This window comes from Kribbella sp. NPDC051587, assembly GCF_044453945.1.
Lineage (GTDB): Bacteria > Actinomycetota > Actinomycetes > Propionibacteriales > Kribbellaceae > Kribbella.
Genome location: NZ_JBITDE010000006.1, coordinates 221,928 through 278,425, shown reverse-complemented (window position 1 = coordinate 278,425; position 56,498 = coordinate 221,928). Strand labels below are relative to the sequence as shown.

54 protein-coding genes (2 of these 54 cut by a window edge) are annotated in these 56,498 nt (G+C 68.0%); 32 read left to right on the top strand and 22 right to left on the bottom strand.

Annotated elements, in window-relative coordinates:
- The 5 genes from ACIA49_RS23255 to ACIA49_RS23235 form a co-directional block, all read left to right on the top strand.
- A protein-coding gene (locus ACIA49_RS23255) for a TetR/AcrR family transcriptional regulator (RefSeq protein WP_396379396.1) crosses the window boundary here: on the top strand, window positions 1-43 show its end. Its footprint begins 716 nt before the window's first position; the window shows 43 of its 759 coding nt (coding positions 717-759); the start codon falls outside the window, past its left edge; the stop codon is at window positions 41-43.
- Between the two features lie 41 nt (window positions 44-84).
- Window positions 85-753 carry a TetR/AcrR family transcriptional regulator gene (locus ACIA49_RS23250; RefSeq protein WP_396379394.1) on the top strand — a complete coding sequence of 223 codons (669 nt, stop codon included), beginning with the start codon at window positions 85-87 and terminating at the stop codon, window positions 751-753.
- A complete protein-coding gene (locus ACIA49_RS23245) occupies window positions 753-2,486 on the top strand; it encodes an ABC transporter ATP-binding protein (protein ID WP_396379393.1) in 1,734 nt (577 codons plus the stop codon). The genes ACIA49_RS23250 and ACIA49_RS23245 overlap by 1 nt, the downstream gene beginning before the upstream one ends.
- A gap of 73 nt (window positions 2,487-2,559) precedes the next feature.
- Entirely contained in the window at window positions 2,560-4,602 is a 2,043-nt protein-coding gene (locus ACIA49_RS23240; protein ID WP_396379392.1) for an ABC transporter ATP-binding protein, read from the top strand.
- Between the two features lie 85 nt (window positions 4,603-4,687).
- On the top strand, window positions 4,688-5,521 hold the full coding sequence (locus tag ACIA49_RS23235) for a DUF4232 domain-containing protein (RefSeq protein WP_396379391.1): 834 nt from the start codon (window positions 4,688-4,690) through the stop codon (window positions 5,519-5,521).
- Here ACIA49_RS23235 and ACIA49_RS23230 read toward each other — a convergent pair.
- Genes ACIA49_RS23230 through ACIA49_RS23220 form a run of 3 tightly spaced genes read right to left on the bottom strand, consistent with a single transcriptional unit; the run spans window position 5,518 to window position 8,487 of the window.
- Window positions 5,518-6,321, bottom strand: coding sequence for an alpha/beta fold hydrolase (locus ACIA49_RS23230; protein WP_396379390.1), 804 nt, complete (start codon window positions 6,319-6,321; stop codon window positions 5,518-5,520). The two genes, ACIA49_RS23235 and ACIA49_RS23230, sit on opposite strands and share 4 nt — an antisense overlap.
- Before the next feature lie 49 nt (window positions 6,322-6,370).
- The gene (locus tag ACIA49_RS23225; protein WP_396379389.1) at window positions 6,371-7,570 is read right to left on the bottom strand and encodes a M20 family metallopeptidase; all 1,200 of its coding nucleotides are present in this window, start codon (window positions 7,568-7,570) and stop codon (window positions 6,371-6,373) included.
- Complete coding sequence (locus ACIA49_RS23220) at window positions 7,567-8,487, bottom strand: 5'-3' exonuclease H3TH domain-containing protein (RefSeq protein ID WP_396379586.1); 921 nt, start codon at window positions 8,485-8,487, stop codon at window positions 7,567-7,569. The genes ACIA49_RS23225 and ACIA49_RS23220 overlap by 4 nt, the downstream gene beginning before the upstream one ends.
- A gap of 83 nt (window positions 8,488-8,570) precedes the next feature.
- Between ACIA49_RS23220 and ACIA49_RS23215 the strand changes: the two genes are divergently transcribed.
- Complete coding sequence (locus ACIA49_RS23215; RefSeq protein ID WP_391547988.1) at window positions 8,571-9,014, top strand: Lrp/AsnC family transcriptional regulator; 444 nt, start codon at window positions 8,571-8,573, stop codon at window positions 9,012-9,014.
- Here ACIA49_RS23215 and car read toward each other — a convergent pair.
- Entirely contained in the window at window positions 9,007-12,384 is a 3,378-nt protein-coding gene (gene car, locus ACIA49_RS23210) for a carboxylic acid reductase (RefSeq protein ID WP_396379388.1), read from the bottom strand. The two genes, ACIA49_RS23215 and car, sit on opposite strands and share 8 nt — an antisense overlap.
- Before the next feature lie 109 nt (window positions 12,385-12,493).
- Between car and ACIA49_RS23205 the strand changes: the two genes are divergently transcribed.
- Window positions 12,494-13,117 (top strand): TetR/AcrR family transcriptional regulator, encoded by a 624-nt coding sequence (locus ACIA49_RS23205; protein ID WP_396379387.1) that lies wholly within the window; start codon window positions 12,494-12,496, stop codon window positions 13,115-13,117.
- Here the strand turns inward: ACIA49_RS23205 and ACIA49_RS23200 are convergent.
- Entirely contained in the window at window positions 13,107-13,991 is an 885-nt protein-coding gene (locus ACIA49_RS23200; RefSeq protein ID WP_396379386.1) for a phosphotransferase family protein, read from the bottom strand. The two genes, ACIA49_RS23205 and ACIA49_RS23200, sit on opposite strands and share 11 nt — an antisense overlap.
- Before the next feature lie 71 nt (window positions 13,992-14,062).
- Between ACIA49_RS23200 and ACIA49_RS23195 the strand changes: the two genes are divergently transcribed.
- Window positions 14,063-14,725, top strand: a complete 663-nt coding sequence (locus tag ACIA49_RS23195; RefSeq protein WP_396379385.1) for an HAD family hydrolase — start codon at window positions 14,063-14,065, stop codon at window positions 14,723-14,725.
- Window positions 14,726-14,772: 47 nt separating this feature from the next.
- On the opposite strand, the gene ACIA49_RS23190 is transcribed toward ACIA49_RS23195, so the two are convergent.
- Complete coding sequence (locus ACIA49_RS23190; protein WP_396379384.1) at window positions 14,773-15,174, bottom strand: hypothetical protein; 402 nt, start codon at window positions 15,172-15,174, stop codon at window positions 14,773-14,775.
- A 219-nt stretch (window positions 15,175-15,393) separates the two neighbouring features.
- On the opposite strand from ACIA49_RS23190, the gene ACIA49_RS23185 reads away from it, so the two are divergent.
- From ACIA49_RS23185 to ACIA49_RS23175, 3 genes are read left to right on the top strand one after another with little or no spacing between them, the layout of a single operon-like run.
- Window positions 15,394-16,554 carry an ROK family transcriptional regulator gene (locus ACIA49_RS23185; RefSeq protein ID WP_396379382.1) on the top strand — a complete coding sequence of 387 codons (1,161 nt, stop codon included), beginning with the start codon at window positions 15,394-15,396 and terminating at the stop codon, window positions 16,552-16,554.
- Window positions 16,551-17,393: a sugar phosphate isomerase/epimerase family protein gene (locus tag ACIA49_RS23180; protein WP_396379380.1), complete on the top strand. Its 843-nt coding sequence runs from the start codon at window positions 16,551-16,553 to the stop codon at window positions 17,391-17,393. Before ACIA49_RS23185 ends, ACIA49_RS23180 begins: the two co-directional genes overlap by 4 nt.
- Window position 17,394: 1 nt before the next feature.
- Window positions 17,395-18,450: a Gfo/Idh/MocA family protein gene (locus ACIA49_RS23175; RefSeq protein WP_396379379.1), complete on the top strand. Its 1,056-nt coding sequence runs from the start codon at window positions 17,395-17,397 to the stop codon at window positions 18,448-18,450.
- A 13-nt stretch (window positions 18,451-18,463) separates the two neighbouring features.
- Here the strand turns inward: ACIA49_RS23175 and ACIA49_RS23170 are convergent, their stop codons facing one another.
- On the bottom strand, window positions 18,464-19,357 hold the full coding sequence (locus ACIA49_RS23170; RefSeq protein ID WP_396379378.1) for an alpha/beta fold hydrolase: 894 nt from the start codon (window positions 19,355-19,357) through the stop codon (window positions 18,464-18,466).
- Between the two features lie 35 nt (window positions 19,358-19,392).
- Between ACIA49_RS23170 and ACIA49_RS23165 the strand changes: the two genes are divergently transcribed.
- Window positions 19,393-19,875 carry a MarR family winged helix-turn-helix transcriptional regulator gene (locus tag ACIA49_RS23165; RefSeq protein WP_396379377.1) on the top strand — a complete coding sequence of 161 codons (483 nt, stop codon included), beginning with the start codon at window positions 19,393-19,395 and terminating at the stop codon, window positions 19,873-19,875.
- 3 nt (window positions 19,876-19,878) lie between these two features.
- On the opposite strand, the gene ACIA49_RS23160 is transcribed toward ACIA49_RS23165, so the two are convergent.
- On the bottom strand, window positions 19,879-21,447 hold the full coding sequence (locus tag ACIA49_RS23160) for a hypothetical protein (RefSeq protein ID WP_396379376.1): 1,569 nt from the start codon (window positions 21,445-21,447) through the stop codon (window positions 19,879-19,881).
- A gap of 134 nt (window positions 21,448-21,581) precedes the next feature.
- Complete coding sequence (locus ACIA49_RS23155; RefSeq protein ID WP_396379375.1) at window positions 21,582-23,048, bottom strand: KamA family radical SAM protein; 1,467 nt, start codon at window positions 23,046-23,048, stop codon at window positions 21,582-21,584.
- 144 nt (window positions 23,049-23,192) lie between these two features.
- Here ACIA49_RS23155 and ACIA49_RS23150 point away from each other — a divergent pair, with 144 nt between their 5' ends.
- The 7 genes from ACIA49_RS23150 (at window position 23,193) to ACIA49_RS23120 (ending at window position 31,586) form a co-directional block, all read left to right on the top strand.
- The gene (locus ACIA49_RS23150) at window positions 23,193-24,236 is read left to right on the top strand and encodes an L-erythro-3,5-diaminohexanoate dehydrogenase (protein WP_396379374.1); all 1,044 of its coding nucleotides are present in this window, start codon (window positions 23,193-23,195) and stop codon (window positions 24,234-24,236) included.
- A gap of 3 nt (window positions 24,237-24,239) precedes the next feature.
- Entirely contained in the window at window positions 24,240-25,847 is a 1,608-nt protein-coding gene (locus ACIA49_RS23145; protein WP_396379373.1) for an amidohydrolase, read from the top strand.
- Window positions 25,844-27,412, top strand: a complete 1,569-nt coding sequence (locus ACIA49_RS23140; protein WP_396379372.1) for a lysine 5,6-aminomutase subunit alpha — start codon at window positions 25,844-25,846, stop codon at window positions 27,410-27,412. The genes ACIA49_RS23145 and ACIA49_RS23140 overlap by 4 nt, the downstream gene beginning before the upstream one ends.
- Window positions 27,409-28,161, top strand: coding sequence for an OAM dimerization domain-containing protein (locus ACIA49_RS23135; RefSeq protein ID WP_396379371.1), 753 nt, complete (start codon window positions 27,409-27,411; stop codon window positions 28,159-28,161). Before ACIA49_RS23140 ends, ACIA49_RS23135 begins: the two co-directional genes overlap by 4 nt.
- 2 nt (window positions 28,162-28,163) lie before the next feature.
- Window positions 28,164-28,553, top strand: a complete 390-nt coding sequence (locus ACIA49_RS23130) for a hotdog domain-containing protein (protein ID WP_391548004.1) — start codon at window positions 28,164-28,166, stop codon at window positions 28,551-28,553.
- 442 nt (window positions 28,554-28,995) lie between these two features.
- Window positions 28,996-30,561, top strand: a complete 1,566-nt coding sequence (lnt, locus tag ACIA49_RS23125; protein WP_396379370.1) for an apolipoprotein N-acyltransferase — start codon at window positions 28,996-28,998, stop codon at window positions 30,559-30,561.
- 494 nt (window positions 30,562-31,055) lie between these two features.
- A complete protein-coding gene (locus ACIA49_RS23120) occupies window positions 31,056-31,586 on the top strand; it encodes an FxsA family protein (RefSeq protein ID WP_396379369.1) in 531 nt (176 codons plus the stop codon).
- 3 nt (window positions 31,587-31,589) lie between these two features.
- Here the strand turns inward: ACIA49_RS23120 and ACIA49_RS23115 are convergent, their stop codons facing one another.
- Complete coding sequence (locus ACIA49_RS23115) at window positions 31,590-32,159, bottom strand: TetR/AcrR family transcriptional regulator (RefSeq protein WP_396379368.1); 570 nt, start codon at window positions 32,157-32,159, stop codon at window positions 31,590-31,592.
- 61 nt (window positions 32,160-32,220) lie between these two features.
- On the opposite strand from ACIA49_RS23115, the gene ACIA49_RS23110 reads away from it, so the two are divergent.
- The gene (locus ACIA49_RS23110) at window positions 32,221-33,354 is read left to right on the top strand and encodes an epoxide hydrolase family protein (protein WP_396379367.1); all 1,134 of its coding nucleotides are present in this window, start codon (window positions 32,221-32,223) and stop codon (window positions 33,352-33,354) included.
- Here the strand turns inward: ACIA49_RS23110 and ACIA49_RS23105 are convergent.
- The 4 genes from ACIA49_RS23105 to ACIA49_RS23090 form a co-directional block, all read right to left on the bottom strand.
- The gene (locus ACIA49_RS23105; RefSeq protein ID WP_396379366.1) at window positions 33,347-33,883 is read right to left on the bottom strand and encodes a Uma2 family endonuclease; all 537 of its coding nucleotides are present in this window, start codon (window positions 33,881-33,883) and stop codon (window positions 33,347-33,349) included. The two genes, ACIA49_RS23110 and ACIA49_RS23105, sit on opposite strands and share 8 nt — an antisense overlap.
- Window positions 33,884-33,940: 57 nt before the next feature.
- On the bottom strand, window positions 33,941-35,104 hold the full coding sequence (locus ACIA49_RS23100) for an SGNH/GDSL hydrolase family protein (RefSeq protein WP_396379365.1): 1,164 nt from the start codon (window positions 35,102-35,104) through the stop codon (window positions 33,941-33,943).
- Window positions 35,101-35,670 (bottom strand): TetR/AcrR family transcriptional regulator, encoded by a 570-nt coding sequence (locus ACIA49_RS23095; protein WP_396379364.1) that lies wholly within the window; start codon window positions 35,668-35,670, stop codon window positions 35,101-35,103. The genes ACIA49_RS23100 and ACIA49_RS23095 overlap by 4 nt, the downstream gene beginning before the upstream one ends.
- Window positions 35,671-35,764: 94 nt before the next feature.
- Entirely contained in the window at window positions 35,765-36,136 is a 372-nt protein-coding gene (locus tag ACIA49_RS23090; protein WP_130385606.1) for an RNA polymerase-binding protein RbpA, read from the bottom strand.
- A 235-nt stretch (window positions 36,137-36,371) separates the two neighbouring features.
- Here ACIA49_RS23090 and ACIA49_RS23085 point away from each other — a divergent pair, with 235 nt between their 5' ends.
- The 10 genes from ACIA49_RS23085 to ACIA49_RS23040 all read left to right on the top strand — a co-directional run bounded on the left by ACIA49_RS23085 (window position 36,372) and on the right by ACIA49_RS23040 (window position 47,204).
- Window positions 36,372-37,715, top strand: a complete 1,344-nt coding sequence (locus ACIA49_RS23085) for an efflux RND transporter periplasmic adaptor subunit (protein WP_396379363.1) — start codon at window positions 36,372-36,374, stop codon at window positions 37,713-37,715.
- A complete protein-coding gene (locus ACIA49_RS23080; RefSeq protein WP_396379362.1) occupies window positions 37,712-38,404 on the top strand; it encodes an ABC transporter ATP-binding protein in 693 nt (230 codons plus the stop codon). Before ACIA49_RS23085 ends, ACIA49_RS23080 begins: the two co-directional genes overlap by 4 nt.
- Window positions 38,404-39,633 carry an ABC transporter permease gene (locus tag ACIA49_RS23075; protein ID WP_396379361.1) on the top strand — a complete coding sequence of 410 codons (1,230 nt, stop codon included), beginning with the start codon at window positions 38,404-38,406 and terminating at the stop codon, window positions 39,631-39,633. The genes ACIA49_RS23080 and ACIA49_RS23075 overlap by 1 nt, the downstream gene beginning before the upstream one ends.
- A gap of 13 nt (window positions 39,634-39,646) precedes the next feature.
- Complete coding sequence (locus ACIA49_RS23070; RefSeq protein WP_396379360.1) at window positions 39,647-40,192, top strand: hypothetical protein; 546 nt, start codon at window positions 39,647-39,649, stop codon at window positions 40,190-40,192.
- Between the two features lie 163 nt (window positions 40,193-40,355).
- The gene (locus tag ACIA49_RS23065) at window positions 40,356-41,681 is read left to right on the top strand and encodes an ABC transporter substrate-binding protein (protein WP_396379359.1); all 1,326 of its coding nucleotides are present in this window, start codon (window positions 40,356-40,358) and stop codon (window positions 41,679-41,681) included.
- Window positions 41,678-42,634 (top strand): carbohydrate ABC transporter permease, encoded by a 957-nt coding sequence (locus tag ACIA49_RS23060; protein ID WP_396379358.1) that lies wholly within the window; start codon window positions 41,678-41,680, stop codon window positions 42,632-42,634. The genes ACIA49_RS23065 and ACIA49_RS23060 overlap by 4 nt, the downstream gene beginning before the upstream one ends.
- On the top strand, window positions 42,631-43,497 hold the full coding sequence (locus ACIA49_RS23055; RefSeq protein WP_396379357.1) for a carbohydrate ABC transporter permease: 867 nt from the start codon (window positions 42,631-42,633) through the stop codon (window positions 43,495-43,497). Before ACIA49_RS23060 ends, ACIA49_RS23055 begins: the two co-directional genes overlap by 4 nt.
- 5 nt (window positions 43,498-43,502) lie before the next feature.
- Window positions 43,503-44,930, top strand: coding sequence for a polysaccharide lyase 6 family protein (locus ACIA49_RS23050; protein ID WP_396379356.1), 1,428 nt, complete (start codon window positions 43,503-43,505; stop codon window positions 44,928-44,930).
- The gene (locus tag ACIA49_RS23045; RefSeq protein WP_396379355.1) at window positions 44,927-45,787 is read left to right on the top strand and encodes an AraC family transcriptional regulator; all 861 of its coding nucleotides are present in this window, start codon (window positions 44,927-44,929) and stop codon (window positions 45,785-45,787) included. The genes ACIA49_RS23050 and ACIA49_RS23045 overlap by 4 nt, the downstream gene beginning before the upstream one ends.
- Before the next feature lie 10 nt (window positions 45,788-45,797).
- A complete protein-coding gene (locus ACIA49_RS23040) occupies window positions 45,798-47,204 on the top strand; it encodes a polysaccharide lyase 6 family protein (protein WP_396379354.1) in 1,407 nt (468 codons plus the stop codon).
- A gap of 107 nt (window positions 47,205-47,311) precedes the next feature.
- Here the strand turns inward: ACIA49_RS23040 and ACIA49_RS23035 are convergent, their stop codons facing one another.
- From ACIA49_RS23035 to ACIA49_RS23025, 3 genes are read right to left on the bottom strand one after another with little or no spacing between them, the layout of a single operon-like run.
- Window positions 47,312-48,685 carry an MFS transporter gene (locus tag ACIA49_RS23035; RefSeq protein WP_396379353.1) on the bottom strand — a complete coding sequence of 458 codons (1,374 nt, stop codon included), beginning with the start codon at window positions 48,683-48,685 and terminating at the stop codon, window positions 47,312-47,314.
- 42 nt (window positions 48,686-48,727) lie between these two features.
- Window positions 48,728-49,411: a hypothetical protein gene (locus tag ACIA49_RS23030; protein WP_396379352.1), complete on the bottom strand. Its 684-nt coding sequence runs from the start codon at window positions 49,409-49,411 to the stop codon at window positions 48,728-48,730.
- A 60-nt stretch (window positions 49,412-49,471) separates the two neighbouring features.
- Window positions 49,472-50,224, bottom strand: a complete 753-nt coding sequence (locus tag ACIA49_RS23025) for a glycerophosphodiester phosphodiesterase (protein ID WP_396379351.1) — start codon at window positions 50,222-50,224, stop codon at window positions 49,472-49,474.
- A gap of 26 nt (window positions 50,225-50,250) precedes the next feature.
- Between ACIA49_RS23025 and ACIA49_RS23020 the strand changes: the two genes are divergently transcribed.
- Window positions 50,251-51,378 (top strand): aminotransferase class V-fold PLP-dependent enzyme, encoded by a 1,128-nt coding sequence (locus ACIA49_RS23020; protein WP_396379350.1) that lies wholly within the window; start codon window positions 50,251-50,253, stop codon window positions 51,376-51,378.
- Entirely contained in the window at window positions 51,375-52,019 is a 645-nt protein-coding gene (locus ACIA49_RS23015) for a class I SAM-dependent methyltransferase (protein ID WP_396379349.1), read from the top strand. The genes ACIA49_RS23020 and ACIA49_RS23015 overlap by 4 nt, the downstream gene beginning before the upstream one ends.
- Here ACIA49_RS23015 and ACIA49_RS23010 read toward each other — a convergent pair.
- The 5 genes in view from ACIA49_RS23010 to ACIA49_RS22990 are tightly spaced (at most 60 nt apart) and all read right to left on the bottom strand, a layout consistent with a single transcriptional unit that may run on beyond the window.
- Entirely contained in the window at window positions 52,009-53,070 is a 1,062-nt protein-coding gene (locus ACIA49_RS23010) for a GDSL-type esterase/lipase family protein (RefSeq protein ID WP_396379348.1), read from the bottom strand. The genes ACIA49_RS23015 and ACIA49_RS23010 overlap by 11 nt on opposite strands.
- Before the next feature lie 60 nt (window positions 53,071-53,130).
- Entirely contained in the window at window positions 53,131-53,982 is an 852-nt protein-coding gene (locus ACIA49_RS23005; protein WP_396379347.1) for a carbohydrate ABC transporter permease, read from the bottom strand.
- Window positions 53,979-54,842: a carbohydrate ABC transporter permease gene (locus tag ACIA49_RS23000; protein ID WP_396379346.1), complete on the bottom strand. Its 864-nt coding sequence runs from the start codon at window positions 54,840-54,842 to the stop codon at window positions 53,979-53,981. The genes ACIA49_RS23005 and ACIA49_RS23000 overlap by 4 nt, the downstream gene beginning before the upstream one ends.
- Window positions 54,836-56,164, bottom strand: coding sequence for an ABC transporter substrate-binding protein (locus ACIA49_RS22995; protein ID WP_396379345.1), 1,329 nt, complete (start codon window positions 56,162-56,164; stop codon window positions 54,836-54,838). The genes ACIA49_RS23000 and ACIA49_RS22995 overlap by 7 nt, the downstream gene beginning before the upstream one ends.
- Window positions 56,165-56,192: 28 nt before the next feature.
- Window positions 56,193-56,498, bottom strand: partial view of a family 78 glycoside hydrolase catalytic domain gene (locus tag ACIA49_RS22990; protein ID WP_396379344.1) — the 3' portion only. 2,454 nt of this gene lie beyond the right edge of the window; 306 of the gene's 2,760 nt are visible here — the last part of the coding sequence; its start codon lies beyond the right edge, outside the window — the gene reads right to left on this strand; the stop codon is at window positions 56,193-56,195.

Below are 56,498 nucleotides of genomic sequence, written 5' to 3'. Positions count from 1 at the left end.
GCTGCTCGACGGGATCGCGAGCCTGGTGACGGAGCGCCGGTAAATATAGTTGTGAGTGAGTACTCACTCAGTTAGTCTCGACGCGTGACACCACGAGCCACGCCACTGCCGCCCGAGGAACGCCGCGCCGCCATCGTCGCGGCGGCGCTGCCGTTGCTGCAGGAGCACGGTCCGGAGGTCAGCACGAAGCAGATCGCCGAGGCCGCGGGCATCGCCGAGGGCACGATCTTCCGGGCCTTCGGCAGCAAGGACGCGCTCGTCGACGCCGCGCTGGCCAAGGCCTTCGACATCAGCGACCTGTTGACCGCGCTCCATCGGATCGACCGCGCGCTGCCGCTGCGGCAGCGGGTGATCGACGCGGTCGAGATCGGCCAGGAGCGGCTGCGCGGTGTCTTCAAGCTGATGTTCGCGATGCGGCTGGCCCGGCCGCCGGAGCTGAAGCCGTCACCGGAGGAGGAGGCGCGGCGCAAGCGCCAGTCCGACCTCGTGAACCTTGCCTACGCGGACCTGCTGCGTCCCGACGCGGACCAGTTGCGGTTCTCGCCCGAGGAGGCCGTGTGTCGTCTGCAGATGATCACGTTCTCCGGAACCCACCCAATGATTTCCGGTGGCCAGGTGCTGACCGCCGAGGAGATCGTCGACTTCGCGTTCGACGGTCTTCGCCGGCACGACAGCGGTCGGGACCCGGTCACCAAGGAGGTCGCCGAACTCGCACTCGGCGGCCGCCAGTCACACCACCCAGGGGATGATTGATGTTAGTTCGACTCTTGCGTACGCACCTGCGTCCGTACGCGGGAAACCTGTCCCTGGTGGTCGTCCTGCAGCTGGTCGGGACGATCGCCTCCCTCTACCTCCCCAGTCTCAACGCCGACATCATCGACAAGGGCGTCGTGACCGGGGACACCGGTTACATCATGCGGACCGGCAGCTGGATGCTCGGCGTCAGCCTGGTGCAGATTCTCTGCACGGTCGTCGCGGTGTACTTCGGGGCCAAGACCGCCGCGCTGTTCGGCCGCGACGTGCGCGCCGCGGTGTTCCACAAGGTCGGCGAGTTCTCCGCCCGTGAGGTGAACCAGTTCGGTGCCCCGACGCTGATCTCGCGCAGCACCAACGACGTCACCCAGGTGCAGATGCTGGTCGTCACCACCTGCACGATGCTGGTCGCGGCCCCGATCACGATGATCGGCGGCATCTTCATGGCCGTCCGCGAGGACGCCGGCCTGTCCTGGCTGGTCGCGGTCGCGGTCCCGCTGCTGGCAGTCTGTATCGGCCTGATCGCGAGCCGGATGGTGCCGCAGTTCCAGCGGATGCAGAAGTACGTCGACGGCGTGAACCGCGTGCTGCGTGAGCAGATCACCGGCATCCGGGTCGTCCGCGCGTTCGTCCGCGAACCGCACGAGACCGAACGCTTCGGTACGGCGAACGGTGACCTGACCGACTCCGCGATCCGGGCCGGCCGGCTGATGGCGCTGATCTTCCCCGTCGTGATGCTGATCCTGAACCTGTCCAGCGTCGCGGTGCTGTGGTTCGGCGCCTCCCGGGTGGAGAACGGCTCGATGGAGGTCGGTGAACTCACCGCCTTCCTGAGCTACCTGATCCAGATACTGTTCTCGGTGATGATGGCGACGTTCGTGATGATCATGGTGCCGCGAGCCACCGTCTGTGCCGACCGGATCACCGAGGTGCTCAGCACCGACTCGTCGGTGGTGGTGCCGCTGACTCCGATCACGGAGTTCACCGGTCAGGGACAGCTGGTCTTCGAGAACGCATCGTTCTCGTTCCCGGGGGCTGCCGAGCCGGTCCTGCGCGACATCAGTTTCGTCGCGTCGCCAGGGCAGACGACGGCGATCATCGGGAGCACCGGCGCCGGTAAGACGACGCTGCTCTCGCTGGTCCCGCGTCTGATGGACGCCACCGAGGGACGCGTGCTGGTGGATGGTATCGACGTACGGGACATCGAGCCGGAGGCGCTCTGGGAGCGCATCGGGCTGGTGCCGCAGCGTCCGTACCTGTTCTCCGGGACGGTGGCGAGCAACCTGCGTTACGGCAATCCGGAGGCCACCGACGAGGAGCTCTGGACGGCGCTGGAGATTGCCCAGGGCAAGGACTTCGTCGAGTCGATGCCGCAGGGGCTGGAGTCGCCGATCGCGCAGGGCGGCACGAACGTGTCCGGTGGTCAGCGGCAGCGGCTGGCGATCGCCCGGGCGCTGGTCCGCCAACCGGAGATCTACCTGTTCGACGACTCGTTCTCCGCGCTCGACCTGGCCACGGACGCCCGCCTGCGGGCTGCGCTGCGGCCGGTGACGCGGGAGGCGTGTGTGGTGATCGTGGCCCAGCGGGTGTCCACGATCGTGGATGCCGACCAGATCATCGTGATCGAGGACGGCGCGATCGTCGGCAAGGGCCGGCATGACGAGTTGCTCGACACCTGTCCGACGTACGTCGAGATCGTCGAGTCCCAGCGTTCCGCGGAGGAGGCCGCGTGAACGAGCGAAGCGAGTTCACCATTCAATACAGCGAGCTCCGCTCATTGGCGCCCGCAGCGAAGCGAGGACGACAATGAGTGACGAGAATGCGGCCCCCGAGGGGGAGCAGAAGACGGTCAAGGCCACGGAGCGGCCGACGACGGGTCGCGCGTTCGGGCCTCCGGGAGGTATTCCGGGGGACAAGTCGATGAACTTCGGTCCGTCGGCCAAGCGGTTGCTGAAGCGGCTTCGCCCGCAGCGGGTGCAGGTGTCGGTCGTCGTGCTGCTCGCGATCTGCAGCGTCGGCCTGGCCGTGCTCGGTCCGAAGATCCTGGGCCGGGTCACCGACATCATCTTCGCCGGCTTCATCGGCAAGAAGTTCCCGGCCAGCATGACCAAGCAGCAGATCATCGAGCAGACCCGCGCGTCCGGCAACGGCCGGCTCGCCGATCTGCTGCAGGGGATCGACCTGGTCCCCGGCGCCGGGATCGATTTCGATGCCTTGCGCAACGTTCTGCTGCTGGTCCTGGCCCTGTACGTCGGGTCCTTCTTCCTGTCCTGGATGCAGGGCTACATCCTGAACGGCGTAGTCCAGCGGACCGTGTTCAGTCTGCGGTCCGAGGTCGAGGACAAGCTGAACCGGCTGCCGCTGAGCTACTTCGACGGTGCGCCGCGCGGTGAGCTGCTGAGCCGGGTCACCAACGACATCGACAACATCTCGACCAGCCTGCAGCAGACGCTGAGCCAGTTGCTCACCTCGCTGCTCACGGTGATCGGCGTGCTGACGATGATGTTCGTGGTCTCGCCGTTGCTGGCGCTGATCGCGCTGGTGTCGATCCCGATCTCGATGATCGTCACGGCCGTGATCGCCAAGCGGTCGCAGGCCAGGTTCGTCGCCCAGTGGCGGCACACCGGCGCGTTGAACGGCCAGATCGAGGAGGCGTTCACCGGGCACGAACTGGTGAAGGTCTTCGGCCGGCAGAAGGAGATCGAGGCGTCGTTCGCGACGAAGAACGAGGAGTTGTACCAGGCCGCGTTCGGGGCCCAGTTCATCTCCGGCCTGATCATGCCGCTGATGATGTTCGTCGGGAACCTGAACTACGTGGTGATCGCGGTCGTCGGTGGCCTGCGGGTCGCCTCCGGCCAGCTGTCGTTGGGTGACGTGCAGGCGTTCATCCAGTACTCGCGGCAGTTCACCCAGCCGCTCACCCAGGTCGCCTCGATGGCGAACCTGCTGCAGTCGGGGGTCGCGTCGGCCGAGCGGGTCTTCGAGGTCCTCGACGCCGAGGAGCAGGTGCCGGACGACGCCACCCCGGAGACCGTCACGCAGGCCCGGGGCCGAGTCGAGTTCGAGCACGTGTCGTTCTCGTACAACCCGGACAAGCCGCTGATCACCGACCTGAGCCTGGTCGCCGAACCCGGGATGACGGTCGCGATCGTCGGCCCGACCGGCGCCGGCAAGACCACCCTGGTCAACCTGATCATGCGCTTCTACGAGCTCAACGGCGGCCGGATCACGCTCGACGGGATCGACATCACCGAGCTGACCCGCCACGACCTGCGTTCGCGGATCGGCATGGTCCTGCAGGACACCTGGCTGTTCGGCGGCACCATCCGCGACAACATCCTCTACGGCAACCTCAACGCCACCGAGGAAGACATGCTGGCCGCGGCCAAGGCGACGTACGTGGATCGCTTCGTGCACAGCCTGCCGGACGGCTACGACACGGTCATCGACGAGGAAGGCAGCAACGTCAGCGCCGGTGAGAAGCAGTTGCTCACCATCGCCCGCGCGTTCCTGGCCGACCCGCAGTTGCTGATCCTCGACGAAGCGACCAGCTCGGTCGACACCCGCACCGAGGTCCTGGTCCAGCGTGCCATGGCCGCCCTCCGGTCCGACCGCACCAGCTTCGTCATCGCCCACCGGCTCTCCACCATCCGGGACGCGAACCTGATCCTGGTGATGGAGAACGGTGCCATCGTCGAACAGGGCAACCACCGGGAGCTCCTGGCCCTCGACGGTGCCTACGCCAACCTCTACAACGCCCAGTTCAGTGGCGCGGTAGCGGACATCGACGCCGAGGCTGTAGCCGTCGGCCCCGCAGGTCGGCCGGGAGCCCCGGTTCTTCGGAGCTGACGTGTTCTCGCCGTCCATGACTTCTATCCGGAGTCATGGACGGCGAGAGGCCTGCGGTCGCTCTCTGGTCTGATTCACTCGGGCGATGCGCAGCAAACTCCCCGCCGTACTGCTCGGTGCCCTGTTGTTGGTCACAGCCTGCGGAACACAGCCGGCGCCCACAGCAACCGACCGGGAGGTGCCCGTCGATTCCTCCTGCGACACGCCGCCAGTTGGGGAAGCCGCCGATCCGAAGGACGGAGTCCGGATCACCGGTGTGAGCAGTGTTGCGCCGCACTGCGCCCACTTCGAAGTCACCAACTCCGGCAAGGAAACTGCCGACTACACGGTCACCTTCGCCTTCCTGACGACTTCCGGTGAGGCAGTGGTGAACCCGTCGCAGACAGTGCCAGGTGTGAAGCCGGGCCGGACGGTGAAGGACACCGTCACCACGGACGACGCGCGCGGGGTCCAGTTCCGCGTGAAGATCATCAAGGTGCGGAGCATCCCCGCAGCCGAAGCGCCTTCCAAGGGCGGCGCGTGCCCGCGCTCGGGAGTGCGCCTGTACGCCGATGAAGACGCCGAGGCGGCCATGGGAGTCCGTGTCCTGGGGATCCACTGGGAGAACTGCGGCACGCGGACCGTCTCCGTCAACGGCCAACCGCGGTTGCAGCTCCTCGACGAGAGCCACCGACCCGTCAACGATATAGAGATCACGAACGACGGCAAGGCTCAGCCGCTGGTCCTGAAGCGCGGCGAACGCGCCACTGCGACGCTGACCTGGCGCAACACCCTCGAGGCCGGCCTCACCAATGTGAACAGCCCCTATGCCAGAGTCTGGGCCAAGCGCGGCGCCGCACCGGTCATGCTGACACCCGAGTTCGACCTGGGCAGCACGGGCAAGCTCGCCGTTAGCCCGTGGAAGAAGGACCAGCCCTAGCTCGCGTGGTGTGTCACCCATTCGCGGAACGCGGCGGGGGCTGAGTACATGGGCATGTGGTCGGCGTGGGGGAGTACTGAGAGGGTGGAATCGGGGGCTTGGGCGGCTAGGCGTTGGGCCCAGAGCTGGGTGCCTTGGAAGTCGTGTCTGCCGACGAGGACGTGCACCGGTACGGCGAGTTCGGCGAATCGGGTCTTGATCGGCGGGTCGAGTTCTTGGCCGTGGGCCTCGGGCATGGTCAGGACGCGGGCGTTGGCGATGGCGAGGCCGGTCAGGAGTCGGCGGTCGGGTTCGGCGACCTGTGGGCACCAGCCGTCGATGTCGTGAGCGGCCGCGGCCGGGATGCCTTCGGTCGCGAGGAGGTCCTCGATCTCGGCGAAGTGCTCGCGCATCACGACGCGCGCGGCCTCCTCGACCGGCGACGGATCGGGGAACTCACCGAACGACGGCGCCAGGGCACACACCTTCATCACCCGCTCGGGATGGCGGTGGGCGAAGGCCAGCGCCCGGCGACCGCCGTCCGACGAACCGACCAGGACTGCCCGGGAGACACCGGCTGCGTCCAGTACGGCGAGCAGGTCCGCGATCTCGTCGTACGGGCTGTACGACGGTGACGAGAGACCGTTGTCGCGATAGTCCCAGGTGGTGACGCGGGCGAACTTCGCGAGCCAGGCGACCGTCGGGGTCCACATCCGGGTGTCGGCCAGGCCGCCGTTCAGGAGGACGACGTCGAGACCGCCGTCGCCGTGCTGTTCGTAGTAGAGGTACCCGTCAGGGACGTCGACATAGTGTCCGCGCATGCCCCGGAGTTTCTCGCCCGCCGGGGCCTGCGCACATCGGGAAGATTCCCTAGATGCCGCGCGACAGTCGTCGTACGGCGAGCTCGGCCAGCAGGGCGGCGGCGTCGGGGAGGATCGAGTCGTCGAAGTCGGCCAACGGCGAGTGGTTGTCGGCGGCCTTGTCGGGGTCGGCGGCGCGGCAGGCGCTCAGGTTGAGGTAGACGCCGGGGACCTCGTTCAGGACGTAGGACATGTCTTCGGCGCCGCAGCGCGGGTTGGCGCGTTCGCGGAAGCGGTCGGCGCCGAAGAGGTCGACGATCGTGTCGCGGGCGAAGGCGTACTCGTCGGGGTTGTTGACGGTGACGGGGTAGCCGATGCGGTAGGCGACCTCGGCGACCAGACCGTGGGCGGCCGCCATCGCCTCGACCAGGTGCGTCGAGGCCTGCTGGACCTTGGCCCGGGTCTGCTCGGAGAACGTCCGGACGGTCGCGTCGAAGAACGCGTCGTCGGGGATGATGTTCTCCTTGGTACCGCCCGCGATCCGGCCGACGGTGAGCACGACCGGGTCGAACACGTCGAACTGCCGCGTGATCATCGTCTGCAGAGCGGTCACCATCTCGCAGGCGACCGGGATCGGGTCCTTGCCCCGGAACGGCGTCGACCCGTGCGTCCCGGCGCCGACGACGCGCACCGAGAGTTGATCAGCCGCGGCCATGAACGGACCGGGCCGGCTGCTCCACATCCCGAGCGGCTGGACGGCGGCGCCGACGTGCAGACCGTAGGCGGCGTCCGCCCGGCGGCCCGCGGCTTCAAGCACACCCTCACGGATCATGATCGGCGCGCCGCCGGTGGTCTCCTCGCCGGGCTGGAACATGAAGACGACATCGCCGGCGAGCGTGGGCTGCAGCGCCGACAAGATCTTGGCCGCACCGACCAGACCAGCCACGTGCAGGTCGTGGCCGCAGGCATGCATCATGCCGGGATGCTGCGACACATACGGTACGTCGACGCGCTCGGTCACCGGCAGGGCATCCATGTCACCGCGCAGCAGCACGACCGGACCAGGCCCGCCACCACCCCGCAGTACGGCGGTCACCGACGACAGCTCCTTGCCCAGCGTGATCTCGAGCGGCAGACCGGCGAGCGCGTCGAGGATCAGGCGCTGGGACTTGGGCAGCTCGAGGTCGTACTCGGGGACCTGGTGGAGGGCGCGCCGGAGCGCGATGATCTCGTCGCCGATACCGCGAGCGAGCTCAACGGTCGCGGTCATGCCTTCGGTCCCAGGTTGAGGGCGGACATCACGCGCTGGGCGCTGGTCCGCAGTTCGAGCAGCTCCACGAGGTCGAGCCACTTCTCCGGGTCGTGCACCTGGCGCGGGATCTGGAAGTTGGCGATCGTGACCGGCGCGTCCTTGGCGACCGCGACCACCTTCGGCGCGACGTCCAGATAGTCGGCCGCGTCCAGGATCTTCCGCTTCACCCCGGCAGCCATCGGCGTACTCGGGTCGGCGGCAGCCGCGCGGATGCTGTCCAGATCGCCGTACGACGTGATCAGCGAGGCGGCGGTCTTCTCGCCGATCCCCTTGACGCCGGGCAGGCCGTCGGAGGCGTCACCGCGCAGGGTGGCGAAGTCGGCGTACCGGTTCGCGGGGATCTCGTACTTCGCGAGCAGCGCCTTCTCGTCGTACACGTCCGCACGGCCGACGCCCTTGGCCGCCGTGTAGACGACGCGGATGCCGCGGCTGTCGTCGATCAGCTGGAACAGGTCCCGGTCGCCGGTGACGACGTCGACCGGCATGGTCGCCTGGTGCGACAGCGTGCCGATCACGTCGTCGGCCTCGTGGTCGGCCGCACCCACGATCGCGATGCCGAGCGCGTCCAGGCAGGCGCGGATGTAGGGCACCTGCACCTCGAGGCGGTCCGGCACGTCCTCGACCTGGTCGCCCTTCGGCGACACGTACTCGACCCGCTGCGCCTTGTACGACGGGATCAGCGCGACCCGCCAGGACGGCCGCCAGTTGTCGTCCCAGCAGGCGACCAGATGGGTCGGCCGGTGGTTCTCGACCAGGCGGGCGATGAAGTCGAGCAGTCCGCGGATCGCGTTCGTCGGCGTCCCGTCGGCGGCCTTCATCGTGTCCGGTACGCCGAAGAACGCCCGGAAGTACAACGACGCGGTGTCGAGCAGCATCAGCCGCTGTCCGGTCCCAAGATCCATCTCAGCCATGAGGGGATGCTTTCATGCCGGGGTCCCACGGCAGTAGGGTCTCCAGGATGGAGGACCTGGACCGCAAGATCGTCGGCCTGCTCGCGGCCGACGGCAGGATGAGTTTCACCGACCTGGGCAAGGCCACCGGCCTGTCCACCTCGGCGGTGCACCAGCGGGTGAAGCGTCTCGAGCAGCGCGGCATCATCCTGGGCTACGCCGCGCTGATCGACCACACCGCCCTCGACCTCCCGCTGTCCGCGCTGATCTCGATCCGCCCGATCGACCCCTCCCAGCCCGACGACTCGCCCGAACGGCTGCGCGACGTCCCCGAGATCGAGTCCTGCTACTCGGTCGCCGGCGACTCCAGCTACATCCTGATCGTCCGGGTCGCCTCACCCGGCGCGCTGGAGAACCTGCTGGCCGTGATCCGCGCCCGGGCCAACGTCTCGACCACGACCACGATCGTCCTCAGCACGCCGTACGAGCATCGCCCGCCCGCGCTCAGCTGAGCAGGTCGAGCAGTCGCAGGTCGGCGAGGTACTTCGCGATCAACTCCGCCGACAGGTGCGGGAGGTCGAGCTTGGCGTCGCGTACGGCGGTCTCGAACTCCGTGGCAGGTACGGCGCCGCCGGGGATCGCGGGGGCCGGGTCCTGGAAGGCATGCAGCAGGGGGAGTAGCGAATGCTGCTTCTCCTGGTCGGGCAACGCCCGCAGCTTCCCCTCGAACCGGGTGAACCAGTCGCGGTAGTCGGCGACCCGGCTGATCGAGGCGCCGGCGTCGACCAGCCAGTCCACGATCGTGTCCAACGAGATGCCGTCGTCGTGCGGGTTGAGGGTGTTGTACGTGCTGAGGCCCTGCGTGGTCTGCTCGCCGATCGTGGTGATGGCTTCGGCGGTGAAGTCCACGGGCAGGCCGTCGTAGTGCGCACGCTCAGCGTGTGACGCGTAGAACGAGCCGGGCGCAATCCCGGTGACGACCAGGCTGAACAGCAGCCGGGTGAACATGTCCGGCACGTTCACCTGACCGGCGTACCGGCTGTGCGCGAGGATCAGGTCCGATCGGAAGACCGCGACCGGCAAGCCGTAGCGCTCACTGGCCTCGCGCAGCAGGACCTCGCCAGCCCATTTGCTCGCGCCGTACCCATTGGCGTAGCCGTCGTTCAGCTGGCGCTCCGGGCTGCTGATCCTGATGTCGGCGGTCTCGTCTGTGGTGCTGACGTCAGCCATCAGGACGGCGACGGTCGACAGGAAGGTCACCGGCTTGATGCGGCCGGTCAACGCCAGCCGGATCACCTCGGCGGTGCCGACGACGTTGGGACCGAACAGCTGGTCGTAGGGCAGCACGTGGTTGACCAGTGCGGCCGGGTGCACGATCAGGTCGACCGTGCTGGTCAGGCGATCCCACGTCGCCTGGTCGAGACCGAAGTCGGGCTGAGCCAGGTCACCAGCCAGCACCTCCAGATGATCGGCGGCCAGCTCGTGGAAGCGGCGGAGCAGCTCCGGGTCGCCGCTGTCGAAGACCTCGGTCAACCGTGCCCGCGCAGCCTCGGCGTCGAGGCCGCGAACCACGCAGATCAGAGTGCCGTCGCGTTCGGCCAGTCGCTCCAGCCAGTCCAGGCACAGGAAGCGGCCGAGGTAGCCGTTCGCGCCGGTCAGCAACACCGTCCGTACGGCGTCAGCCGGCTCCTGCTTGGAGGCCTCGAGGATGGCGGTGTCGATGAATGTGTCCAGCTTCAGATCGGCCGCGCGGACCACCGTGGCGCCGGCGCCGTGAACGGTCGCCGCGGTCGGGCGAGCCGCGCCGAACTGCTGGGTCTTCTCGATGTGTTCGGCCAGGTCGCGCAGAGTTGTTGCCGGACTCACCACCAGGTTGACCGGAACATCGACCTCGAAGATCTCCTGCAGCAGGCTCGACAAGGTCAGGGCTGACAGCGAGTCGCCGCCGATGTCGGCGAACCGGGTGTCCGGCGCGACAGAACCAGTCAGATTCAGTACGGCGCGCGCCGCCCGCTGCACCGCCTCCAGGGCCGGCTGGTTCGAACCGGCCTGGCGCAGGGCGTCCAGTTCACCCGCCTCCGCGGTCGCGAGTTCGGCGTACAGGCGTTCGAGCTGGTCGCCGTACCGAGCCTTGAGCTTGGGGCGGACGAGTTTGCGGACGCCGCTGAGCAGGCCGTTGTCCGGGCTGAACGGTTCGGTCTCGATGATGAAGTCGCGGGGAATCTCGTAGGCGTTGAGCCCGGCCTCGTCGGCGAGCTGCCGGATCGAGGCGCGCAGTGCGGTCTCCAGATCCAGTACGTCGCTCTCGGTCGGTACGACGACCGCCAACAGGTACGAGCGTGCACTGTTGCCGTAGACAAAGATCTGCCGGATCAGCGGGCTGGCGACGAACAACGCCTCGAGCCGGGACACCGCGACGAACTCACCCTGGGCCAGCTTGAGGACGTTCGACCGGCGATCGACGTACACGTAGCGGTCCTCGCCGACCCGGGCCATGATATCGCCGGTGTGGTAGTAGCCGTCGGCATCGATCACCTCGGCGGTGATGTCCGGGCGCTGGTAGTAGCCGGGGAAGAGGTTCTCAGCCTTGACCAGCAGCTCGCCGCGGGGATGCGGTGTGTCGGTGGTGAAGTACCCGAGCTCCGGTACGTCTTCGAGCTGTACGTCGTGCACCCACGGCCGCACGACCTCGCCGTCCACGAAAACACAAGCGGCCTCGGTGGATCCGTACACGTCATGCAATGGGACGCCGAGCAGGGAGTCCATGAACTTGGACAGCTCGGCGCTCATCGGGGCTGACCCGGTGCTCGCCCACACCACCCGACCACCGAGCAGCTTCTCGCGCATCTCGGCCAGCACCTGGTCACCCGATCGGTTGGTGTAGTGCTGGAAGAGGGTGTCGCAGACGCGGGGGACCAGGACCAGTTCGGTCGGAGCGACCAGCGCGAGGTCGTCGAAGAACGTAGACATGTCGGTCGAGGCCGTGAAGTACGCCGTGCCTCCGGCCGAGAAGGTGGTGTAGAGGCCGATGCGACCCATCATGTGGCTCAGCGGCAGGTAGTTGAGACCGATCCGGGGGAGGTCGGGGTACCGCGGGAGGACGTCGAGCCAGACGTTCACGACCATCCGGTCGGTGTAGATCGCGCCCTTGGGCGTGCCGGTGCTGCCGGAGGTGTAGAGCAGCAGCGCGGTGTGGTTGTCGTCGATCGGGGCGCTGAAGTCCGGTGCGGCCGGCAGAGCACGCCCGCGGTCGAGCAGTTCGGTCAACGTCTCAAGCGTGATCCCGGCGGCTGCGAGGCGGGTGCGCGCGGCCTCGAAGCCAGCGTCCGCGTGGTCGAACACGATCACGCGGCGGACCGTCGTACCGGCGAGGGCGCACTCGACTGCGGTCTCCAGCATGGCGGCGCTGGTAGCGAGAACGCGTTGTTCGGTCTCGGCGATGATCGGCGCGAGGTTCGCGATGGTGGCACCGGTCTGCAACGGCACGGACACCGCGCCCAGCCGCAGTACGGCGAGGTCGACGACGGTGAAATCGATGCTGCCGGCACCGATGATCCCCACGAAGTCGCCGGCCTCGACCCCGTGCGCATGCCATTCGGCCGCGAGCGCACCAGCGCGCTCCCACAGTTCGCCGTACGTGATCGTCTCGAAGCGAGGCTCCAGCTCCAACGACGCCGTCCGGGCTCGCTCGCCGACCGCGGGCCGATCGGCGTACGACGTCATCAGCGTCCGCACCAGGTCGACCAGCGGCAGCCCCGGCCGATGGACGGCCTCGGTGACCTCGGGGAGCGGGCGCGCGGCGCGGATCTCGGGGTCGGTGTCGTACAACGCGGCGAGGAGCTGGTCCTGACGGTCGGTACGGGCGGCGGGCACGATGGGCATCGGTGGGGTCCTCTCACAGCTCTCGGGGCAGTGCGTGGTGGTTCAGTTGCTCACCGTTACTAGACGACATCGTCTAGACGATTCCGTCAAGCGTCTTTAGGGTGATGTGATGATCGCCACCGAGGATCAGGGGGAAGTGATGACCGCCCGCGTCGAGACGCATCGCGACCGGCTGCTGCGCGAGGGGCTGGTGCAGCTGTACGCGCGCGGCTTCCACGGCACGACCGTGGACGGGATCCTGACCAGCTCCGGCGTCCCGAAGGGGTCCTTCTACCACCACTTCGGATCGAAGGAGGCCTTCGCCGCCGAGCTCCTGCGCGGCTACACCAGCCGCCAGCTGGAGCGCATCGATCGGTGGAGCGCGACCCCCGGTCTCAGCACGGCCGAGGCGCTCACCGGGTACTTCGGTGAACTGACCGGCATGCTCGTCGAGTCCGAGTACCGGCGTGCCTGCCTGATCGGCAAGCTCGCGACCGAAGTTGCCGTCAGCAACGATCAGTTCCGCGACCAGCTGAGCCTCGACCTCGACGTCTGGAAGCAACGCCTCACCGTCTTGTTCGAGCGCGGCCGCGAGCGTGGCGACGTCCGCACCGACCAGCCCGCCGCGGAGCTCGCGGACGTCGTCCTCGCCCTCATCCAAGGCGCTTTCGTCGTCACCCTCGCCACCCGCGACCGCAGCTCACTCGAATCGGTCGCCCACGCACTGGAGATCCTGATCGCGCCTAGGGGCTGATGTTCAGCGCGGTGAATCGCTCGCGCAGGTCGTCCGTCCAGGCCTCGGGGGATCGGTGGTCGGGGAGTGGAACGCCCGCTTCGCTGCGCCAGAGCGCGTCGCCCAGCACTGTGCGCACGTGCCACGCCATGATCCTGCCGACGTTCAGAGGGCGACCGGTGTAGTTCCAGAGAGTGCTGGCGAGCAGTTCGAGGCGTGGGCCGGTGCTGGGGAAGAGCCGGAGGTCGTACTCGGGGTCAGCCAGACCGACAGTCTCGAAGTCGACGACCGCGCGGAGCTGACCGTCGTACCAGACCTGGTTGCCGCCGTGCAGATCGCCGTGCACGAGCACCTGCGGTCGCGGGGTGGCCAGTACGTCGTCCGCCCAGTCACACCATCGCCGTACGGCGGAACGCTGGTCGGGGCGAACCCAGGTGGGGAAGCGCTCTCTGATGATCTCGGTGGTGGCCGGAGGCAACGCGGCGGGCGGTGGATTCTCGATCGAGGAACCGTGCAACGCGGTCAGGAACTGCGCGAGCTGCCGACCCGCGTCCGCACGGTCGATGGAGTCCACGACGTCGAACAAGGTCTCACCCGGTACGAGTGCGGTCACCAGCAACACCGGATCAGTGCTGCTCGCGACTACCTCGGGCAGGAGCGGGATCTGCAACGACTCCAGTACGGCGATCTCGTGGGCCAACCGAGCCGCGGCCGGTTCCGACCAGGCGAACTTCACCACGAACCGCCCGCCGACCACCGCGCTCGCCGACCACCACAACGGGTCGACCTCAACCCGCCCAGCGCGGAACACGATCGGCTCGTCACCGAGTTGCGGCGCGACCAGTCGTAACGCCGCCAACACGGCTTCCGGCGTACCGGCTTCCAACCACTGCACGGCGTGAGGGTACAAGTCCACGACGCACCAACTCCAGCGCTTGCGTGACCGCGGTGACGTAGGGTCTGGGGATGCGTCGAGTGCTTCTGAGTGACTTGTTCAGCACGTTGGTTCCCGGTGGAGATGCCGAGCGGAGCGTGCTGAACGAGGTCATGGCACGGCTGCTCGGGGTCGACACCGCCCGCTTCGTGCGTGAGTTCGACGCCGCGGCCTACGAGCGGTTCACCGGCGTGTACGGCGATCTGGAGACCACCGTGCGCGTGATCGCGGAGCGCGCCGGCGGCGAGCCCACCGACGAACAGGTGCTGGAGGCAACCAACCTCCGGCGCTCCCTCACCCGCCGCCTCCTGTTCGCCCCGCCCTCGGCCACCCTCGGCACCCTCGCCAAGCTCCGCGCCGACGGCTGGCGGATCGGCCTGGTCAGCAACATCACCACCGAGACCCAGCTCCAATGGCGAGACAGCCCGCTGGCCCCCTACTTCGACACCACCGCCTTCTCCTCCGAACTAGGCGTTGCCAAGCCCGAGCCCGCCATCTACCTCACCGCCTGCAGCGCCCTCGGCGTCACCCCGTCCGACTGCGTCTACGTAGGCGACGGCAACGACAACGAACTCCCCGCCGCCGCCTCCCTCGGCATGCACGCCATCCGCACCCTCGAACACTCCAACAGCCACCCCGCCTGGCCCGGCGACACCATCAACACCTTCGCCGAACTCCCCACCCTCCTGACCTGACCTAACGTCCGAAGGACGCGCGCACCTCGTCAGCGATTCTTCGGACGTTACGGGAGGGGATTCGGCCGGACCGGGGCCAGCGCCGTTCTACGTCCGAAAACACGCCGACCACGTAGTCGGGTTCTTCGGACGTTAGGTGGATGGCGGTGGGGCCGACGGCGATGGTGAGGAGGCCGGCTCGAGTGATGGGTTTGGTGGCCTTGCCGTCCACGCGACGTGTAGCCGAACCCGAGCGCGATCAGCGCCTTCGACGTCGTGTCGGGGATGGTGCTGGAGTAGTACTGCGATCCCTGCCCACCCGTCAGCATCGGATCGTTGAAGGTCAGGTCGTTCGTACTGCGGGTCCGGTCGCCGAACGGATACGTGCCGCGGATGATCCCGCTGAGCACGAAGGTGGCGGAAGCGGCCACGCCGGCCACCGCGACGGGCCAGTGGCGCCGGACCTGCATCGTTGACAGTCTCCCCGTGTCGTCCAACCTGTGCTCACCAAATGCAGTGAGCGGTGCGCGAGGTTGCGTGCGCCGGGGAAGTGAGTGCGTCCGCTCGGCTGAAGGCGGCGTGAGGAACGCGGCAGGTCGCTCTGCGTGAGCTTGCCAAGACGCTTGTCAGGACCAGCGGGCGTCGACTAGCGTGTTTATTAAAGCCGGTTGGATAATTGGTTGGGGTCGATGGAGACTGCACCAGGGACTGCTCATGCGGAGCGGTCGGCGAACCAGGTCGCGTGCCTGCGCTTCCTGGCCGATGCGGGAGTTGCCCAGACGGTCGGCGTGATCAGCGCCGAGACCGGACTGTCGCGACCCACGGTGCACGCCGTACTGGACGATCTGGTCGCCGCCGGTCTGGTGGAGCCGAGCAACGCGGCATCGGCCGGGCCCGGGCGGCCTGCGCGGTCGTTCCGGTTCGTGCGCGAGGCCGGGGTGGTCGCCGGCGTCGACATCGGGCCCCGCGGCGCGCGGGTCGTGCTCTGCGATCTGGCCGGACACAGACTCGGGTACGCCGAACTCGGTCGCGAGGGCCGTTCCGTCGACGAGACGACGGTCGCGGCAGTCGAAGCCGTCGCCAAGGAGGCCGGTGCAGATCTGGCCAGCCTCAGAGCGGTCGGAGTCGCACTGCCGGGCGTGGTCGAGGAGAGCGGCCGGCTCCGCGCCAGCCTCGTCCTTCCGGAAGTCGTCGGTCAGCCGATCGCGGAGACCGTCGCCGAGCAGCTCGGCTGCCTGGTCACCGTGGACAACGACATCAAGCTCGCAGCCCTGGCCGAGCAGCGCGGCGGCGCGGGGCGCGGACACTCCGACGTCCTCTATCTGCAGGTCGGCAACCGGCTGTCGCTGTCGATCGTCCTCGACGAGGAGATCCGGCAGGGCAGTCACCGGATCGCCGGCGAGCTCGGTTCCCAGCGCGGCATGCGCTGGACCCGCAACGCGCAGCGCGGCCAGCTCGTCTGGACGTCGCGGCCGACCGGCGAGGCCGTCCTGCAGGCCGCCGCTGCCGGTGACGCGGAGGCCAAGGCCGAGATCAAGGATTTCTGCGCCCAGATCGCGGGCCGGATCGCGACCGTCGTCCTGGTCGTCGATCCCGATGTCGTCGTGGTCCGCTGCGGCGGCGCCGCCGAGACCACGACGCTGCTGCGCCCGCTGGAAGCAGCCGTCGCGAAGGAACTCGTCGTTCCGGAGCGACCCCCGTTCGTCGCCGCCGCCTTGGGCCGTGAGGCAGCGGTGCTGGGAGCCGCCGGTCATGCGTTCGACCGGTTCGGCTCCGCGATCTACGGCGTTCAGAACTACCCGAGTCCGTGGAACAAGCTCACGCATGACGATGAGAGGAACTACCAGTGAAACTGGGAGTCAGTTCGTACAGCTTCAGCAAGCTCATGGCCCGCGGCGAGATGGACCTGGTCGGGGTCGTGGACTGGGTGGCCGACTCACCCGCCGAGCACCTGGAGATCGCCGCGCTCGGTGACGACCTGCTGACCGACGACAAGCTGGTCGAGACCGTGGTCAAGGCCGCGTCCGACCGCGGCGTACCGATCCTGAACTACCTGATCGGCGCCGACCTGCGCGAAGGCAGCACCGAGGAGATCGACCGGGTCAAGCGGCACCTCGACGTCGGCCACCGGCTCGGCGCCCGCCTGTTCCGCCACGACGTCCTGCCGTGGGGCTGGCGCGAGGAGAACCAGGGCGAGTTCGAGCGCGTCTTCCCGCACCTGGTCGAAGGCGCTCAGGTGCTCGCCGACCACGCGGCCGGGCTCGGCATCACCACGACCGTGGAGAACCACGGCATGTCGATGAACGGCAGCGAGCGTGTCGCCCGCCTCGTGCACGCCGTCGACCGCCCGAACTTCCGCGTCACCCTCGACCTCGGCAACGGCCTGTGCGTCGGCGAGGTCCCCGGCCGCACCGTCGCCGGGCTGCTCGACGTCGCGGCCGCCGCCCACGTCAAGGACTTCCATGTACGGCGTTCTGTCCCGCGCGACGGCTGGTTGAAGACGCTGGCGGGGGAGTACCTGCTCGGCACCATCCCGGGCCACGGTGACCTCGACCTGCGCGCGCTGCTCGCGCTCGTCCTCACCAAGCCGGACCTGCCCGTCACGCTGGAGTTCGAGGGCCTCGAGGCGGCTCCCGGCGCGGTCGAGCTGGGCCTGAAGAACGTTCTCGCTCTGGCCGAAGGAGCCTGACATGACGATTCGCATTGCCGTGATCGGTGTGGGCACGATCGCGCAGGAACACATCAAGGCCTACCAGGCGAACCCCGGCGCCGAGGTGGCGGCGCTCTGCGACATCGACCTCGAGCGGGTCAAGCAGCGCGGCGAGCAGTTCGGCGTCGCGCGGGTGACCGGTGATCGCGACGAGATCCTGTCCGACTCCGAGATCGATGCCGTCAGCATCTGTGTGCCGAACAACGTGCACGCCGAGATCGCCGAGGCGGCCCTGCGAGCCGGCAAGAACGTGCTCCTCGAGAAGCCGATGAGCGTCTCGGTCGCCGAGGCCGAGGCACTCGTCAAGGCCACCCAGGAGACCGGCAAGTCGCTGCAGATCGGTTACGTCCGGCGGTACGCGCCGAACGCGCTGGTCGCGAAGCGGTTCCTGGACGAAGGCGAGTTCGGCGACATCTACGCCGCCCGGACGACGATCCTGCGCACCGCCGGTAACCCCGGTGGCTGGTTCGGCGACAAGGACGTGGCCGGCGGTGGACCGCTCATCGACCTGGGCGTCCACGTCGTCGACCTCTGCTGGTACCTGATGGGCCAGCCCGCCGCGGCCTCGGTCTCCGGCGCGACCTTCGACCCGATCGGTGCCCGGGACAACATCCAGAACCTGTCCCGCTACCGCGCCGCCTCACCCACCCTCGTCAACAACGTCGAGGACTACGCCACCGCGCAGATCCGCTTCGGCAACGGCGCCGTCCTGAACGTCGACGTCTCGTACTCACTGCACACCCGCAACGAGACCCGCGTCGAACTGTTCGGCGACAAGGGCGGCGTCGAGATCGAGCCGGCCCTGCACATGGTCACCGAACGCCACGACACCCTGCTCCACATCGAGCCGCAGATCGACTCCCTCGGCTTCGACTTCACCGTCGGCTTCGCCAACCAGATCGAGAACTTCCTACGCATCTGCCGCGGCGAGATCCCCGCCGACGCCCCCGCCGAACACGGCCTCGAGATGGCCCGCATGCTCACCGCCATCTACGAGTCCGCCTCCACAGGCTCCGAGGTCAAGATCACCCACTGACGACTCGGCGCGGTCAGTCGGCGAGGTGCATCCGCACGACCCGACTGACCGCGCTGGGATTCTCGTCGAGCAGGAAATGCCCGCCCGGTACGGTCACGACCCGTACCGTGTCGGCGCGATGCCTGGGCTGCTCCATCAGAGCAGCCGGTACATAGCTGTCGTTGTCACCGGCAACCATCAGGGTCGGGACGTCGTACGGCGCCTTCCACCGCCGGCGCAGCACGAGGGCGCTGATGTCGCGCATCACGAACGCCGCATGCATCCGCTGCCCGGCCGTCGCCACCTCGCGACGCGCTGCGACGTCGGCATAGCTCGCCACCAGGCGGTCGGTCCAGATCGACCGGTTCCGCGCGTCCCGGGTGAGGAACCATGAGATCACTCGGTTGTTCGCTCCCAGGACGCGGCCGAGGAACGGGACCTCGAAGATCGCGGTGACCCACATCCGCCACAGCCGTGGAACGAGCCGGCGCTGCAGCGGCCACGGACTGATCTCGCTGATCGCCACGAGCCGCCGTACCCGTCGCGGTGCATCCAGCCCGATCCGGAAAGCAAGCCAAGCTCCCCAGTCATGGCCTACAAGATCGACCTCGCCGATCCCGAGCTCGTCGAGCAGCGCCATCACCTGCCGGGCGCGTTCTGCGGTCGAATAGCCGGTCGGAGACGGGGCGCTCCAACCGAACCCGGGAAGGTCTACGGCGATCACCCGGTGGTTGTCGGAAAGCTCTGTCAGGAGACCCCGCCAGGCGTACCAGTGCTGCGGGAAACCGTGCAGCAACAGCACCGCAGGTGCGTCGTCGGCGCCGGCCTCCGCCAGGTGGAACCGGATCCCGCCGACGGTGACCGAGCGGTGCCGCACCCCCTCGACGCTGGGCATCGTGATGCCGTCGCCGGGTGCAACTGTGGTCATGGTCGGACCTCTCGTCGAGCGGTATAGTCAGGAGCATGACCAATCTGCGGCCGGCCCGGAAGAAAGTCAAGGCCCTGACTAATCCGGTCCCGGGGGAGCGCCCGCTGGGCGACGTCCTGCGGGAGGCGCATCGCGCGCTCGTGGTCCATCTCGAACACGCAATAGGACAGGCCGGGTACGACGACGTCGGTGCACCGCACGTCTCGGTGCTGGCGACAGTGGACCCGAACGGCACCAGACTGGTCGACCTCGCGGCCCGTGGCGGGCGCACGAAACAGGCGACCGCGGAGCTGTGCGCGGCACTAGTGCGTCGCGGGTACGTCGAACTACAGCCCGACCCGACCGACGGCCGCGCCAAGCTGTATGTCGTGACGGCTGACGGCGGTCGGCTACTCCGCGCGTGCCGCGATGTGGTCGTCGACTACGACAGCTGGCTACAGGGACTGGTCGGCGCCGAGGCCATCGCCCAACTCCGCTCGATCCTGGCAACAATCATCGAGCGACCGGTCGGCGAATAGGCCCTAGTAGCCGCCGGCCTTGAGGACTTGGGAGCCGAAGGCAACGACTCGCGCGGTGCCCTTGGCGGGAACGACCAGCACTACTGTGTGGCTGTAGGTGGCGGTCAGGCCGGAGTCGTAGGTTGCGGAGCTCAGGACCGCCTCGTCGCCGTCGATCCAGCTGATCGGGCGGCTGCCGTCGGTGGCGATGAAGAGCTTCTCGGTGACGGTGAAGAAGGCGAGGGACTCGCCGGCGGGGGTCAGCAAGGTGGCCGGGTAAGAGGAGATGGTGAACCGGTCGGTGGACGAGGCGACGAGCGCCTTGTTCTGCTTGGCCTGAGCTGCGCGGTCCGCCAGCAGAGCGGTGACTTCGGGGCCGAGCGTGAAGAGCTTGCGGTCGGGGGAGTTGCCGCCCGCCGACAGGAAGTTCGCGAAGCTCGTCGCGATCGGACCGGTATGGTCGGAGGCGATCTCGCGGGCGCCGGTCAGCGGCGGCAGCGTGGCAGCCGCGGTGGCGGTGAACGTGCGGCGCCACGGCGTGCCAGCTGACTGGCGGACCCACAGACCCAGTTGACGCCCGCTGGTCAGCGCAGCGAACCGCATCGGGTAGCTGCTGTAGTCGGGTGCCGCAACCGTCGCTTGGGCGAACGGCGCGGGCGGCTTGACCGCCGCCTTTCGCAGACCGGCGAGCTGGTACGACGCCTGGGTGCGCTCCACCTGGTCGTCAGCCTCCACGGTGCTGGCGGCTTTGAGGTCACGGGTGCGAGCTGCCTTGACCACGACCTCGTCGTACCGGGTGAGAACCGCACGGCCAGTGTCAGCAGTGACCGCGGGACGGCTGAGGGTGGTGACGGTGTTGTCCACCGGGAGTCCACCGCAGCCGGCGGTGAGCGTCAGCACGGCCGCTACGGACAGCGCCGTACGGAGTGTTGCGGGTGTCTTGTCCGTCGCCGATTCCTGCGCGACCGCATCAGCTGCCGTACGGCGCGGACGGCGGCGGAACGTCAACCAGGCAAGGGCGATGAGCGCCAGGCCGATCACCAGTACGGCGAACGAGGCCAGGAACGCAAACGGGATCTCGATGCCGAACTCGAGCTGCACATCCACCGGTGCGTTGCCGGCTGCGGGCATCACGACGACCTGGTACGGGCCGTCCTGGATCGGCCAGGTGAGTGACTGCTGGCCGGGACCGGCGGTCTTGGCCACCCACCAGTCGAGCGTTGCCGGTGCGGCCAGGGGAGTGGTGGAGCCGGTGTGCTCCTCGGTGCTGAACGCGATCGGGTACTTGATCTGCACGAGCGAGGTGTAGGCATCGGTCTCCACGTAGCTCGCCACGTCGAAGTTGCGTCCGACCCCGACGAACACCGGCTTGCCGTCGAGCGACCGCGCCCGGACGTGCAATGTCGGTCCGTGCTGGTCGACCAGATTCGGGGTCGTGACCAGAGAACGCCCCTGAACCGCCAGATGCTGCTCACCGGAGTAGACCGTGTCGTCCGGACCGATCAGCCAGAAGGCCGCCGCCGCACCCACGACCGCGAGGACCAGACCCAGTACGGCGAGCAGAACGCCGAGGACACCACGAAGAACCCGCACCACAACCCCCAGGAGAACAACGAGGGCGTGATCCTAGTACCTCAAGCCACCGTGAAGGGGCGAATTGCACGAAGCTGCAAAAACGCCTCCGGTGCCATCCCCTGCATGATGGCACCGAAGGCTGATCGGGGCGGCTAGACGAGCGGGAGGAGCTTCTGGGCCTCGGCGGCGTTGCGGGAGGCGGCGGCGCGGGCCTCGGCGTCGGCCAGCGAGGTGGGGGCGTGCTGGGTCCACCAGGCCTGGCCCTCGGCGGGCAGGGTGTCGATCGGGTCGTAGTACTCGTAGGTGCGGTTCAACGCGTCCGGGTCCTGCTGCTCGATACCGGTGCGGTAGTTCTTCTTCCAGTACGAGACGCCGCGGACCTCGTCGTACTCGGAGAGCTGGTGCACCCAGCGCTTGCCGACGTACGGGACGTCGCAGACGATGCGCGGGGTGGCGAAGCCGGGCAGGTAGCCGAGGATGCCGTGCTGCAGGTGCTGGGCTTCCTTGACCGAGACCCGCCAGTGCTCGGAGAACGGGATCATGTCGCACATGTAGAAGTAGTACGGCGTGATGGTCGCCCCGTCGAGCAGTGCGAAGCAGAGGTCGAGCAACTGCGGGATCGAGTCGTTGACGCCGCGCATCAGCACGCCCTGGTTGCGGACGTCACGCAGACCGGCCTCGAACATCGCCTTCGTTGCCTCGGCCACCAGCGGGGTGACCGACTGGGCGGCGTTGACGTGGGTGTGCATCGCGATCATCACGCCGCGCTGGCGGGCGACGGTCGCAACCCGCTCGACGCCTGCGCGGACGTCGTCGGACAGCCAGTGCTGCGGCATGCCCATCAGCGCCTTGGTGGCCAGCCGGATGTCGCGGATGTTCTCGATCTCGAGCAGGCTGGTCAGGAACGACTCGAGCCGCGGCCACGGCATGTTGGCCACGTCGCCGCCGGAGACGACGACGTCGCGGACACCCGGCGTACGGCGCAGGTAGTCGAGCATGTCCTCGACCCGCTGCCCCGGCTTGGTGACGAACTTGAGCTTGTCGATGACCGGGGTCGAGTTTCCGACCAGGTCCATCCGGGTGCAGTGCCCGCAGTACTGCGGACAGGTCGGCAGCAGCTCGGCCAGCACCTTGGTCGGATAGCGGTGGGTCAACCCCTCCGTGGCCCACATCTCGTGCTCGTGCAGCGAGTCGCGCGTCGCGTGCGGGTGCGACGGCCAGTCGTCACGCCGGTCGGTGAACACCGGCAACATGTAACGCCGTACCGGGTCGGCGTAAAAAGCCTCGGTGTAGTCGGCGGCACCGTTCGGGACGATCGTGTTCAGCATCTGCGGCGGCAGCAGCATCGACATCGTCGCGCGCTCGGCCTGGTCCCGGGTGAGGTCCTCGTAGAACCGCTCCTCGACCAGATCGCCCATCACGTCGCGCAGTTGCTTGACGTTCTTCACGCAGTGCGAACGCTGCCACTGCGCCGAGCGCCACTCCTCGGCCGTGATGTCCTTCCAGCCGGGCAGCCTGGTCCAGTCGGGCTCCACGAGCTCGGCCCGGCGGTAGGCATACGGCTGCTCCGCAGCACTGCCGGGGTCGATCAGGTCAGCGGGACTGATCAGGTCGGTCACGAAGTCCTCCGAAGTACAGCGAGGCGATGCGGTCAGATGTGAGGATAGCGATAGAAACTGCTCTCAAAGCAAGAGTATGCCGGAAGAATTCTCGTCACACGCGCCTATGAGTAGTATTTTGCCCGACCGTTCAGAGGAGGACAGGTGCCATCGAGCCCGGTAGGACTACACCGCGTGATCACGCCGTCGGGCGTGTTGCCGCAGGCAGCGGAGCAGTTGGACGCCCGCGCCGAGATCTGGCCGGACGAGGTCCGGATCGCCGTCGAGCGACTGAACCTGGACGCCGCGTCGTACCGGCAGCTGGCCGGCACGCACGACGGCGACGGTACGGCGATCCGCCGCGCGGTGCTGGAGATCATCCGCACTCGCGGGAAGATGCAGAACCCGGTCACTGGTTCCGGCGGCATGCTGGTCGGTGTCGTCGACGAGGTGGGCGCGGATTCACCCCTTGGCCTCGCGGTGGGTGATCGGGTCGCGACCCTGGTGTCGCTGACGCTCACGCCGCTGCAGATCACCGACGAACTCAGCAGTTGGGACGGCCAGGGAGAGCAGGTTCCGGCCGCAGGGCACGCGATTCTGTTCGCCCGCTCGATCGTCGCGAAACTGCCGGACGACCTACGGCCGGAGCTGTCGCTGGCCGTGATGGACGTGTGCGGCGCACCCGCGCTGACTGCTCGCGTGGTCCGCTCATATGTCGACAAAGGCATTAAGCCTGTCGTGTCAGTAATTGGCGGCGCAGGTAAATCCGGCTCGCTGTCGCTGGCCGCCGCGCGCGACGCCGGCGCGGCCCGGACCATCGGCATCGTCCCGGTCCAGCACGAGGCCGACACGCTGAACGCGGCCGGCCTGGCCGATGTCGTCGCGCTCGCCGACGCCCGGGACCCGGTCGCCTTGAACGCCGCCGTCGAGCAAGCCGGGGGACCGGCCGATATCACCGTCGTCTGCGTCGACGTCCCCGGTTGCGAGCACGGCGCCGTACTGTCGACGGCCCCTGGCGGCACGGTCATCTTCTTCTCGATGGCGACCTCGTTCTCGGCCGCCGCACTCGGCGCGGAGGGGCTCGCCGCCGACGTGACGATGCTGGTCGGGAACGGGTACGTCCCCGGTCACGCGGAGTACGCATTGCAGCTGTTGCGGACCGAGCCGGGTGTCCGCGGTCTGTTCGAGAGCAGGCTGGCGGAGGATTAGCCCGTGCGCACACTTCTGACGAACGGTTCCGTCTACTCACCCGCCGACCCGCATGCGACCGCGATCGCCTTCGACGACGGGGTGGTGACGTGGCTCGGCGACGACACCGGCGCGGCCTCGTACGCCGACGGTGCGGACGAGGTGATCGACCTCGACGGCAAGCTCGTCACGCCGGCCTTCGTCGACGCCCACGTTCACACGGTCGGCATCGGCTTCCTGCTGAACGGCCTCGACCTCACCGGCGCCCGGAATCTGACCGAAGCTCTCGACCGCCTCGCGGCGCACGCGGCTTCGCTGCCTGCCGATGCGGTCATCGAGGGTTCCAACTGGGATGAGACCCGCTGGCCCGAGGGACGCCCGCCGACGGCTGCAGAGCTCGACCGGGCCGCGGGTGGCCGGCAGGTGTACCTGTCGCGGGTCGACGGTCACTCGGGTGTCGTGTCGTCCGCGCTGGTGGCTGCCGTACCGGGGCTGACCACGCGTGAGGGGTACGACGAGAGCGGCCGTGTCGAGCGGGACGCGCATCACGCCGTACGGGATGCGTTGTCGGAAACCGTCGCCACTGAGGACGACGTACTGAAGGATGCTCGCACCGCAGTCCAGGCGATGGCCTCGAAGGGCATCGGCGCGTTCCACGAGATGGCGGCGCCGCACATCGGACCGCGCTGGGAACTGCCGCTGGTGCGCCAGGCTGCCGACGAGCTCGGCGTGCACTCCACGCTGTACTGGGGTGAGCCGGGCGCCTTCGAGGTGCTCGACCAGTACGGTGTCCTCGGCCTCGCTGGTGACCTGAACGCCGACGGCGCACTCGGCTCCCGCACGGCCGCACTGCGGGAGGCGTACGCCGACCGCACCGACCACCGCGGGCACGCCTACCTGACCGCCGAGCAGATCGCCGAACATGTCATTGCTTGCACCGAGCGCGACATCCAGGCCGGTTTCCACTGCATCGGTGACCAGGCGCTGGACAACATCGCGCGTGGCTTCGAACTTGCCGCCGAGAAGGTCGGCGCGCAGGCCCTCGTCGCTGTCCGGCACCGCCTCGAGCACGTCGAGATGCCGAGCCCGGAGGCGATCGCTACCTTTGCCCGGTACGGCGTCGCCGCGAGCGTGCAGCCGATGTTCGACGGTCTGTGGGGCGGCCCGGACGACATGTACGCCGAGCGCGTGGGTGAGCGGTGGCGGGCGATGAACCCGTTCGCGTCGCTGGCCCGGGCGGGCGTCGTACTGGCGTTCGGTTCGGACTCGCCCGTGACCGAGCTCGGTCCGTGGGAGGCCGTGCGGGCGGCGGCGTTCCATCACAACCCCGATGAGCGGATCACGGTTCGCGCGGCGTTCCAGGCGCACACCCGGGGCGGTTGGCGGGCGGCCGGCATCGACGACGCGGGTGTGCTCGCGCCGAACATGCCGGCGACGTACGCGATCTGGCAGAGCGAGGCCGACCTCGTCGTCCAGACCCCGGATCAGCGCGTCGCCGCCTGGTCGACCGACCCGCGCGCCGGCGTACCGGTCCTTCCGGACCTGTCCGAAGGCTCGCCGGTACCCACTTGTCTGCGCACCGCGGTCGGCGGTCGCATCGTGTACGACTCCGAAGGATGGGCGACGCAATGACGCGTGCCGAGAAGAAGCTCGACCTCGACCCGGTCACCGTCCGGAAGGCGCGCACCCTGGCGCGCAAGGCCGGGCGGCCGATCGTCAACCTGGCCAAGCAACACACGACGGTGTCGGTCGAACGCGCCGTACTGCGGCTGGCCGGGCTGGCCGGTGCCGACTCCGAAGGCATCCCGTGGGTGAACCGGCTGGCCGACACTGTCCGCGCGGACGTCGGCCTGGAGCACGGGTTCGCGCTGCCGGTGTGGGACGCGCTGCTGCGCGGCGAGGCCGAAGACCTGAACGTCCTTGCCCAGAAGGCCGCCTCGGGCTCGGTCACCTTCCGGCTGCCGGAGGGCCGCGACGCGGCAAAGGCCCGTACGGCGGCCCGCAAGGCGGCGGCTGCAGGTTTGAAGCTGATCGATGGGCGGCGCCGTGAACGCGACCGGCTGATCAAGAAACACGGTGATCCCGAGCAGCGGCCGTGGATCTACCTGATCGTTGCTACCGGCGACATCTACGAGGACATCCCGCAGGCGCAGGCGGCAGCCCGGGCCGGCGCGGACATCATCGCGGTGATCCGCTCGACCGGTCAGTCGCTGCTCGACTACGTGCCCGAGGGTGCGACCCGGGAGGGGTTCGCCGGGACGTATGCCACCCAGGAGAACTTCCGGCTGATGCGGGCCGCGCTCGACGAGTCGTCGCGCGAACTCGGCCGCTACATCCGGCTCACGAACTACGCCTCCGGGCTGTGCATGCCGGAGATCGCGACGCTGGCCGGGCTGCAGCGGCTCGACATGATGCTGAACGACTCGATGTACGGAATCCTCTTCCGCGACATCAACCCGATCCGCACCTTCGTGGACCAGCGGTTCAGCCGGCAGATCCACGCCCGGGCCGGGATCATCATCAACACCGGCGAAGACAACTACCTCACCACCGCCGACGCCGTCGACGCCGCGCACACGGTGACGGTCTCGCAGCTGCTGAACGAGTACTTCGCCAAGGAGGCCGGGCTCGAGGACTGGCAGCTCGGCCTCGGGCACGCCTTCGAGATCACGCCGGAGATCCCGGACTCCTTCCGGATGGAGCTCGCGCACGCGATGCTCGCCCGGCAGCTGTTCCCGGACGCACCGCTGAAGTGGATGCCGCCGACCCGGCACATGACCGGCGACGTGTTCCGCGGCTACCTGCTGGACGGCTTCTTCAACCTCGTCGGCGCGATGACCGGCCAGGGCATCCTGCTGGTCGGGATGATGACCGAGGCGGTGGTGACTCCGTGGATCTCCGACCGCGACCTGGCCCTGCAGAACGTCCGCTACGTCTTAGGTGCCGCAGGCAACCTTCATGAGGACTTCCACCCGGCGCCGAACGGGTTCATCGCCCAGCGCGCACGACAGGTGCTGGGGGAGTCGGTTGAGCTGCTGGACAAGATCGTCGACGACGGGCTGCTGAACGCGATCGGCGACGGCACCTTCGGGCTGATGAAGCGCCCCCAGGACGCCGGCCGCGGACTGGACGGCGTGGCGCGACGATCGTCGGAGTACTACAACCCAGCGATCGAGCTTCTCGAGGAGGCACAGTGAGCATCATCCGGCCGTACGGAGACACCACCGGCGACGGGATGGTACAGATGTCGTTCACGCTGCCGATCCCGCACGACAAGCGCGCCGAAGGCGCCGCCGTCCAGCTCGCCAACAAGATGGGCATGGACCCCGCGCTCGTCGTCCACGCCAAGCCGATGGGCCCCGACTTCACCTTCTTCGTCGTCTACGGGCCGGTGAACCACCTGGTCGACACCGACAAGGTCGAGGTCATCGAGCGCGACTACCCGCTGCTCTCGCCCAAGGAGGTGAACCTGGCGGTCCGCAAACACCTGCGCCGCCGGCTCACCATCGTCGGCGCCTGCATCGGGACCGACGCGCACACCGTCGGCATCGACGCGATCATGAACATCAAGGGCTTCGCGGGGGAGAAGGGCCTGGAGTACTACCGCGAGCTGAAGGTCGTGAACCTCGGCGCCCAGGTCGCCGTACCGGAGCTGGTACGGCGAGCCAAGGCCGAGAAGGCGGACGCGATCCTGGTCTCGCAGGTCGTCACCCAGCGCGAGGCGCACGTGCTGAACACCAAGGAGATGTCCGCGGCCTTCCGTGAGGCGTACTCCGAGAACGCCCGTCCAGTTTTAGTTGCTGGCGGCCCCCGTTTCACCGAGCAGATGGCCGGTGACCTCGGCGTGGATCGGGTGTTCGGTCGCGGTACCACTCCGGGCGAGGTGGCCAGCTACCTGGTCGATGCCCTGGTCACCAAACGTCAACCGGTTAGGCAGAGTGCATAAAGGTGTCAAAGGCAACTATTGGTCTGTCGGCCACCCATCGCCGCTACATCCCTTACAGCCACGCGCACTATGCGGGGAACCTGGTCGACGGGGCTTACGTGCTGGCGCTGTTCGGTGATGTGGCGACCGAGGTCTGCATCCAGTCCGACGGCGACGAAGGCCTGTTCGCGTCGTACTCCGACGTGCAGTTCCTGCAGCCGCTCCGGGCCGGCGACGTTGTGGAGGTGAAGGCAACGATCACCCGCGTCGGCAACCGCAGCCGCGACCTGGAATTCAGCGCGTACGTCGTCTGCCGCGGCCGGCCGGACCGGTCCGAATCGGCCGCCGACGTGCTCGCCGAACCCCTTGTGATCACGCGCGCGAAGGGCACCGTCGTAGTACCGGTTGGGTGACGAATAGTTGCCCTAGGTAACAGTCACGTGGAGTGACACAGGTGTAACTTCTTGTAGGGCAGACGAAAGTGTTACAACGGGCCAAAGAGGCCGATGGAGAGGTTGACACCATCGTCGGCAGCGAGCATCGTTTTGGGAGTCGTCAGACCCCGTTGGACTGTTCGTCACACGGAGTTCGGCCACCGGATGATCCCGCGACGCTGACCAGGCCAGTGCCAGGCTTGAGTCGACGGGGGCTGAGATCGCCGGTGGTTAGCCCCCCGCGGGGCAGAGGTGGAAGAGGCTCGGCGCCCAGTAGACAACAGCCGTCCGGTTCGCATCCAGCGATCCGGCGGTTGGTCCGAAGGGCGCCGAGCCCCTTTCCGTTACATGGCCTTCTTTTGCTCCCCATATAGTTGGCACCGCCGGTGGTGCCGGTGGGTGAGGACTGAGGGAGACGGCGTTGAACCGGTTGAAGGCTCTGGGGCGGCTTCTGCCGCGTCTCGTGGTGGCGGTCGTGGCGGGCATCGCGCTCGGCTTCGCGTTCGAACCCCACACCCATCCATGGCTCACGGTGATCGCCGTACCGCTGTTCTACGCGGCGCTGAACGGCCCGCAGCTCTCCTCCAAGGCCGGCTTCCTGATCGGCGCCGGGTTCGGCATCGCCTACTACGCGACGCTCGTGCCCTGGCTGAGTGTGATCGGCGGCGACGCCGCGATCGCGCTGGCGATCCTCGAGGGCCTGTTCTACGCGGTCTTCGGCGCCTTCGCGGTCCGGGTGTTCCGGCACAAGCTGTGGCCGCTGTGGATCCCGTCGCTGTGGGTGGCGACCGAGTTCGCGACCGCGTCGGTCCCGTTCGGCGGCTTCCCCTGGGGGCGGCTCGCGTGGGCGTTCTCCGATTCCCCATTGGGCAGGCTGGCGGCGTACGTCGGAATCCCGGGCCTGAGCTTCGTGATCGCCGTCCTGGGTGTTCTCGTGTACGTCGTGTTCCGGCGGGCGTCGAAGTTCCGCGTGCGGGTGCTGGCCGTGATCGCGGGCGTGGCGATCTTCGGCGGGAGCGCGCTGATCAACCTGTCCACCGACGGCAACGGCAAGACCGTGACCGCGGCGATGATCCAGGGCAACGTGCCGGGCAAGGGGCTCGAGTTCCTCGGCCGCGCTCGGACCGTCACCAAGAACCATCTGGCCGCGACGCTCGACCTGCAGAAGCGGGTCGAGGCCGGTACCGAGGCGAAGCCGGACGTCGTCATCTGGCCGGAGAACTCGACCGACATCGACCCGTTCAAGGACGACGAGACCCGCGCGGACATCGAAGAGGCCGTGAAGGCCGTCGGCGTACCGATCCTGGTCGGTGCGGTCCTCGAAGGGCCCGGCCCGAACGAGCGCCAGACCACCGGCGTCGTCTGGGACCCGCAGACCGGCCCCGGCCAGGTCTACGCCAAGCGGCACCCGGTGCCGTTCGGCGAGTACATCCCGTTCCGCGACCAACTGCTGCCCTACATCAAGCGGCTGGAGATGATCGGCCGGCAGACCGCGCCCGGCAAGGTCCCCGGCATCATGCCGATCCGCGGCGTCACCTACGGCGACGTCATCTGCTTCGAGCTCGCCTACGACAACGTCATCGCCGACGTGATGAACGGCGGCGCCCAGGTCCTCATCGTGCAGACCAACAACGCGACGTACGGCGGCACCGGCCAGCCCGAGCAGCAGTTCGCGATCACCCGGATGCGCGCGATCGAGACCGGCCGTACCGTCCTGATCGCCTCCACCAGCGGCATCTCCGGCGTCATCCAGCCCAACGGCAAGGTCGAGCACAAGTCCGGCCAGTTCGTCTCCGACGTCTACGTCGCGAAGGTCCCGGTCCGCGAAGGCAAGACCCTCGCCATCCGCCTCGGCGCCTGGCCCCAATGGATCCTCACCGCCCTCGGCCTCCTCGGCATCGTCCTCGCCCTGGCCACCCGCTCCACCCCCAAGCCCCCACCAGCACCCCCCGCCCCCAAACCCGCCCGCCAAAAAGTCCCCGTCTAGCCTCACGCCACCCACCCACCCGTCCCCATTTGGTGGGTTAACCCATCCCGTCCCCATTTGGTGGGTTCACCCTTCCCGTCCCCATCTGGTGAGGCACCCATCCCGCCGCCCATTTGGTGGGTTCACCCATCCCGTCCCTATTTGGTGAGGCACCCTTCCCGCCCTCATTTGGTGGGTTAACCCATGAGGTTGGGGGTTCCGGACCTGCATGCGGGTGGGGAACCCACAAGCCGATGGGTGAACCCACCAAATGGGCGTCGCCGGGAGCGGAGCGGGGAGCGGAACTGGCCTCTGGTGGCGGGTAGGAGTCCCCAGCTCCGTTGGCGCGTTGACCGGGGCGCGGTGTTGTCTGCCGACGGACAGGACGTATACGTCCACTGGACTGTCCGGGGGGCCTGAGGGTCGGCGGTAGTGGGGATATACGTCCTGTCGTTGGGCAGGTCAGGTGGCTTGGGTGGCTCCGTATCCTGGGGGGAAGCAGGAAGGGGTTGGACATGGGCTGGTTGGTGGCGCTTGCGCTGCTCTTGGTGCCGATCGTGGAGATCTACGTGATCATCCAGGTCGGCCAGGTGATCGGCGGCTGGCCCACGGTCGCTCTGCTGATCGTGGAGAGTGCGCTCGGTGCGTGGCTCATCAAGCGGGAGGGCCGCCGCGCGTGGGCCGCCCTGCAGTCGTCGTTCGAGACCGGCAAGATGCCCGGCCGTGAACTGGCCGACGGCGCCCTCGTCCTGATCGGCGGCACCCTGCTGCTCACCCCTGGCTTCGTCACCGACATCTTCGGCTTCTTCTTCGTCCTTCCCTTCACCCGCCCCCTCGCACGCCGAGCCCTCACCGCCTTCCTCGGCCGCCGCGTGAGCCGCCTGGGTGCGAACGGCCTAGGCGGGACCCTCGGTGGTCCGGCCTCCGGAGGTCAAGGCATTCCCGGGTTCGGGGGCTTCGGCCCGAGCGCCGGTGCCAACGGCCCACGCCCTTCCGCCGACAACGTCGTACAGGGTGAAGTCATCGACCCCGAACCCCCGAAGTAGCGGTCAAACTCCCAGGCCGGTCAGCACGGACTCGATCTCGCGTTCCAGTTGCTTGCGGTCGTAGGAGACCAGTGCGACGTGCCAAAGGCCTTGGATGTAAGTCGTGAGCACCGCCGCGACCGCAGTCGGGTTGAGCGGGCCCGCGTAGTCGTCCAGCCGGTCTTCGAGCGCCTTGCGGAGGGCCGCGATCACCTCGGCAGCGCGGGTTCGTAACTCCGGATCGGCGATGACGGCCTCGTCCTCCATCGCGGCGAGCATGCACAGGCGCGACGGTGTGTCTGGGTTGTCGAGCCGGTCCAGGATCGCGCGGAAGAACGCTCGGACTCCCTCGGCTCCGGTCTCCGGCTCGTCGAGGGCTCGCATCCGGCCGGCGATGACCGTGGCGGTGTAGCGGTCGAGGCAGGCCAGGTAGAGGTTCTTCTTGCTGCCGACGGTGTTGTAGAAGGAACCTTCGCCGATGCCCATCGCCTTGAGCAGGTCGCGCAGCCCCGTGCCGGCGTACCCGTTGGCCCAGAACAGCGTGGTTGCCTCGTCGACCGCGCGGTCGTAGTCGAAAGCGATCTTGCGTGCCATGTAGCAGATGCTACAGTATTTAACTGTAGCGAGTGCTACATCAAACGCGAAGGGGCAGCTGATGACGCCGTTCGAGGTGCAGGTTCCACAGGAAGCGATCGACGATCTCAAGGCCCGGCTACGTCTGACGCGCTGGCCCGACCGCGAGTTGGTCGACGACTGGACGCAGGGCGTGCCGCTGCAGGCCGCGCAGGAGCTCGTCGACTACTGGCTCAACGACTACGACTGGCGCCGGTTCGAGGCGCGGCTCAACAGCTACCCGCAGTTCAAGACCACGATCGACGGGGTCGGCATCCACTACCTGCACGTGCGCTCGTCGTACCAGGATGCCTTGCCGGTCGTGCTCACCCACGGCTGGCCGGGCTCGGTGATCGAGTTCCTCGACGTCATCGACCGACTCACCGAGCCGGAGCGCTTTGGAGGCCGCGCAGAGGACGCCTTCCATGTGGTGATCCCGGCGATCCCCGGCTTCGGCTTCTCGGACAAACCGCGCGACACCGGCTGGAATCCTGTCCGGATCGCCCGGGCCTGGACCGTGCTGATGCAGCGACTCGGCTACGAGAAATGGGTCGCCCAAGGCGGTGACCTCGGCGCGGCGATCACCACCGCTCTCGCCGCCCAGGCACCCGCCGGTCTGCTGGCCGCCCACGTCAACCTGCCGCTCGTCGTACCGGCCGACCTCCCAGCGGAGCCGACCGTGGCAGAGGCTCGCGCTCTCGAGGGGCTGCACGAGTTCGTCAACGACGCGACCGGCTACGCCGACCAGATGAACACCCGCCCACAGACCATCGGCTACGCGCTCAACGACTCACCGGTCGCGCTCGCGATGTGGATGTACGAGAAGTTCGAAGCCTGGAGCGGGAGCGAGGGCCTGACGCGCGATCAGATCCTCGACGACATCTCGCTCTACTGGTTCACCGGCACCGGTACGTCGTCCGCCCGCCTCTACTGGGAGTCGATCGGCGCCACCATCCAGGGCCCCGAGTTCTTCGCCAGCCCCGGACTCATCGAGCTCCCGATGGCCGCGAGCATCTTCCCGTACGAGAACTATCTCCCGCCGCGTGAGTGGGCCGAGCGCACCTGGAAGCAGATCTTCCACTGGAACGAACTCGACCGCGGCGGCCACTTCGCCGCCTTCGAGCAGCCGGACCTGTTCGCCACCGAACTCTGGACAGCCTTCCGCCAGTTCAGATGATCGTCAGCTCCACCGTGACGGGGAACGGTGCGACGGCTTTGACCTCGCCGGCGAAGACGTCCGCGTCCCGGTATAGGCCGGTGGCGGGGTCGAGCACGTGGGTGTACACGAGGGGAACTCCGGTCGCGGCCAGCTCGACCCGCCAGTAGAAGGCGATGCCGGCCTTGGCGTACTGGTCGACCTTCACGACCCGGTCGGTGGTCTCCGAGCCGGGTGACACGACCTCGACCACCAGCAGTACGTGCTCGGGGCGGGTGGGGGAGATGTCGATCGTGTCGGCCCGGTAGACCACCACGTCCGGCCGGCGGTTCGTGAGCGGCACATCCTGCAGCCGGACGTCGAAGTTGGTGTCGGCGTTCCACTCTGGCCCGGCCGCGTGATCGAGCGCGTTCGCCAGCAGACGCGCGAGTCGGTTCTGGCGCTTGGTGGCACTCGGAGCTACGGAGATCATCCCGTCCACGATCTCAATCCCGACGCACTGCTCAGGGGGCCAGCCGTCGTACTGCTCGGCGGTAATTTGCCTGTGCATTTACGCCGGGGCGATCTCAGCAGTCATGGCGTACCTCCTGAAACGAGCACTTCGACCTCAGCGTACCTGGGACTGGTCCGCGAAGGGGCCTTTGCCGGTGAAGACGAGGGCGTTGAAACGGTCGGCGATCAGGTGGTGGGTGGGTTCGTCGGGGTGCAGGTTGTCGGGCAGGGGGTGGGCGAGGTTGTCCTCGACGCCGTACAGCTCGCGACCGTCCAGGTAGTGCAGGTTCGGGTCGTCGGCGGCGCGCTGAGCGACGATGCGGGCCAGTTCGGTCCGGATGGCGTTCAGCGAGAGCTTGCCATCGGCAACCTCTTCGGGGTTTCCGCGCGCAGCGAAGGACAGTCTGCCTTCGGCCAGCGCGGAGAGGTCCGGGCCGGTGGGGCCGGGGGTGTCCTCATGGATGGGGGCGAGGATCGCGGAGACCAGCAGCAACGGCGTGGTCGGGTGACCCTCGCGGATCGTGTCCAGGAGGCCGTGGACCGCCGGGGTGAACGCGCCGAGGCGCATCTCGTCGGCGTTGACGATGTTGATGCCCAGCTTCACGCTGATCAGGTCGGCCGGGGTGTCGCGGATCATGCGTGCGAAGAACGGCTGCAGGCGAGCGCTGCCACCGAAGCCGAGGTTGAGCAGCTCGACGCCGGCCTGAGCGGCGACGAGCGCCGGCCAGATCGCCGTCGGGTGGGTCGCGTTCGAGCCGTGGCTGATCGAGCTGCCGTGGTGCAGCCACACCGGAGCACTCACCGGAGACGGCTCGACCGGGGCATCGGTGCGCAAGGCAACGAGCTCGGTAGTCTCGTCATGCGGCAGCCAGATCTCCACGAGCTTGGAGCCGGCGGCCAGGTCGAAGCGCTGCGTGACCGGCTCGCCTCGAGTCAGCTCGGCTCCGCCGGTCGCCATGTCGAGCAGGAGGACGTCACCGCCGGGTGCGGTGCCTTGGGTGACCAGCGTGCCGTCGACCAGTACGTCGTACACGCCGTCCGGACGCGGGGGAGCGCCGGCGTAGTTGCGCTTGGTCGGCACCGTCTCCAGCTCGACCACGGTGGCCTCGGTGCGGAAGACGAGCCGCACGCCGGACGTCTGGGTCTCGACCATCTGCAGCTGTCCGTCGTACTGGCGACGCGCCCAGGCGGGCACGCGGTGCGGCAGGACGCCGCGGTCGGTCTGCTCGAGTTCGAGCGCGCCGCGCAGGATCTCGGAGGTGATGGGGATGGTGATCATGATGTAGTCCAGTTCCGCAGTAGTTTGTCGATCGCGTCGAGAATCCGTGACCAGCTCTCGTCGCTGCCGGGGGCCGAGTGGGCGAACGATCCGCCCAGCTCGAGGCCGATATAGCCGTTGAAGAGGCTGCCGAGCAGCCGGATAGCGTCGGTCTGGGCCGGCTCGCCGAGGTCGTAGCCGCGCAGGACGGCCCGGGTCAGCTCCGAATGCCGCCGCCCGGCCTCGACCGCGGCAGAGCCCGGATCAACCCGGTACTGCGAAGCGGCGTACCGGCCGGGGTGGTCGTGCGCGTAGTCGCGGTACACCGTTGCCAGCGCCACCAACGCATCACGGCCCGCCCGCCCGGCCAGCGCGGCCACCGCGCGGTCAGCCATCTCGTCGAGCGCGACCTGAGCGATCCGCGTCTTGAGGTCGTGCGCGCCCCGGACGTGGGAGTACAAACTCGCGACCTGTACGCCGAAGTGCCGGGCGAGCGCGGACGGGCTGACCTGATCGAAGCCGATCTGGTCGGCGAGCTCCGCACCGGCCCGGGCCAGCCGGTCCGGGGTCAAGCCTGCTCTAGCCATAACTCATTATGTGCAAACCTAAAGACTTTAGGCAAATGAGATCATGAAGAAGCCCGGATCGCGCCCTTGCGATCCGGGCCTTTTCAGTAGTACGTCAGGCGGTGCGCTTGGTCCGGTGCAGGTGCGCCGGGCCGATCTCACCCTTGCGGAGCAGATCCACGCGCTCGGCGAGCAGCTCCTCCAGCTCCGAGATGCTCCGGCGCTCGCGCAGCATGTCCCAGTGCGTGCGGGCCGGCTTCTCCTGCTTCGGCTCCGGCTTCTCACCGGTCGAGCGAGCGGCCTCGCTGCCGCAGTGCGGGCACTCCCAGATTGCGGGCACCTCGGCGTCGTGCGCCATCGTCACCTCGACCACGTGACCGCGGGGGCAGTCGTACGTGATCATCTGGCGCGGCGCGAACTCGACACCACGGTCATCCTCGAAGCTGACCCCACCCAGCCCCGAACCACGCAGTACGCGATTAGACATGTCAAACCTCCGAGATCGTCATCCGTGCCAACGGTCGGCCGGCCCGGATCATTCCCATTTTGGCATGCCCGAGCGCTATGTACGCACCTGACAGCACCGTCATGACGCCCTGTCATCAGGCGTACACAGATCACGGTGTGTCGTGGGCCACCGTCCTACTGACGCGCGAAGTTCACAGTCAGTTGCCAGGAATCAAGGACCACTTCCTCAGCAACCAACTCTAGCTTCAGGTCCCATGGTGCTACCCCGCCACAAACTCCGTGGCCTCAGTCTGCTCAATGTGGCCCTGGTGGCCATTGTCGCCGCGATCGCCGTCACGGCGTACTTCCTCTTCTTCCGCAGCGACGAACCGTCCGCGGCAGCGACCCGGCCGAGCGTGGCGGTGACCCGGGGCGACGTGGTGGCGAGTGTCAGTTCGAGCGGCACGCTGGCCAGTTCGCAGACCGCCTCGCCGCAGTTCGAGACCTCCGGGACGGTCACCCAGGTCCTGGTCAAGGTCGGTCAGGTGGTCGCCAAGGGCGCCGCGATCGCCAAGGTCGACCCGGCCGCGGCCGAGCGGCAGGAACGGATCGCCGAGCAGAACCAGATCGCCGCGGCGAACTCGGTGACGGCCGCCGAGGAGTCGCTGGACGACGCCGAGGACGCCAAGGAGGCGGCCGACGAGGCGTCGGCCTCACCGACGCCGACAGGTCAAGCTCAGGCACAGGGTCAGACCCAGACGCAGAACCCGGAGGTTGCCGTCAGCAACGCCGAGGCGTCGCTGGCCCGTGCGAAGGCGGACAAGGAGCAGGCCGACCAGGACGTCGAGGCGGCCAAGGCGGCGGTCGCCGCGACCACGCTGAAGGCGCCGATCGCCGGCACCATCACCGCGATCAACGGTTCGGTCGGCTCGGTCGCCGGGGGATCGAGCGGTAGTTCAGGCTCCGGGTCGGCGAGCGGCTCAGGCTCGACCTCAGGTCAAGGTTCAGCCGCCACCAGTACGACGTCCGCCGCGGGCACCGGCTTCGCGGACATCTCCGACCTGAAGGCACTCCAGGTCTCGGCCGCCTTCCCCGAGGCCGACGCGATCAAGATCAAGGCGGGCCAGGCCGCGACCGTCACCCTGAACGCCGAACCCGGTACGACGCTGACCGCGACCCTCGCGTCGGTCTCGCCAAGCCCGACGACCACCAATGGAGTGGTCTCGTACTCGGCCACCTTCTCGCTGGCCAAGCTCCCGGCCAACGCCCGGATGGGCCAGACCGCGAACGTCACCGTCCAGACCGCCAAGGCGACCAACGTCCTCTACGTGCCGAGTACGGCGGTCGTCACCAGCGGTACGACGACCACGGTCACGATGGCCGACGGCACCAGCCGCGAGGTCACCATCGGGGTGAAGGGCGGAAGCTTCACCGAGATCAAGACCGGCCTGAACGAGGGTGACCAGATCGAGCTCCTCCAGGGCACGATCGGCGGCACCGGCCAGACCGGTCAGGGCCGGACCGGACAGTTCCCCTCCGGTGGTGGGCAGTTCCCGGCCGGCGGCGGACAGTTCCCCGCTGGCGGTGCCCAGCAGCGCAACGCCGGTGGCACCCGGTGAGCGCAGACGCTCTGATCGACATCCGCGGCGTCACCAAGACGTACGGCGCGGGCGAGACCGCCGTCCATGCTCTCCGGGGTGTGTCGCTGCGGGTCGAGGCCGGGGAGTACGTCGCCGTGATGGGCTCGTCGGGTTCGGGCAAGTCGACCCTGATGAACATCCTCGGCTGCCTCGACGTACCGACTCGAGGTGAGTACTTCCTCGACGGGAGCGATGTCGCCCGGCTCACCGAGGACCAGCAGGCGCTCGTCCGCGGCCGGAAGATCGGCTTCATCTTCCAGTCGTTCAACCTGATCCCACGCACCAGCGCACTGGCCAACGTCGAACTCCCGCTCACCTACGCGCACCTTCGCCGTACCGAGCGGCGAGCGCGAGCCAACCGCGCCCTGGAGCTGGTCGGCCTCTCGGACCGGGCCGGCCATCGGCCGAACCAGCTCTCCGGCGGTCAGCAGCAGCGGGTCGCGATCGCTCGCGCGTTGGCGACCGGCCCGCGGATCCTGCTCGCCGACGAGCCGACCGGAAACCTCGACGGGCACTCGACCGACGAGGTGCTCGGGATGTTCGACGAGCTGAACGCCGAGGGCCGGACCGTCGTGGTGATCACCCACGAGAACGAGGTGGCCGCGCGGGCCCGGCGGCTGATCCAGGTGTCCGACGGCCGGATCGTCCGCGACGAGGTGACGCGCTGATGACGCCCCGCGATCTCTTCGGAGCCGCCCTGCGCGGCCTCAGCGCCAACAAACTGCGCTCCCTGCTGACCGTTCTCGGAGTCTCGATCGGCGTCGGCGCGGTCATCGTGCTGGTTGCGGTGGGCAACGGCTCGGGGAAGGCCGTCCAGACCCGGCTGGAGGCGATGGGCACGAACCTGCTCACCGTCTCGACCACCGGCGGAGGCGGCGGCTTCGCCCGCGGCCAGGCCGGACCGTCGTCCCAGCAGTACGCGCTCACCCTCGACGACGTGAGCGCGCTGTCCGACCGGCGCCTCGCCCCGGACGTGGCCTCGGTCGCCCCGGTGATGACAAGCTCCGGTACGGCGACCAACGGCGACACGAGCTACACGATCAGTCAGGTGATCGGGACGACTCCGGCGTACCTCCCGGCGACCAACACCCCGGTCGGAACCGGGAACTCGTTCACCCAGGAGGACGTCAACGGCGCCGAGCGCGTGATCGTGCTCGGCCAGACCACCGCGAGCGAACTCTTCGGTCGGGCCCAGGCCGCGATCGGGCAGACGGTCAAGCTCGGCGCGGTCGACTTCGTGGTCCGCGGGGTGCTCGCCAGTAAGGACAGCACCGGGTTCAACGATCCGAATGCGACCGCGATCGTGCCGATCAGCACGCTGCGCGCCACTCAGGCCGGGTACGGCGCGCTGAGCCAGATCGTCGTACAGGCCGCCGACAAGGATCGGGTCGACCTGGCTCAGGCCGAGGTCACCCAGTTGCTGACCGCGCGCCATCAGGTTCCGGCCACCACCACCTCGCCGTTCCGGATCACCAACTCGGCGCAGATCCTGCAGACCAGCCAGGACACCGCGGCGACGTTCACCGCGCTGCTGGCCACGGTCGCGGCGATCAGCCTGGTGGTCGGCGGGATCGGGGTCACGAACATCATGCTCGTCACCGTCACCGAGCGGACCCGGGAGATCGGGATCCGGAAGGCGCTCGGTGCACGACGGCGCACGATCCTCGGCCAGTTCCTGATCGAGGCGACCCTGCTCAGCCTGATCGGCGGTGCCGTCGGAGTCGGCGCGGCGCTGATCGTCACCCAGTTCCAGTTGGCCGGGGTCGCGCCGGTCCTGGTCCCGTCGTCGATCGCGCTCGCCCTCGGGGTGTCCGCCGCGGTCGGCCTGTTCTTCGGCAGCATGCCGGCGCACCGAGCCGCCGGTCTTCGTCCCATCGACGCACTACGTCACGAGTGAGAGGCACCATCCGATGAGCAACCAGACGCCCGACGAGTTCGCCCAGATCGGGTCCGACGAAGAGGTCGAGGCGGCGTTGACGCCGAAGAAGACGCTCAGCCTGCCGACGGCGACCGCCGTACTGGCCGGCGTGGTGGTCCTCGCGATCGGCCTGGCCGGTGGTGCCGGGCTGCACGCCGCCTTCGCGTCGGACACGCCGGCTCCCGCCGCTGCGACCGGGCGCGGGCCTGGAGGCGCTGGTGGGTACGGCGGCTTCCGGGGCGGCCAGAACGGTCAGGCGCCCGGCGGCGCCGCGGCCACCATTGGCACGGTCGTCTCCGCGACGGATTCTCAGCTCGTGGTGAAGACGCAAACGGGCGACGTCACCGTGAAGCTCACCGGCGAGACGGACATCGAGATCACCGCCAAGGGAAAGGCGACCGACCTCAAGGCGGGGGAGCAGGTCGTGGTCACGGGGCAGAACACCGACGGTTCGGTGACGGCCAATTCGGTCCGGCAGGGCGGCACCTTCCCGGGCGGCGGCTTCCGCAACCCGAGCGCGACCCCTTCCACCCGCTAACTCCTGCCGCTCACGTTCTGGGCGCCCGGCCAGCACCCCGGCCGGGCGCTCACTCATGTCACGGCCCGGAACAGACATCCGATGAATCATTGACCGGCTCCCGTGGAAAGCGCTATCTTCCGACGAAATGAGGTCCAAAAAGTACAAATTGGAGTGGGGCGGGATGTCTAGGACGTTGAAGTGGGTAGCTGTCGGGCTCGGCGCAGCCCTGGCGCTCGGGGGTTGTGGCAGCACCGGCCCGGAGCCGGTCGCGCAGGACGCGAAGGCGCCGCTGGAGCTGTGGACGCGGACCACGCCCGGTGGCGACGGCGAGAAGGGGATGAAGAAGCTGGCCGCCGCGTTCGAGCAGGCGACCGGCCAGAAGATCGAGGTCACCGCGATCTTCGACGACTTCGAGACCAAGCTGTCCCAGCGCGCCGCGCAGAAGGACCTGCCGGACATCGTCATGAACGACTCGTCCCAGCTCGGCACGATGCTCACCCAGGGCATCATCCGCGAGGTCGACCCCTCCGCCATCAAGGGCAGTGACCAACTGCTCGACTCCGCGCTGGCGGTCGCCAAGGCCGGCGACGGCAAGATGTACGGCGTCCCGTACTCCGCGCAGGCCTCCGCACTGCTGATCCGCAAGGACTGGCGGCAGAAGGTCGGGCTGCCGGTACCGACCGACCTGACCCAGTTCGTCGCGCTGGCGAAGGCGTTCACCACGAAGGACCCTGACGGGAACGGCAAAAACGACACCGCCGGCCTCGCCGTACCGGGCTCGACCAAGCGCGGTTACGCCTCCTGGTACTTCTCGAACTTCTTGTGGGGCGCGGGCGGCGACTTCATCGCCAAGCAGGCCGACGGCAAGTACAAGCCGGCCATGTCCACGCCGGAGTCGGTGGCCGCGACCAAGTGGTTCCGCGACCTCGCCTGCACCGACAAGGTCATCCAGCCCGGCGCGGCGACCATGGACACGCCGCCGACCAACGAGACCTTCGAGTCGGGCAAAGCCGGCATGTACGTCGTCGGTCCGTACCTGATGCCGCGCTTCGACGGGAGCCTCGGCAAGGACAAATACGAGGTCGTCCCGGTGCCGAAGGGCGCCAAGGACTCGACCGTCCTCGCGGAGGGCGGCAGCGCGTACCTGATGGCCGGGTCGAAGAACGAGGCCGGGCAGAATGCCTGGGCGTCGTATATCATCTCGCCGGAGGCGCAGAAGCTCGGGATGGAGGGCGAGAAAGCCTTCAACGTGCAGCTGCCGGTGAACAAGACCGTCGACGTCACCGCGGTGCGCAAGGACCCGCGCTGGACGGTGTACGCCGATGTCTACCGTGACCACAGCCGGTACGCGCCGAGCATCCCCAACTGGACGCCGATCCGGCAGGCGAGTGCCGACACGGTGAACGCGCTGATCGCCGACTGCGGACTCGACGTCGGCGCCGAGCTGACCAAGCTGGACGGCAAGCTGGCCGAGTCGCTCAAGCAGCAGGGCATCGGCGCGCCGTGAGTGTCCGCGAGGCGGAGGCCCGGCCGGCGCGGCGGGTACCCCAGGCGGCAGGACCGGTACGGCGGACGCCGGCGCGCCGCAATCGGCGCGGTGCGGGCAACTGGTGGATTCCGTGGCTGTTCCTGGCGCCCGCACTGATCCTCTTCGTCTACTTCAAGTTCATCCCGATGGCGCAGGCCCTCTCGATGTCGGCGCAGGAGGTCCGCCCGTACCTCGGCAACCTATGGGTCGGGACGGCGAACTACAGCGAGATCCTGTCGTCGGACGGGTTCCGCTCGGCGACCTGGAACACGATCGTGCTGGCGGTCGGGCAGACCGCCGGTTCGATGATGCTGGGGTTCGTACTGGCTCTGCTGGTGGAGGGCCAGACCCGAAAGCTCAGCTTCATCCGGTCGGCGGCGTTCCTGCCGGTGGTCGTGCCGATCGCTGTGGTCGCGGAGCTGTGGCGGATCATGTACCACCCGACCGCTGACGGTCTGCTCAACCAGATCCTCGGTCTGGTCGGGCTGGGCCCGTCGGGGTTCATCAACGACCCCGACACGTCACTGGCCTCGATCGTGGTGACGGGCATCTGGCGTGGGGCGCCGTACGACATGATGATCTTCCTCGCCGGCCTGGCCGGGATCGACCGCGGGCTGTACGAGGCCGCGGTCGTGGACGGTGCCTCGACCAAGCAGCGCATCCTGCACGTCACGCTGCCGGGGCTGCGGCCGGTGTTCGCGATCCTGTTCGTGCTGGCGGCCGTGCGCGGGTTCCGCGCGTTCACCGAGGTGTTCCTGCTGACCAACGGCGGACCGAACGGCTCGACCGAGGTCCTGATGACGCTGATCTACAAGCTCGGCTTCGAACAGAACCGGCTCGGGATCGCGTCCGCGGGCGCCGTCCTGCTCTTCCTCGCGACGCTCGTCCTGACCGTCTGCGTCCAGCTGCTCCGAAGGAGGCGAGTCGCGTGACTGCTGCCACCGAGACTGCACTCGGTCTCACTGAAAGCAAGAGCGTTGCCGCGCGAGTGGCGAAGACCGTGATCTACACGGGCCTGTTCGTGGTCTTCGCGGGGCCGCTGCTCGCGCTGCTGGTGAGCTCGTTCAACCACGTGTCGGACCCGACGCAGCTGAGCGTGATTCCGAAGAGCCCGACGCTGGACAACTTCAAGATCGCCTTCGACCACGGCGTCCTGAAGTATCTGGCCAACTCGTTCTTCGTGGTCGGCTTCGGGCTGCTGCTCCAGGTCGCCGTCTCGGTGCTCGCCGGCTACGCGCTGGCGCGCAAGATCTTCCCCGGGATGACGCTGGTGATGGTGGCGATCCTGGCCACGATGATGCTGCCCGAGGAGATCCTCGCGCTGCCGCTGACCCTGGTCCTGGCCGATGTCCCGCTCGTGCACGTCAACCTGATGGGCACGCTGGCCGGGATGATCGTGCCGCTCGGCGCCTGGGCGTTCTCGATCCTGGTGATGACCGAGTTCATGAAGGATGTCCCGCGCGAGCTGGAGGAGGCGGCCCGGATCGACGGCGCCGGCGAGTTCCGGATCTTCGCGCAGATCATCCTGCCGCTCTGCAAGCCGGCCCTCGGCGTGATCGGGGTCTTCGGCTTCACGATGATCTGGGACCAGTACCTGCTGCCGTTGCTGGTGGCAACGAACTCCGACTCCTACACACTGCCGCTGGCACTGCGCACGCTGCGGATCGACCCGGTGGTCACGCCGGGCGTCGTGATGGCGGCGTCGCTGCTGGCCCTGCTGCCGTCGGTGACGGTCTTCCTGTTCTTCCAGCGTTCCTTCGCCCGCGGCCTGACCGCGGGCGCGTTGAAAGGGTGAGGTTCATGAACCGCCGTACGTTTCTCACGACCGCAACCGCCGGAGTTGCCTTGAGCACCGCTGTCGCCCGCCCCGCCACAGCGTCGACCCTCGACCGGCGGCACGTCCGCTCGCTCGACGAACTCCGCCGAGCCCTCGCTACGGCGGGACCGGGCACGGTCATCACCGTTGCCGACGGCATCTACGCCGTACCGGCCGGGCAGCCGATCGCGATCACCGGCCTGCGCGGCCGCCCCCACCGGCCGATCGTGATCCGGGCCGAGTCGACCGGCGGGGTGGTGCTCACGGGCGAGCAGAGCTTCGTGCTCACCGGCTCGTCGGACATCACGCTGCAGGGCTTCGCGTTCCGGCAGAGTACGACGTTCGACGTACCGCCGGACTGCCGCCGGATCCGGCTCACCCGCAACGACTTCCAGCTGGCCGACATCCCCGGGGTGCACTGGGTGATGATCCGGGCCGACCACACGACGCTCGACCACAACGCCTTCCACGGGAAGACCACGCTCGGGATCTACCTCGGCATCGAAGGCGCCGGGACCGACCAGATGGCGCAGGGTGTGCATGTCTACCGCAATCATTTCAGCGACCACAGCTTTCCTGGTGACAACGGCGGTGAGCCGATTCGGCTGGGGGTTAGTCCGCGCGCGCTCTCGACGGCGGGGGCGCTGATCGAGTCCAACCTGTTCGAGCGCGCGAACGGCGACCCGGAGGCGATCTCGGTCAAGTCGTCGGGCAACCTGATCCGGCACAACACGATCCGGTCCTCACTCGGCGGCATCGTGCTGCGGCACGGGAACGGCAACCGGGTCGAGGGCAACTACCTGCTGTCCGGGAAGAACGGCATCCGGATCTACGGCAACGACCACCAGATCGTCAACAACTACCTGTCCGACATCGCCGGTACGGGCGTGGTGCTCGGCAGCGGCAGCGTCCGCGACCACTTCCCGGGTGAGCCGCCGACGTCGCGGACCGGCAACGACGCGCCGGACGGCGTCCAGATCGCGCTGAACACGATCCTGGACTGCGACAACGCGGTGACCGGCGAGAGCCACCGGACCCTTCCACCGCTCGGTTGCACGATCACCGACAATCTCCTGATGGGTGATCGAGGGCAACTGATGAACATGCCGTTCCAGGACGGCGTCACATGGTCGGGCAACCTGCACTGGGGCGCGGCGACCGACGGGAACGCGCCCGCGGGTGGGTTCCGGCGGGCCGATCCGCGGCTGGTCGCCGGTCCGGACGGGATCCGCCGGCTCGCGGCGGGGAGCCCGGCGATCAACGCCGCCACGCGCAGCTACCCCGATATCGACACCGACCTCGACGGCGACCGCCGTACCGGCCGCGCGGATGTGGGCGCCGACGAATACTCGCGACGACCCCACTGCCGGCGCCCGCTCACCGCGAGCGACGTGGGACCGCACGCATCATGAGCACGAAGGCGGAGGTGGTGGCGCCGAGCCAACGCGAGCAGGAGCTGATCCGGACCCACCTGGATCGGCTCCGGCTCGACCTCGTGGTCGCGGCCCGGATCACCAAGGTGCATCGGGGCTGGTCGCGACCGTTGCTGCCGGATCCGTTCTCGCGGCTCTACCTGATCCTCGAGGGGGAGGGCCGGCTCGTCGTGGGGGACCAGGAGCTGTTCCCTCAGGCGGGAGAGCTGGTGTACATGCCGGCCGACGTACCGGTGTCCTACGAGACGATCAGCGACAACGTGTTCCGCAAGCACTGGCTGCACTTCTCCGCGCTGATCGGCGAGCGCGACATCGGCGAGGTACTGACGCTGCCGAACATCGTGCCGAGCAAGTCGCCGGACGAGGCGGCGCTGCTGTTCGAGCAGGTCGGTGCCGCCGACCGGGACCCGCCTGGGCTCGCGTCGCCGTTGCGGATCCGGTCGGCGCTGACGGCGTTGTTCGCGCACTTCCTCGACAGCGCGCCGGCTGGTTCGGTCCGGTTGGCGCAGCAGACGACGAGTGAGACCAGCGTCGTGCAGTACATCCAGCAGAACCTCGGCAACCCGTTGACCGTCGAGGTGCTGGCCGCGCACTTCGGTCAGGACCTGGCGACCTTCGTCCGGCGGTTCCGGACCGAGTTCGGCCTGTCGCCGAAGCAGTACATCAAGCGCACCCGGATCGAATGGGCGCAGCGCGAGCTCACCACCACCAACCGCCCGATGGAGGAGATCGCCGCCGCCGTCGGGATGGACCAGTCCTACTTCTCCAAGGTCTTCCGTCAAGTCAGCTCGGTCACGCCGAGCGAGTACCGAAAGCTGTACCGCCCACGCAGTTGAGGAGACTCGTATGAAACGTCGCACGTTCCTGGCCGGCACTCTCGGTGTCACGGCCGCCGCCTTCCAGATCAGGCCCGCCTTCGCCGCGCCGGTCACGTCCCTGTCCCAGCTCCAGTCCGCCATCAACTCCGCCGCCGCCGGTACGACGATCACGCTGGCGAACGGCTCGTACGCCGTTGGGTCCGGCGGCATCACGATCACCGGCCGCAACGGGACGACCAGCGCACCGATCACCATCCAGGCCGAGACGCGCGGTGGTGTGACGCTGACGGGGCCGAAGAGCTTCGTGTTCTCGAACTCGTCGAACATCACCATCAGCGGGTTCATCTTCCAGCAGACCTCGACCCTCGACCTGCCGGTCGGCTCGAACCGGATCCGGCTGACCCGCAACGAGTTCGCGCTCGGGTCAGCGGCCAGCCACTCGGTCGTCGTACGGGGTGATGATGTGAAGATCGACCGGAACCTGTTCCGGGACAAGACGACCGTCGGCGTTTACCTGGTGATCGACGGTCCGAGCGGTGACGATGTCATTGCCCAACGCACCTATATCCTCCGCAACCACTTCCGCGACCACAGCTTCAGTGGTGCCAACGGCGGCGAACCGATCCGGCTCGGGGTCAGCAGCCGCGCGCTCGCCGACGCCGACGCGACCGTCGAGTACAACCTGTTCGAGCGGGTGAACGGCGACCCGGAGGCGATCTCGGTCAAGTCGTCCGGGAACACCATCCGGTACAACACGGTCCGGAACAGTCTCGGCGGCATCGTGCTACGGCACGGCAACAACAACCGGGTCGAGAGCAACTACATCCTTGCCGGAGACAACGGCATCCGGATCTACGGCAACGACCACCTGATCGTGAACAACTACGTCGACAGCGTGGACAGCGCCGGCATTGTGCTCGGCAGCGGCACCGAACGCGACCACACCGCCGGCGAACCCTCGAGCTCGCGCACCGGCAACGATGCCCCCGACCGCGTCGTCATCGTCCTCAACACCTTGCGCAACAACGGCTCCGGCATCGCCGGCGAAAGCCAGCGGACCGTCCAGCCCCAGACCTGCCAGATCCGCGACAACCTCTTGGTCGGCACCAGCGGCAGCCTGACCGACCTGCCGTACCAGTCCGGCGTCACCTTCTCTGGCAACATCCTCTGGGGCTCGGCGTCGAACGGCACCATCCCGTCCTCCGGCTTCACCCGCGCCGACCCCAAACTCACCGCCGGCTCCGACGGCGTCTACCGCCTGGGGAGCGGCAGCGCCGCCATCAACGCCACCACCAACCACGCCAGCCGAGTAACCGACGACCTCGACGGTCACACCCGCACAGCGCCGTACGACGTCGGTGCCGACGAGTACTCGACGGCGTCCCCGCTACGCCGCCCCTTGATCGCGACGGACGTCGGCCCCAACGCCCCCTGACCCACCTCACCAATTTCCTGGCTAGGCACTCAAATTGGGGGTTCAGCACCGTTAACCACGGTGCTGAACCCCCCACGGCGGTGGCTAGCCAGGGAAATGGGGCTGGGTTAGACGAGGGTGGGTTGGGTGTTGCCGGCTTCGGTGATGCCTCGGCGCATGTCGACGCGGCTGAGGAGGATGAGGCCGACCAGGAAGAAGAGGCCCAGGGCGACGATGGCGGGGCGGTAGGAGCCGGTGATCTGGTGGACCAGGCCGAAGACGAGGGTGCCCAGCCAGGAGGTGCCGCGTTCGCCGGCTTGGTAGAGGGAGAAGTACTCGGCCTCGCGGCCCTTGGGGATGAGCTGACTGAAGGCGGAGCGCGACAGCGCCTGGGTGCCACCGAGGACGATGCCGATCGCGGCGCCCATCACCAGGAACGGGACGATCTGGCCCTTCGGCAGCAGGAAGCCCGCGATCACGATCAGCATCCAGACGACCAGGCCGCCCATGATCGTGCGCTGCGTCCCGAACCGCCGCGCGAACCGGCCGAACGCCAGCGCGCCGAAGAAGGCGATGAACTGGACCAGCAGGATCGTCATGATCAGGACCTGGGTCTCGAAGCCGAGCTGCTTCTCGCCGTACGTCGAGGAGACCGAGATGACGGTCTGGATGCCGTCGTTGAAGAACAGGTACGCGACCAGGAACAGCAACGTCACCGGGTAGGCGCGGATGTGGGTGAGGGTCGCCGCCAACTGACCGAAGCTCTGCCGGAGGATGTTGCTGCCACGGACCGGTACGACGTTCGCCGGCGGCCGGTTGCGCAGCCGCACGAACGGGACGAAGGTGAACGCGCCCCACCACAGACCGGCACTGAGCAGACTGAGTCGTACGGCGGTGCCCTGGCTCAGGCCGAGTGCGTCATGCGCGGTGACGACACCGAGGTTGATCGCGAGCAGGATGAAGCCGCCGAGGTACCCGAACGCCCAGGCGCGGGACGAGACGTCGTCGCGGTCGTCGGGCGGTGCGATGTCGATCAGGATCGAGTCGTAGACCACCAACGACGACCCGAGACACAGGTTGCCGATGAACAACAGCAACGCCCCGAGCTCCCACCGGCCACCGCCGACGAACACCATGCAGCACGCCGCCAGCGCCCCGACCCACGCGAAGCCGCACATCAGCAGCTTCTTGCGTTCGAGCCGGTCCGCGATCGCCCCGACCACCGGCAGGAACAGCGCGGAGAAGAGCGTCGCGACGGTGACGACGTAGAAGGCGAGCGAGCCGGGGGAGATCCCCAGCCCCAGGACATCCAGGTTCGTGTGACACGGCTTGTCCGTCGTACCGACGTACCCGCAGGCAGCGGTCTCGGCGACCGAGGTCAGGTACGGCGCGAACAGCACCGTCCCGACTGTGGTGACGTACCCGGAGTTGGCCCAGTCGTAGAGGCTGAAGCCCCAGTACTCCCGCTTGTCGACACCGGCGGGGGCGGAGAGAAGTCCCATGCGCAGAGTGTGGCAGCTTCAGGGGACTAAAAGGTCACGACGTCAGCTAGCTGACTTCGCGGCGTTCGCATCCGCGGCCGCCAGCCCGGACCGCAGCGCTTCCTGTGCACCGGGCTCCCACGGACCCGACGCCGCCAGCGGGATGTCGGCCATGAACCGGCGCTCGGACTCGGGAATCCTGGCGACCACGAGGTCCGGGTTCTCGATGGCGGCCTGGTAGAGCTTCAGACCGTCGGCATAGAAGAGGTCGGAAACGACCAGCCGCCCGTCCGCCGCGCGCATCACGTTGGACGGGTTGGTGTCCAGCGGCCCACACCAGGGCAGTTCCTTGCGGGCTTTTTGGTGGATGCGGTTGATCACCTCGGCAAGCCCGGCGACCTCCGGAACACGCTCGGCGATCGCACGATGGAACGCGACCGCCTCACCCTGCGAGACGGCGCTCAGCCACTCCATCACCTGCAGATCCCCACCACCGGTCAACCGCCGGTGCGCCAGCAGCCGCGGGACCTGGCCGGTGTGCGCGGCCTCGCGATACAGCGCGGCCGTGTACGGCCCGACCGGATCGAAGGGACTGATCCGTACGACGGTCGATCCGTCGGGCGACCGGAGCGCGAAGGCCCAGTCGCCGGCCCCACAGCGAGTCCACCCGGCATCCAGGAACGCCCGCTCGGCCTGGCGGTGATCGGCCTCGGGCCCCAGGAGCGCGTTCACCTCGGCTGGCGTCATAACCCCCGAGCCTAGCCAGCGGAGGGTGCCCTCCGCAGCAGATTTAGCGTGCCGCGGCAACTAAGTCCACTGCCCTCGCTCGATCAGCACCTCGCGGAGCAGATCGGTGCGGTCGGTGATCAGCCCGTCGACGCCGGCGTCGAGCAGGCGGCGCATGTCGGCCGGATCGTCGACGGTCCAGACGTGGATCTGTTTGCCGGCCGACTGAGCGCGGTCGATCAGGCCCGGGGTGAGGACGCGGAGCGCCTTGTACTTCTCAGGAATCTGCAGGCAGGCGCCCTTGGACGGGAGGGCGATCGGGAGGAACCGCAGCAGCGCGGTCTCCAGATCGCCGTACCCGGTGCACAGGCTTGGGCCCAGGAGCTTGCGGATGCGGCGGACCCGGGACTGGGAGAACGACGAGACACAGATCCGGTCGATCGCGTTCGCGGCGCGCAGGACGTCGGCGGCCGGCTCCAGACCCTTCTCGGCCTTGATGTCGAGGTTGAAGCGGATGCTCGGGAAGTGTTCGAGCAGTTCGTCGAGCCGGGGGATCGGCTCGTGACCGTTGATCCGGGCCTTGCTGACCTCCGACCACGGCAGGTCGGCGATCACGCCGGTACGGTCGGTGACGCGGTCGAGGACGTCGTCGTGGAACGCGATCACGACGCCGTCGCTGGTCGCGTGCAGGTCGGTCTCGAGGTAGCGGTAGCCGAGGCCGACCGCGTGCTCGAAGGCATGGAGTGAGTTCTCGTAGCCGATCAGGTCCGGGTGCTTGGCGCCACCGCGGTGCGCCATCGCGATCGGACCGTCGTGGTCGAGGTAGGGGTACACGTCAGGAATTATGTACCGTTTGGCTGGTGACGGTACTCAGCCCCCGCCCAGACCTGTGGACCCTCGACCCGTCCGTGGTGCACCTCAACCACGGCTCGTGGGGAGCCGTTCCCCGCCATACCCAAGAAGTCCTGGCCGCGCTCCGGGCCGAGGCCGAGGCGAACCCGATGGTGTGGTTCCGCTCCGTTCCCGGGCGCCTGACCGCCGCCCGGCTCGAGCTCGCGGCCTTCCTGCAGGCCGACCCCGACGGCTTCGCTCTCGTGCCGAACGCCAGCGCCGGGGTCACCGCAGCCTTCGCCACCGTGCCGATCCGGAGCGGCAGCCGCATCGTCACGACCAATCATGTGTACGGCGCTTCCCGGTACGCCGCTGAGCGGGTCGCGCGGGTTCACGGCGCCGAGCTGTTCGTGGTCGACGTACCGATGCAGGCCGACGACGACACGGTGGTCGCACTGATCGAACCCGCGCTCGACAACGCCTCCGTGCTGCTCGTCGACCACGTCAGCGCCGCGACCGGCACCATCCTGCCGATTGCCCGACTGGTCGAGCTGGCCCACAGCCACGACGTACCGGTGATCGTCGACGGGGCCCATGCGCCCGCGCTGATCGACGCGCCCACCGGGGACGGCGCCGACTTCTGGACCGGCAACTTCCACAAGTGGCCGGCCGCTCCGCGCGCGACCGCCGGGCTGGTCGTCGCCGAGAAGTGGCGCGAGGCGGTCCTCCCGCTCATCACCTCTTGGTCCGAGTACGACGAGCGCCTGCCGGAGCGGTTCGACATGCAGGGCACCCAGGACTACGCGGCGTGGATCGCGGCGCCCGAGTCGCTGCGCGTGCTCGCCGAGCTGCAGTGGTCGGTACGGCGGCCGCAGATCACCGCGATGCTCGAAGAGGGCGCGCGATTGGTGGCGAAGTCACTCGGTACGTCGGTCGGTGACGTACCGAATCCCGCGCCGACCCTGCGTCTGGTCGAGCTGCCGATGGCGGTCGCCGACGCCGAGCCGTTCAAGGCGCACGTGTCCAACGAGCTGCAGGTCGAGATCACTCTCACCGGCTTCGAGGGCCGCTCGTACATCCGGCTCTCGGCCCACGCCTACAACACCCCCGAGTGCTACCGGAAACTGTCGGAGGGGCTTCCTAGAGTCCTCGCATGAACGAGATCGAGGCCTCCTACAACACCGTCGCGACCGACTATCACGCCCTCCTCAAAGACCTGGTGAGCAAGGGCGTAGCCGAGCGCATGATGCTCATGTACTTCGGCGAGAAGGTCCCACCCGGCCCGATCGCCGACCTCGGCTGCGGCACCGGCCGCATCACCTCCCACCTGGCCGCGGCGGGTCTCGACGTCTTCGGTATCGACCTCAGCCCCGGCATGATCGACGTCGCCCGCGAGAACTACCCGCACCTGCGCTTCGACGTCGGCTCAGTCTTCGACCTCGACCTCAAAGACAACGAGCTAGCCGGCGCCCTCCTCTGGTACTCACTCGTCCACACCCCCCGCTCGCAACTCCCCGCCGCCTTCGCCGAGGCCCACCGAGTCCTCCAGCCTGGTGGCCACCTCGTCTACGGCTACAAAGCAGCCCCTGGTGCTCAGGACGGAGGTCCGGCCTACCACCTGAGTAGTGCCTATGGACACGAGGTCGATCTCGACGTCTATCTGCAGGAACCGGCGGACGTGGCGACGCTCCTGGCTGAGGCTGGTTTCGAGGAGGTCGCGACCCTTACGCATGCTGCTGAGTGGGGGGAGAAGCAGCCGCAGGGTTATGCATTGGTGCGCAAACCGCTTACGCCATGACCAGGTCGATGGAGTCTAGTTCGGCGAAGCAGGTGCGGAAGCTGAACTTGAAGGTGTTCGGGCCGGCGTTCAGGTTCACGTCGAGCGCCTGATCGGTCCACGCCTCCCACCCGTACGACGGGTACTCGACCACCCGGGCCGCTCCGCCGTTCACACTGAGGTTGTGGGAGCAGATCCCACCGGTCCCGTTCCCACTCCGCACGAACACGCGGAAATTCCCGGCGTACGGCGCGTTGACCGTCACAGTGGCCGAGCTGGACGCGTCGTCGATCCACCCGGCCTTCCCGTTGTTCGAGGCCAACGGAGTCGTTGCACTGTGCGCCTTCCCGGCGAACACGGCGCTCTCAGCCTCGATACGGACAATCGGAGACCCGACCAGGGCGGCGTACCACTGAGCCGCCAGCTTGGTGTTCCCGCTGTGCGTCAGGTGAATGCCGTCACTGGCCACGTCGGTGGCGGCGAGAGCCGAACGGCTGTCGACGAACCGCACCTTCTTCCCTTCAGCCGCCAACTTCGCCACTACGAACGGCAGTTGGTTGTTGAACGCAGCCGCCCGCGCGTTCGTCGCAGCATCAGCCATCGGCCCGACGGTCGACACATACACCGCCAGATCCGGTCGTACGGCGTACATGGTCCTGATCAGCGTCTCGAGCCGGGCCGGTGCGGCGGCGAGGTTCAGGTTCTGCAATACGTCGTTCGCGCCGGCGTGCAGCAGGATCGTGTCCGGCTGATAGGTCTGCATCCGGTCTGTGGCGACAGCCGTCAGCTGATCGATCACCCACCCGCCATGACCCTCGTGGTTGCGGTCCGGCAGGTTCGCCGGCGTCGCGTCGGTGACCGAGCCGACGAAGTCCACGGGTTGACTCGATGAGGTGAGCATCCAGTACAGGTCGGTGCGGTAGCCGCCCGGGATGCTACCCGCGGTCGTCGACGATCCCAGCGGCATGATCTTGACCGGGGCGGCCGTCGGCACTGCCGAGGCGGGCGGAGTGGCGGCGGTGAGCGGGAGGAGTGCGGGCAGCATCAGCAGCCCGGCCAGGAAGCGTCGCATGCGAGCACTGTCCCAGCCGGGCGCTTGGATCGGTATACGTTCGATCGAGGTCGAAGGGCCTCAGCCCTTGATCGCCCCGGATGTCATCCCGGCGACGATCTGACGGTTGAAGAAGAGGAACATGATCAGCGGCGGAATCGTGATCAGCAGGATGTTCATGAACAGCAGGTTGTACTGCGTCGAGTACTGACTGGAGAAGTTGTAGAGCGTGAGCTGGACGGTGGCGTTCTTGTCGCCCGGCAGGAAGTAGAGCGGGTTCACGAAGTCGTTGAAGACCGCCACCGACTGCACCACCACGACCGTCACGACGACCGATCTCAGCAGCGGGAAGATCACCCCGAAGAACAGCCGCAGCGGTCCCGCGCCGTCGATGATCGCCGCCTCGTCCAGCTCCCGCGGAATCGTCGACACGAAGGCGCGGAACAGCAAGATGCAGAACGACAACCCGTAGGCGATCTCGATCAGCATCAACCCCGGCATGGTCCGGAACAACCCGAACTTCTGCAGCACCCAGATCGTCGGTACGACGGCCGGCGGGATGATCAGCCCGGCCAGCACCAGGAAGTTGATGAATCCGTTCCACCGGCTCTTGCGCCGCTGCAGCACGAAGCCGGCCATCGCCGCGAGCACCACCATCCCGCCCACGCTGACAACGGTCAGGATGGTCGAGTTGATGAACGCGATCACCAGCATGTAGTCGCGGGCCTCGACCACCTCGATGAAGTTCTGCACGAACCGGAACTGATGCGGCCAGGAGAAGTCCAGCAGCGCGGACTGCTGCCGGTCCTTGACCGCGGTCAGGATGATGAACGCGAACGGCACCAGGAACACCACCACCGACGCGACGATCGCGACCGCGCTCAGCGCGAGCTTGCGCCCCGGCCGATGGTTGACGAGCTCCGCCGTACTCACATGTCCACCTCCTGCCGGTTCAGGAACCACGACAGCGGTACGACGATCGCCGTCACCACCACGAACAGGACGACGTTCCCGGCGGTCGACAGACCGTAGAAGCCGGCCTGGTACTGCTTGTAGATCACTGACGCGATCACGTCCGAGGTGAAGCCTGGTCCGCCCCGCGTCATCGCCCAGATCAGGTCGAACGACCGCAGTCCACCGATCAACGACAAGATGATCACCGTCACGGTCGCCGGCCGCGACAGCGGCAGCACGATCCGCCGGAACGTCTCCCACGAACTCGCCCCGTCGACCCGGGCGGCCTCCATGTACTCGCGCGGGATCGACACGATCCCGGCGATATAGATCAGCGTGGCCAGGCCGACGCCCTTCCAGACATCGACCGCGGCCACAGACAGCAGCGCCCATTTCGGATCGGTCAACCACCCCGGTCCGTCGATCCCGATCACGCTCAGCGCGCCGTTGATGAGCCCGCGTTCCGGGTTCATCAACACCGTGAAGGTCAGCCCGACACCGATCGTCGACACCAGCACCGGGAAGAACACGACCGACCGAAGGTAGCCGCGGGCAACGATCTGCGAGGTGAGCAGGACCGCGAGCAGCAATCCGAGCACCACCTTCGACCCGGACGTGACGACCGCGTAGATCAGCGTGTTGGTGAAGCCCTTGAGCAGCGCCGGCTCCTGGAAGAACAGCTTGAAGTTGTCGAACCCGATGAACTTGGACTCGAACAGGGTCCACCGGGTCAGGCTGAAGTAGAGCGAGGCGAACGTCGGGACCAGGAACAGCACGCCGTAGATCAGGGCCGTCGGCAGGTAGAACCAGTTCGAGTACGGGCGGTACACCCTCACCATCCCGCTAGCCCCAACTGCTGCGCTTGCTTCTTCACGTCCTCGTCGTACCGGGCGGCTCCGTCCTTCGCCTTACGGATACCGGAGCCGACCTCGACCGTGATCTGCTCGAGCGACGGACCCTTGACCGGCGACAGGAACTCCAGCGCGAGGCTGGACCCGCCGGGCTTGTCGAGGTAGGGCTGCATGTCCTTGATCGCCTGCGGTACGTCGGCCGGCAGCGTGCACCCCTTGACGGCGTACGGGCCGGTCGGGGCCGCTGCCTTGGACAGCGAGGCACACCCTTCGGGGCTCGCGAGGAAGGCGAGGAACTTCTTCGCCGCGTCGAGCTTGTCGCCGGTCGTCGTCTTCGGGATGTAGTTGCCGCCCGGCGTCCACAGCGTCAGGCCGTTCTTGCTCGCGTCGTCACCAGGCAACGCGAAGAAGCCGACGTTCTTGGCCGCGTCCGGGTAGGTCGAGACCATGTTCGCGACCGTACCGGTCAGGTTCGGGTAGTGCGCACCCTTGCCTTGGGCAAGCATCCGGAGGCCGTCCGGGAGCTTGGCGGAGGCGAAGTCCTTGTTCTCGTAGCCCGCGTCGTGGACGGCCTCGGTGTGCTCGAAACCCTTCACCGCAGCCGCGGAGGTGGCGTACTTCGCCTGGTTCTTGGTGTAGCGGTCGGCGAAGTCGGGCTCGGCCGCGGCCACGTTGTGGAAGTCGCCGAGGACGAACAGCTGCGAGGTCCAGGTCTCGCCGTAGGTCTGGATCACCGGCGCGACCCCACCACCGGCCGCCTTGATCCTGGCGTTGTTGGCCATGAACTCGGCCCATGTCGTCGGGATCTTCAGCCCGAGCTTGGTGTAGACCGGGATGCTGTAGAGCACCCCGCCGCCCATGAACCCGCCACCCGGTACGCCGTACACCTGGCCGTCGGCGGTGACGGTCTTGGTGAAGTTCTCGTCGAGATCCTTGAGGTACGGCTGGTCGCTGAGCGGGACCAGGTTCTTCTGCGGAGCGATCGCCTGGAACAACGAGCCGGTGTTGTAGTTGAACACCTCGGGCATGTCACCGGTCGCCAGCCGGGTCTTGACCAGGTTGTCGCCTTCGGTACCGGCCGGCCGGGTCTCGGTCTTGATCGTGATCCCGGGGTTCTTCGCGGTGAAGTCCTTGACCAGCTGATCGGCGGTCTTGATGTCCTGGTCCTGATTGCCGATCAGGTAGGTGATCGTGACCGAGCCTCCGCCCGAGTCGTCGCTGGAGCCGAGACTGCCCGCGCTGCACGCGGTCAGGGCGAGAGAGCCGAGCGCGAGTACGACGGCTCCTCGCATGCCTGGGCGGAACGTCATCATGACCTCCTAGGGGATAAGTGCGTGATCAGTGGTTGAGGAGGGCTTCCAGAGCGGAGCGCAGTGCGCCGGAGTCGCTGGCCACCTCCTTCAGACGGGTCGCAGGCTGATCGAGGTAGGGCGCGAGCCGGGCGGCCAGCGCGGCGTCGTCGGTCGCGAAACCGCTCTCCAGCGCTCCCGCGACGACGGCGTTCCAGCTCGGTTCGTGATCGATGAGTTGCCGCACGGTCGGCGCCGAGGCGAGCGTCGGCGGCTCGACATCGGGTGCCGTCCACTCGTGCGTGCCGTGGCCGACCTCCACCGGACCATCAGACCCCGGTACGACGACCTGTGC

Bases quoted from the DNA above. Each gene is read 5' to 3' on its own strand.
- ACIA49_RS23015 (WP_396379349.1), top strand. From the start codon at position 51,375: ATGAACGAGATCGAGGCCTCCTACAACACCGTCGCGACCGACTATCAC.
- ACIA49_RS23120 (WP_396379369.1), top strand. From the start codon at position 31,056: ATGGGCTGGTTGGTGGCGCTTGCGCTGCTCTTGGTGCCGATCGTGGAG.
- ACIA49_RS23140 (WP_396379372.1), top strand. From the start codon at position 25,844: ATGACGCGTGCCGAGAAGAAGCTCGACCTCGACCCGGTCACCGTCCGG.
- ACIA49_RS23010 (WP_396379348.1), bottom strand. From the start codon at position 53,070: ATGCGACGCTTCCTGGCCGGGCTGCTGATGCTGCCCGCACTCCTCCCG.
- ACIA49_RS23050 (WP_396379356.1), top strand. From the start codon at position 43,503: ATGAACCGCCGTACGTTTCTCACGACCGCAACCGCCGGAGTTGCCTTG.
- ACIA49_RS23240 (WP_396379392.1), top strand. From the start codon at position 2,560: ATGAGTGACGAGAATGCGGCCCCCGAGGGGGAGCAGAAGACGGTCAAG.
- ACIA49_RS23170 (WP_396379378.1), bottom strand. From the start codon at position 19,357: ATGACCACAGTTGCACCCGGCGACGGCATCACGATGCCCAGCGTCGAG.
- ACIA49_RS23245 (WP_396379393.1), top strand. From the start codon at position 753: ATGTTAGTTCGACTCTTGCGTACGCACCTGCGTCCGTACGCGGGAAAC.
- ACIA49_RS23070 (WP_396379360.1), top strand. From the start codon at position 39,647: ATGAGCAACCAGACGCCCGACGAGTTCGCCCAGATCGGGTCCGACGAA.
- ACIA49_RS23110 (WP_396379367.1), top strand. From the start codon at position 32,221: ATGACGCCGTTCGAGGTGCAGGTTCCACAGGAAGCGATCGACGATCTC.
- ACIA49_RS23090 (WP_130385606.1), bottom strand. From the start codon at position 36,136: ATGTCTAATCGCGTACTGCGTGGTTCGGGGCTGGGTGGGGTCAGCTTC.
- ACIA49_RS23045 (WP_396379355.1), top strand. From the start codon at position 44,927: ATGAGCACGAAGGCGGAGGTGGTGGCGCCGAGCCAACGCGAGCAGGAG.
- ACIA49_RS23065 (WP_396379359.1), top strand. From the start codon at position 40,356: ATGTCTAGGACGTTGAAGTGGGTAGCTGTCGGGCTCGGCGCAGCCCTG.
- ACIA49_RS23105 (WP_396379366.1), bottom strand. From the start codon at position 33,883: ATGCACAGGCAAATTACCGCCGAGCAGTACGACGGCTGGCCCCCTGAG.
- ACIA49_RS23235 (WP_396379391.1), top strand. From the start codon at position 4,688: ATGCGCAGCAAACTCCCCGCCGTACTGCTCGGTGCCCTGTTGTTGGTC.
- ACIA49_RS23215 (WP_391547988.1), top strand. From the start codon at position 8,571: ATGGAGGACCTGGACCGCAAGATCGTCGGCCTGCTCGCGGCCGACGGC.
- ACIA49_RS23205 (WP_396379387.1), top strand. From the start codon at position 12,494: ATGATCGCCACCGAGGATCAGGGGGAAGTGATGACCGCCCGCGTCGAG.
- ACIA49_RS23225 (WP_396379389.1), bottom strand. From the start codon at position 7,570: ATGACCGCGACCGTTGAGCTCGCTCGCGGTATCGGCGACGAGATCATC.
- ACIA49_RS23000 (WP_396379346.1), bottom strand. From the start codon at position 54,842: ATGGTGAGGGTGTACCGCCCGTACTCGAACTGGTTCTACCTGCCGACG.
- ACIA49_RS23175 (WP_396379379.1), top strand. From the start codon at position 17,395: ATGACGATTCGCATTGCCGTGATCGGTGTGGGCACGATCGCGCAGGAA.
- ACIA49_RS23190 (WP_396379384.1), bottom strand. From the start codon at position 15,174: ATGCAGGTCCGGCGCCACTGGCCCGTCGCGGTGGCCGGCGTGGCCGCT.
- ACIA49_RS23165 (WP_396379377.1), top strand. From the start codon at position 19,393: ATGACCAATCTGCGGCCGGCCCGGAAGAAAGTCAAGGCCCTGACTAAT.
- ACIA49_RS23230 (WP_396379390.1), bottom strand. From the start codon at position 6,321: ATGCGCGGACACTATGTCGACGTCCCTGACGGGTACCTCTACTACGAA.
- ACIA49_RS23075 (WP_396379361.1), top strand. From the start codon at position 38,404: ATGACGCCCCGCGATCTCTTCGGAGCCGCCCTGCGCGGCCTCAGCGCC.
- ACIA49_RS23040 (WP_396379354.1), top strand. From the start codon at position 45,798: ATGAAACGTCGCACGTTCCTGGCCGGCACTCTCGGTGTCACGGCCGCC.
- ACIA49_RS23220 (WP_396379586.1), bottom strand. From the start codon at position 8,487: ATGCTGCTCGACACCGCGTCGTTGTACTTCCGGGCGTTCTTCGGCGTA.
- ACIA49_RS23195 (WP_396379385.1), top strand. From the start codon at position 14,063: ATGCGTCGAGTGCTTCTGAGTGACTTGTTCAGCACGTTGGTTCCCGGT.
- ACIA49_RS23085 (WP_396379363.1), top strand. From the start codon at position 36,372: ATGGTGCTACCCCGCCACAAACTCCGTGGCCTCAGTCTGCTCAATGTG.
- ACIA49_RS23100 (WP_396379365.1), bottom strand. From the start codon at position 35,104: ATGATCACCATCCCCATCACCTCCGAGATCCTGCGCGGCGCGCTCGAA.
- ACIA49_RS23095 (WP_396379364.1), bottom strand. From the start codon at position 35,670: ATGGCTAGAGCAGGCTTGACCCCGGACCGGCTGGCCCGGGCCGGTGCG.
- ACIA49_RS23115 (WP_396379368.1), bottom strand. From the start codon at position 32,159: ATGGCACGCAAGATCGCTTTCGACTACGACCGCGCGGTCGACGAGGCA.
- ACIA49_RS23030 (WP_396379352.1), bottom strand. From the start codon at position 49,411: ATGACGCCAGCCGAGGTGAACGCGCTCCTGGGGCCCGAGGCCGATCAC.
- ACIA49_RS22995 (WP_396379345.1), bottom strand. From the start codon at position 56,164: ATGACGTTCCGCCCAGGCATGCGAGGAGCCGTCGTACTCGCGCTCGGC.
- car (WP_396379388.1), bottom strand. From the start codon at position 12,384: ATGCCCATCGTGCCCGCCGCCCGTACCGACCGTCAGGACCAGCTCCTC.
- ACIA49_RS23035 (WP_396379353.1), bottom strand. From the start codon at position 48,685: ATGGGACTTCTCTCCGCCCCCGCCGGTGTCGACAAGCGGGAGTACTGG.
- ACIA49_RS23185 (WP_396379382.1), top strand. From the start codon at position 15,394: ATGGAGACTGCACCAGGGACTGCTCATGCGGAGCGGTCGGCGAACCAG.